Origin of the sequence: Orientia chuto str. Dubai, from assembly GCF_000964595.1 — a bacterium.
Lineage (GTDB): Bacteria > Pseudomonadota > Alphaproteobacteria > Rickettsiales > Rickettsiaceae > Orientia > Orientia mediorientalis.
In genome coordinates, this window is the sequence record NZ_LANP01000008.1 from 1 (window position 1) to 43432 (window position 43432).

The 43432-nt window shown below is 29.8% G+C and carries 39 protein-coding genes and 4 pseudogenes; 27 read left to right on the forward strand and 16 right to left on the reverse strand.

Annotated features, from left to right (window positions below; all coding sequences use genetic code 11):
- Positions 1–979: 979 nt before the first annotated feature.
- Positions 980–1218: pseudogene (locus tag OCHUTO_RS06270) on the forward strand (DNA adenine methylase); the annotation flags it as partial.
- Positions 1219–1230: 12 nt separating this feature from the next.
- Here the strand turns inward: OCHUTO_RS06270 and OCHUTO_RS05735 are convergent.
- From OCHUTO_RS05735 to OCHUTO_RS01720, 3 genes and pseudogenes are all read right to left on the reverse strand, one after another.
- Positions 1231–1404 carry a hypothetical protein gene (locus tag OCHUTO_RS05735; RefSeq protein WP_156961267.1) on the reverse strand — a complete coding sequence of 58 codons (174 nt, stop codon included), beginning with the start codon at positions 1402–1404 and terminating at the stop codon, positions 1231–1233.
- A gap of 8 nt (positions 1405–1412) precedes the next feature.
- Positions 1413–2156, reverse strand: a pseudogene (locus OCHUTO_RS01715) (ankyrin repeat domain-containing protein).
- Positions 2157–4818: 2662 nt separating this feature from the next.
- Positions 4819–5571, reverse strand: a complete 753-nt coding sequence (locus OCHUTO_RS01720; RefSeq protein ID WP_045797134.1) for an MBL fold metallo-hydrolase — start codon at positions 5569–5571, stop codon at positions 4819–4821.
- Between the two features lie 102 nt (positions 5572–5673).
- Here OCHUTO_RS01720 and OCHUTO_RS01725 point away from each other — a divergent pair, with 102 nt between their 5' ends.
- Complete coding sequence (locus tag OCHUTO_RS01725) at positions 5674–6339, forward strand: phosphatase PAP2 family protein (RefSeq protein WP_045797135.1); 666 nt, start codon at positions 5674–5676, stop codon at positions 6337–6339.
- A 416-nt stretch (positions 6340–6755) separates the two neighbouring features.
- On the opposite strand, the gene OCHUTO_RS01730 is transcribed toward OCHUTO_RS01725, so the two are convergent.
- Positions 6756–6995 carry an exodeoxyribonuclease VII small subunit gene (locus tag OCHUTO_RS01730; protein ID WP_045797136.1) on the reverse strand — a complete coding sequence of 80 codons (240 nt, stop codon included), beginning with the start codon at positions 6993–6995 and terminating at the stop codon, positions 6756–6758.
- Positions 6996–7048: 53 nt separating this feature from the next.
- Here OCHUTO_RS01730 and OCHUTO_RS01735 point away from each other — a divergent pair, with 53 nt between their 5' ends.
- Positions 7049–7330, forward strand: a complete 282-nt coding sequence (locus tag OCHUTO_RS01735; protein ID WP_045797137.1) for an NADH dehydrogenase ubiquinone Fe-S protein 4 — start codon at positions 7049–7051, stop codon at positions 7328–7330.
- A gap of 16 nt (positions 7331–7346) precedes the next feature.
- Here the strand turns inward: OCHUTO_RS01735 and OCHUTO_RS01740 are convergent, their stop codons facing one another.
- Entirely contained in the window at positions 7347–8285 is a 939-nt protein-coding gene (locus tag OCHUTO_RS01740; RefSeq protein ID WP_045797163.1) for an ACP S-malonyltransferase, read from the reverse strand.
- A 130-nt stretch (positions 8286–8415) separates the two neighbouring features.
- Between OCHUTO_RS01740 and OCHUTO_RS01745 the strand changes: the two genes are divergently transcribed.
- Positions 8416–10326, forward strand: a complete 1911-nt coding sequence (locus OCHUTO_RS01745; protein WP_232296923.1) for a lytic transglycosylase domain-containing protein — start codon at positions 8416–8418, stop codon at positions 10324–10326.
- A 265-nt stretch (positions 10327–10591) separates the two neighbouring features.
- Positions 10592–10720 carry a hypothetical protein gene (locus OCHUTO_RS06760; protein WP_269745472.1) on the forward strand — a complete coding sequence of 43 codons (129 nt, stop codon included), beginning with the start codon at positions 10592–10594 and terminating at the stop codon, positions 10718–10720.
- Positions 10721–11481: 761 nt separating this feature from the next.
- Here the strand turns inward: OCHUTO_RS06760 and OCHUTO_RS01750 are convergent.
- From OCHUTO_RS01750 to OCHUTO_RS01760, 3 genes are all read right to left on the reverse strand, one after another.
- Positions 11482–12438, reverse strand: a complete 957-nt coding sequence (locus OCHUTO_RS01750) for an L-threonylcarbamoyladenylate synthase (protein WP_198139649.1) — start codon at positions 12436–12438, stop codon at positions 11482–11484.
- 288 nt (positions 12439–12726) lie between these two features.
- Positions 12727–14499, reverse strand: coding sequence for a glycine--tRNA ligase subunit beta (gene glyS / locus OCHUTO_RS01755; RefSeq protein ID WP_232296924.1), 1773 nt, complete (start codon positions 14497–14499; stop codon positions 12727–12729).
- Positions 14492–15361, reverse strand: coding sequence for a glycine--tRNA ligase subunit alpha (locus OCHUTO_RS01760; protein ID WP_045797139.1), 870 nt, complete (start codon positions 15359–15361; stop codon positions 14492–14494). The genes glyS and OCHUTO_RS01760 overlap by 8 nt, the downstream gene beginning before the upstream one ends.
- Before the next feature lie 541 nt (positions 15362–15902).
- On the opposite strand from OCHUTO_RS01760, the gene tsa56 reads away from it, so the two are divergent.
- From tsa56 to OCHUTO_RS01800, 8 genes are all read left to right on the forward strand, one after another.
- Complete coding sequence (gene tsa56 / locus OCHUTO_RS01765) at positions 15903–17426, forward strand: type-specific antigen TSA56 (RefSeq protein ID WP_045797140.1); 1524 nt, start codon at positions 15903–15905, stop codon at positions 17424–17426.
- 102 nt (positions 17427–17528) lie between these two features.
- Complete coding sequence (locus OCHUTO_RS01770) at positions 17529–18221, forward strand: outer membrane protein (protein WP_045797141.1); 693 nt, start codon at positions 17529–17531, stop codon at positions 18219–18221.
- Between the two features lie 87 nt (positions 18222–18308).
- Positions 18309–19763 (forward strand): UDP-N-acetylmuramate--L-alanine ligase, encoded by a 1455-nt coding sequence (murC, locus tag OCHUTO_RS01775; protein ID WP_156961269.1) that lies wholly within the window; start codon positions 18309–18311, stop codon positions 19761–19763.
- Positions 19741–20643, forward strand: a complete 903-nt coding sequence (murB, locus tag OCHUTO_RS01780) for a UDP-N-acetylmuramate dehydrogenase (protein WP_045797143.1) — start codon at positions 19741–19743, stop codon at positions 20641–20643. Before murC ends, murB begins: the two co-directional genes overlap by 23 nt.
- A complete protein-coding gene (locus tag OCHUTO_RS01785) occupies positions 20624–21595 on the forward strand; it encodes a D-alanine--D-alanine ligase (RefSeq protein WP_045797144.1) in 972 nt (323 codons plus the stop codon). The genes murB and OCHUTO_RS01785 overlap by 20 nt, the downstream gene beginning before the upstream one ends.
- Positions 21596–21605: 10 nt before the next feature.
- On the forward strand, positions 21606–22418 hold the full coding sequence (locus OCHUTO_RS01790) for a cell division protein FtsQ/DivIB (RefSeq protein WP_045797145.1): 813 nt from the start codon (positions 21606–21608) through the stop codon (positions 22416–22418).
- A 15-nt stretch (positions 22419–22433) separates the two neighbouring features.
- Complete coding sequence (gene recF, locus OCHUTO_RS01795; protein WP_045797146.1) at positions 22434–23558, forward strand: DNA replication/repair protein RecF; 1125 nt, start codon at positions 22434–22436, stop codon at positions 23556–23558.
- A 210-nt stretch (positions 23559–23768) separates the two neighbouring features.
- Positions 23769–24398, forward strand: coding sequence for an ATP-dependent Clp protease proteolytic subunit (locus tag OCHUTO_RS01800; RefSeq protein ID WP_045797147.1), 630 nt, complete (start codon positions 23769–23771; stop codon positions 24396–24398).
- A gap of 670 nt (positions 24399–25068) precedes the next feature.
- Here the strand turns inward: OCHUTO_RS01800 and OCHUTO_RS01805 are convergent.
- Positions 25069–25584: a coiled-coil domain-containing protein gene (locus tag OCHUTO_RS01805; RefSeq protein WP_045797148.1), complete on the reverse strand. Its 516-nt coding sequence runs from the start codon at positions 25582–25584 to the stop codon at positions 25069–25071.
- A gap of 1263 nt (positions 25585–26847) precedes the next feature.
- Here OCHUTO_RS01805 and OCHUTO_RS07035 point away from each other — a divergent pair.
- The 4 genes and pseudogenes from OCHUTO_RS07035 to OCHUTO_RS01825 all read left to right on the forward strand — a co-directional run.
- A pseudogene (locus OCHUTO_RS07035) lies at positions 26848–27033 on the forward strand (ankyrin repeat domain-containing protein); the annotation flags it as partial.
- A complete protein-coding gene (locus tag OCHUTO_RS07040) occupies positions 27022–27162 on the forward strand; it encodes an ankyrin repeat domain-containing protein (protein ID WP_370664237.1) in 141 nt (46 codons plus the stop codon). The pseudogene OCHUTO_RS07035 and the gene OCHUTO_RS07040, both read left to right, overlap by 12 nt.
- A complete protein-coding gene (locus tag OCHUTO_RS01820) occupies positions 27140–27865 on the forward strand; it encodes an ankyrin repeat domain-containing protein (protein WP_045797151.1) in 726 nt (241 codons plus the stop codon). Before OCHUTO_RS07040 ends, OCHUTO_RS01820 begins: the two co-directional genes overlap by 23 nt.
- A 356-nt stretch (positions 27866–28221) precedes the next feature.
- Positions 28222–29223 carry an ankyrin repeat domain-containing protein gene (locus OCHUTO_RS01825; protein WP_045797152.1) on the forward strand — a complete coding sequence of 334 codons (1002 nt, stop codon included), beginning with the start codon at positions 28222–28224 and terminating at the stop codon, positions 29221–29223.
- Between the two features lie 350 nt (positions 29224–29573).
- Here the strand turns inward: OCHUTO_RS01825 and OCHUTO_RS06765 are convergent, their stop codons facing one another.
- The 7 genes from OCHUTO_RS06765 to radC all read right to left on the reverse strand — a co-directional run bounded on the left by OCHUTO_RS06765 (position 29574) and on the right by radC (position 35040).
- Positions 29574–29705, reverse strand: a complete 132-nt coding sequence (locus OCHUTO_RS06765) for a hypothetical protein (RefSeq protein ID WP_269745473.1) — start codon at positions 29703–29705, stop codon at positions 29574–29576.
- Positions 29706–30287: 582 nt separating this feature from the next.
- Entirely contained in the window at positions 30288–30797 is a 510-nt protein-coding gene (locus tag OCHUTO_RS06275) for an amino acid kinase family protein (protein WP_232296925.1), read from the reverse strand.
- Positions 30707–31114: an amino acid kinase family protein gene (locus tag OCHUTO_RS06280; RefSeq protein WP_232296926.1), complete on the reverse strand. Its 408-nt coding sequence runs from the start codon at positions 31112–31114 to the stop codon at positions 30707–30709. The genes OCHUTO_RS06275 and OCHUTO_RS06280 overlap by 91 nt, the downstream gene beginning before the upstream one ends.
- 67 nt (positions 31115–31181) lie before the next feature.
- Entirely contained in the window at positions 31182–31805 is a 624-nt protein-coding gene (gene yihA, locus OCHUTO_RS01835; protein WP_045797153.1) for a ribosome biogenesis GTP-binding protein YihA/YsxC, read from the reverse strand.
- Positions 31802–33493, reverse strand: a complete 1692-nt coding sequence (gene yidC, locus OCHUTO_RS01840) for a membrane protein insertase YidC (protein WP_045797154.1) — start codon at positions 33491–33493, stop codon at positions 31802–31804. Before yidC ends, yihA begins: the two co-directional genes overlap by 4 nt.
- 527 nt (positions 33494–34020) lie before the next feature.
- Positions 34021–34332 (reverse strand): DciA family protein, encoded by a 312-nt coding sequence (locus OCHUTO_RS01845; RefSeq protein ID WP_045797155.1) that lies wholly within the window; start codon positions 34330–34332, stop codon positions 34021–34023.
- A gap of 27 nt (positions 34333–34359) precedes the next feature.
- Positions 34360–35040: a RadC family protein gene (gene radC, locus OCHUTO_RS01850; RefSeq protein ID WP_045797156.1), complete on the reverse strand. Its 681-nt coding sequence runs from the start codon at positions 35038–35040 to the stop codon at positions 34360–34362.
- A 232-nt stretch (positions 35041–35272) separates the two neighbouring features.
- Between radC and rpsL the strand changes: the two genes are divergently transcribed.
- From rpsL to OCHUTO_RS04810, 10 genes and pseudogenes are all read left to right on the forward strand, one after another.
- The gene (gene rpsL / locus OCHUTO_RS01855; RefSeq protein WP_045797157.1) at positions 35273–35644 is read left to right on the forward strand and encodes a 30S ribosomal protein S12; all 372 of its coding nucleotides are present in this window, start codon (positions 35273–35275) and stop codon (positions 35642–35644) included.
- Between the two features lie 21 nt (positions 35645–35665).
- Positions 35666–36181 carry a 30S ribosomal protein S7 gene (rpsG, locus tag OCHUTO_RS01860; RefSeq protein WP_045797158.1) on the forward strand — a complete coding sequence of 172 codons (516 nt, stop codon included), beginning with the start codon at positions 35666–35668 and terminating at the stop codon, positions 36179–36181.
- 3 nt (positions 36182–36184) lie between these two features.
- Positions 36185–38281 (forward strand): elongation factor G, encoded by a 2097-nt coding sequence (gene fusA, locus OCHUTO_RS01865; RefSeq protein WP_045797159.1) that lies wholly within the window; start codon positions 36185–36187, stop codon positions 38279–38281.
- Between the two features lie 153 nt (positions 38282–38434).
- A complete protein-coding gene (locus OCHUTO_RS01870; RefSeq protein WP_045797160.1) occupies positions 38435–39910 on the forward strand; it encodes a S1 RNA-binding domain-containing protein in 1476 nt (491 codons plus the stop codon).
- Between the two features lie 617 nt (positions 39911–40527).
- A pseudogene (locus tag OCHUTO_RS01875) lies at positions 40528–41288 on the forward strand (DNA adenine methylase); the annotation flags it as partial.
- Positions 41289–41496: 208 nt separating this feature from the next.
- Positions 41497–41904, forward strand: coding sequence for a tetratricopeptide repeat protein (locus tag OCHUTO_RS06285; RefSeq protein ID WP_045797161.1), 408 nt, complete (start codon positions 41497–41499; stop codon positions 41902–41904).
- A 137-nt stretch (positions 41905–42041) separates the two neighbouring features.
- On the forward strand, positions 42042–42311 hold the full coding sequence (locus tag OCHUTO_RS06295; RefSeq protein WP_232296927.1) for a hypothetical protein: 270 nt from the start codon (positions 42042–42044) through the stop codon (positions 42309–42311).
- A 3-nt stretch (positions 42312–42314) separates the two neighbouring features.
- Complete coding sequence (locus OCHUTO_RS04805; RefSeq protein WP_232296928.1) at positions 42315–42647, forward strand: TraD N-terminal domain-containing protein; 333 nt, start codon at positions 42315–42317, stop codon at positions 42645–42647.
- Between the two features lie 35 nt (positions 42648–42682).
- A complete protein-coding gene (locus tag OCHUTO_RS06770; RefSeq protein WP_269745474.1) occupies positions 42683–42817 on the forward strand; it encodes a hypothetical protein in 135 nt (44 codons plus the stop codon).
- 228 nt (positions 42818–43045) lie between these two features.
- Positions 43046–43432, forward strand: a 387-nt coding sequence (locus OCHUTO_RS04810) for a type IV secretion system DNA-binding domain-containing protein (protein ID WP_045797623.1), incomplete at its 3' end; no start/stop codon positions are given.

The window sequence follows — 43432 nt, forward strand, 5'->3', positions numbered from 1 at the left end:
TATACTAGAGAGAGTAGAAAATTTTATTCCTAATGTTTTTAATGTTTCTAATTTTTCTACATCGAGCAATAATTGTTGCAGTACTCCTTGCAAAGCACCTAATTTATCATTATTAATCCTTCGAAGCATGCTACTAATACTACAACCTTAATCCGATTGGTTCAATTAGTTCATTAAATTTTGTTAAGTGTTTGAATTTTTAAAGTCATCCAACAGATTCTTAAAATGAGAATCTTCTTGAGAATCTTTTGGGTAATAAAATTCTGAAAAACTTCACTCAAAAAACTTATAGTTTCTGGATAAGTTTAACTCAGGTATTGATCACAATGCTCTTTAAAGGCCTATCGGCTTGTTGTGTTGTTTTAGTATGTGGACTCATATTACAAACTTTTGTTAGTGAAGATAATAGCCCATTAAACCACTCGCTATACTCATTTTCTAAATAAACAATAAAATTAATATAGTATATCTCGATTTAGAGTCAAGTTAATTCCTTAAAAAAGAAACTATTTTTAGTTATACTTGAAGATTTATTAAGTATTTGTTCGCTAGTGTTTTAGATAACTTATTTGTACTTTTCTGCAAATAGACTATCTAATAGTCAATCTAACTACCTTCTAATACTAACTCCTGGGATTATATTTGCTATAATAGGAAGAGAAAAGTGAAAATAGCAATTAAGAACACTTATACAAAAATATTAAAGAAATTAAACATATAGTTCATTGAGATTAAGGTTATCTCTCAGTTGAAGTATAATATTAAATTAGCACTTAACTTATAGCAGCATGTATTATAAAGTTATATTATCAATTCAGTTTTTTAAAATCATTTAAAAAAGCTTTGCAATAATGATTATTGCTGCTGTTAAAGCCTATTTTTTGCCATAATATACAGCAGAGATTATTTATAATAAAATTATGTCAGTAGCGCAATTATCAATAAACATTTTCTTCATTAGGTTGGCAGTAAAAGGAGAATTATTAATAAATTATTAGAACACCTTCCTTCGGGACTATACTATAATTAGTATGAACCTGGTGGAGGGGCTTTTCAAGTTAAGCATCTTTTTAAACAATGTTTTTTATCTGATATTAATCTTGATTTAATCACCAGCTATCACGCTGTAAAAAAGAATCCAGAAGAGGTTAATAGATTACTAAATCTATATCATGAAAACATTCAGAAAATTATTACTATAGAATAAGAGATAATTATTGTTAATATAACTTAATAATGTTTTAGACAATCATCATTCTGTAACTTCAGCAATTTATCTTCTTTTAAATGTGATGCAACTGATGTCAATTTACATCCTAATGCTTGTTGATCTTCACAGAGCTTAATTATACTTTTAGTTAGCTTTAAACGTTTAATTGTATCTGCAGTACTTATCTGCCTCACATGCAAAGCTAATTTGAAAGCAGTTCGTTCATCATTATATCTTGTATATTAACATCTGTACCTGCTTTTATAAGAACATTTACAGTGCCTGAATAACCTTTATTAGCAGCATAGTAAAGCAGTTTTTCCATCATTATCTTGTATATTAACATCTATTCTTTTATAAGAACATTTACAGTGCCTGAATAACCTTTATTGGCAGCATAATGTAAAGCAGTTTTTCCACCATTATCTTGTATATTAACATCTGCACCTGCTTTTATAAGAACATTTACAGTGCCTGAATAACCTTTATCAGCAGCATAATGTAAAGCAGTTTGTCCATCATTATTTTTTATATTAACATCTGCACTTCCAAGTATAAGCAGCCTGATAATTTCTGAATAATCTGCCATAGCAGCATAATGTGCAGCAGTACAATTATTCTTATCACCTATATTAAGATCTGCACCTGCAGATATAAGAGACTTAATAGCACTTAAATTACCAATCATAGCAGCCATCTGTAAAGCAGTTAATCCAATGTTAATAGCTTTTATATCAAGATTTATACCTGCTTTTATAAGAATATTTACTGCCTCTGGATTATGTTGTTGAACAGCAAATGGATGCGTAGGTTCTCCTGTATCTTGCTGTCCATGATATTCCTTAGCAAAAGCTTTTTCAACATTATCGAGATCAATTTTTGTATTAAATCTCAAATTGAATATAAACAGCTTATTTAGTAAGCTCTCACTGTAGTAACATAACATTGTTTTTCATCTCTAGCTTTAATAAATTATACCTACCCCATTAACATACTCCAATCTCAGATAAAATCTTGGAAAGAAGTAAATCTTTTAATCATTCCAATATTTTAATTAAAAAAGTTGTACTGGAATATCAAATGAACAACGTAATCATGTTAATGAACTTATCATTACTAACTATTAAACTTGCTAGTAATTAAATCCGCCATCCAAAACGCATATTAAGTAGCATATTGTTAGCAATTGTGCTACATTCAATGTCGAAATACTTTTAATAAGTCTACTGTTGCCTAATCTCTACACAACATAGTATAATACCTGTAACTATAGATACTAAGCATAGTTTAGCATGAACGCTATTTAATAATACTATTCCTAGACCTACTTCAGCTAGCACTATACTTCATTTATCTATAATTAAGCCTTCAAAATAACCTCGATATAATGACCAATATAACTTTTGTATATTATAACCATCTGTAGCTGTAATTATAGCATGAGAAAACTTATTCTACTAAGAAGTTAAAATTAGCTGAACATCTTTAAACGCAGATATTACATGCGATAATTAGGTTGCACACATGCACATTTCTTACTTATGCAAAGTTTTGTATTAGTTGGCATTATGGTTAAGAATTTCTAGTACATTCATTCTGTGCAACTTTGATATATACTGTCATTTGGTTCTCTAAACTAACTCTAGCATAAGTACCAGTTGATTTTTTTTACCTATGATTCAATGTTGCACCAATTATATACTGACCTGCACCTGCAATCCAACGTCCTAATGTTCTTCTTAAATCGTGTATTCTTAAATTTTCTATGCGCCTTTTGACAAATTTTATACCATGCTCTATATGGATACTCTAATTGTCCGCTTTTGCTACTATATTTGTAGCCCATTCACTTTTAGATTCTAATTTCCTCTTTTATAAGATTTCTATTACCTCTTCCGTATTTTTTTAACAAAATATATATTGTTCCATTTCATCTCTAACACATTTGTTTTTCTAGCTCCAGTATATAACGCTACGAAGCAGCGTATAATGCATGAATTTTTGTTAAAAATGAACAAACAAATACAAGTTATAATTTTTCTAGTAGGCAAGATAACATATACTATACAGTGCTAATACCAGATTATGTAAATCAAAAATTCAAAAATATACAAACATTAATGAGTGAGGTAGAACGAACTGAAACAAGAAGAAATACCAGCTATTAAAAGATATAGCAATATCTTCGCCAGATGATAAAGAGTTGAATTTAGATGATAGAATAGAGATTACACACCGAATAGTTAAGAAGATGAAATGGGTGAAACTGGAGTGCAGATAGATATTCATAAACCTCATAGAGGCGATAAACATGTACATGTTTACTACTAGAGATTCAAAGAAGAAGATGGAACAAGTTTAGGAGCAAAGGCTGTTGATTTAGAACCGCAATTTAGAACAACAAAAGGTAAGGCATTTATCATTCCAGAATCTAAAATTATTCATGAAAAGGTAAGTAACAAACGAATATTTTGCTGACTTAGGATTGGATAACAGAGTAGATCAGATAAGTACAGTACCAGCATATTGGTCCTATTGAATAAGAAGCTTTATTAATTAAATGGCCAAATAGTTACGAAAAGAGGCCCATCTTAAGATTATTAGCGATACTAATGAAGTATTAAATCATATAACGAATATCAATCTTGTTTTCACTAAACAGGATGTTGAAAGAGCTGTTAAAGATATGATAGCTAAAAGACAAATAATAGTCAGGCAAGTATTAAAATCAAATAGAGTATTAAAGTTATATCATGAAAATGGTCAAAATAGTGAATACTATATGACTAAAGAGGTTAAAAGAAGAAGCAGCAAGAATAAATTGCTAATAAAATCAATAATCAGATTCATTACAATGATATTTATCACCTAAAAATGATATAGGCAGCCTAACAAATATTAGTGAAGAGTAAGAGTTAAGGCGTATTTTGTTTAGTAATTTAAGATTGCTATAAGAGGCAGGGACAGAAAGTCATAGGGTTAGCCCCTACGCATATGCAAAAAACCTATTATCTTCATACTGCTACCATCTGCTATAAAATCAATCTTTCTATAGACAAAGTTTAATGCAATAGTTGTCGCAAAATTAGTTACGCTGCTCTGTTTAGTTATATAATTATGTATTTTTATATCATTACTGGCTTTGATTTCTTAATCTTCTATATTTTTTCCTTAAAAGCGTTTTGTAAATCTTGATTAGTAGGAATACCATAATCATGATTTAAATCTTGAGGAATTTGAGCAACTTTAAAGGCAATCTGTGCTACTTTATCTGAGTGGTTTCTAGTCCATAGAGCCCCTTTTTTTTGCTGTTTACTTCTGATGTTTGAGCAATAATTTTTTTAATACAAGTTTATTAATGTTACGATTGATAGTAGCAGGGTTTTGAGATACATAATAGTTTATTATACTATGGCTAAGTTGCTTCATTTCTTTCTTAGTCTTAGTTATTTCTTGCTTAATCGATTGTTGTTCAGGTAGGTTATTTTATACAAAATGTTTATCATATCCTCCACATTTGTTCTCATAGTTTCTTATCTATTTGTTTTTATTGCTAGACTATTTAATCATGCAAAATTATTCAATCCCCTACATACACTAGTATTTTTTCATTCTATAAAAAACTTTAATCCATCATAAGCTATATTAACATTTTCTGGCAGAATATGCTGAATTTGATAATAATCAATTGTATGATTCATATTTGTTAAATAAATTTTTTTAGGCATGAATTTTTTATTCCATTTAATAATCTCATCTAATCCTGCATGAGCATCAGTTGCTATTTTTTGCAAACAATCTAGCACCCAAACATCAATCTTATGGAGAAATTGATGACTTTTTTCAGGAAATTCTCTAACATCATTTGAATAAACAAAATTTTTAATTCTTATTCCTAAGCTATTAATTTCTCCATGATTTTGCTGAAAAGTAATTATTTCTTTACCATTAATATTAATCATACTATAGTCATCGATTTTTATAGCATTCAACAAATTTTTTTTAAATAAATAACTATAGTTTTTAGTAATATAATCTATAGTTTCCACATTAGCATAAACATCTAAAGCACAACTATTTTGATATGCAAAAACTCTTAAATTATCTATACCTGCTACATGATCAGAATGACGGTGAGTAAGAATTACAGCATCCAGCTTTGTAATATTAGCTCTTAACAATTGAAACCTAATATCACAACCACAATCAATTAAAATTGAAACTTCGTTATTATATTGAAGGTATAAAGATGATCTTAACCTTTTATTAAACTCAGTATCAGAAATGCAAACTGAGCATTTGCAGCCAACAATAGGTACTCCTAAAGATGGCCCACATCCTAAAACAACAATTTTCCACATAAATTTTTACAAAATATCTTTAAAATTATATTGATTAATACTTACTTAACATATAATATAAACACTAAAATATATATAAAATATAACAGGAAAATAAAAATCATGAAAGCATGGTTATATGATTTTAATGGGTGGAATGTTAAGTTATTCTTAATAATTAATCAAATTACGAATAGTAATGAATATATAGCTAAAATATTCTATTATATTTCTAGAATATTCTATGCTAAAAATTTTACAATATATTATTTATTACTAGCTTTTTATTTTTTTTCTAAACTTAGAAATTATTACAGTGAAGACCGTGCTCGGCAATTTAATATAACTTTCGATTATTTGTTACATGTGGGAGCAGCATATGTAATGTTTTTACTGATATATAACAAATTAAAGCATCTGTTTAGTTTTACTAGACCTTGCTGCTCACTATCAGAAATACAAACAGTTATAGATTTTAAAACAGAATATATTAATTGCTTTACTAGTTTCCCCAGTGCTCATACTGGAATCGCATTTTTTATCACATTTTTTTTATGGGATAAGTTAAATACAATAGGCAAATTTATAGGAGTAATAGTAGTTGTAATGGTAGGAGTATCAAGAATAGCATTGGCAATGCATTATCCAGCTGACGTTATATATTCTTGTATTATTACAGCAATAATTATATATATTGTTAAAATTATACTAAACATAAAAATAATAAGAACATTTACACAGGCTATTCAAAATAAAATATATATGCTAGCTTCTAAAATTATGAATTGATAGGCTAAAACGATTTGCTTTTCTCTTAAAGGTTTAATATGCTTTTCTGTATAAAGAAAAGCAATAACAAATATAAGAACAACAAAGTGCTTATAATTTGCCTAATAAATCAGAAAAGGAAGTATTAGCATCAAGGTATAAAGCATATATGAAGTTAATTACTTAATGAGCTATAACAGCATATGCAATATTAAGTACTGTTTTTTTTATAGTCAATATAAAGATTAAGATAATAATAGAAGAAAATTGCAATATAGAAGGCATATAAAATCAAAGAATTATTCCACTCTTTCAAGACACATTATTTTCAATATATCAATTACATCATTTAAATCATTTGTGTAACTTTATTAATTCTTTTATTTATATAAAAATCAGCATTTTAAATAACTTAATGCTCTGAAAACAGCAAAGTTTTATAATTTTACTTCAGTGCTGCTTACATTGTTTGCATTGTCATTAACTACTTTTTCAATTCTAAACTTAGCTTCGCTTAGTTTTTTTTCACAATGTTTCTTTAGAGCAGCCCCTCTTTCAAAAGCTTTAATAATATCCTCTAGCTTTTCCTGCCCAGAATCTACTATTTTAACTATTTGTTCTAGCTCATTTAATGCTTCCTCAAAGCTCATATCATCAATAGATTTTTCTTTATTCATTAATAATTATAATTTAGAATATAAATTTTAATTTAACACTATTAATACTAAGTATGCAAGTTAGAATTTATCAACTATCTAAATCACCAACTCAATCAGGTTTAACTAGTAAGCTTTGGGTAGTAGATTTCTACTGCGGGGAACAAAATAACAGATTTATTGATAGAATACTAGGATGGACTGGTACTACTAATCCCCAAGCTGCAACAATAATTCACTTTAATAATAAATCAAGCGCAGTAAAATTTTGCCTTAATAACTATTTGGATTATGAATTAATTACACCTAAGCCTCGAAAATTGATTCCAAAAAGCTATGCAGAAAATTTCAAGTAACATTTACACAATGATATTATATATTTTTCAAGAAAGAATCAATTTCATGTATTGAGTTAATACTACTGCATTTAAAATTATATTGCCCTTGTTTAGCTAAATTAATTAAAACTTTTCCAGGTCCTATTTCAACAAATCTACTAACATTTTTTTTTTGCAATAAATTTAAAATTTCCCGCCATCTTACAGTCCTTTCTATCTGTTTTATTAAGCAATTTTTAATGTCAACTGGCATAGTAACAATATCGGCACTATAATTAGCAATAACTGCAGTTTTAGGGGGCTTAATATCTGCTTTGTCGATCGCTTGCTGAAATATTTTTGTAGCTTTTGCCATTAATGAACAGTGAAATGGGCCGCTTACATTTAATCTGATAGCTTTTTTTCCATAAGCACGTAACATTTCTATTGCTAAATTAATTGCAGCAGTATGACCACTAATAACTACCCGCCCCAATATATTATCATTAGCAATCTCACATACTCCAATAGTGGAACAATGCTTAAGAATAGGCTTCAATTCTTCCATAGTAATGCCAAAGCAAGCTGCCATATTACCACTGCATTCAGATGCTGCAGCATGCATAGCATCGGCTCTAACTTTTAATAATTTTGTAACACCATATAATGGTAAACTATCTGCAGCACATAGCGCACTATACTCCCCTAAAGAATGACCAGCTACATAATCTGCTATTTGAAAACATTTTCTAGCAGACTGGTGTTCTAATACCCTGATTATTGCCATTGACATTGCCATAATTGCTAATTGAGCATATTTAGTTAAAGTTAGAGTATTAATAGGCCCATTAAACATAATATTTGTTAGTCTTTCAGACATAACATCGTTTATTTCATGAAAAACATCCCTAGCTACAGAAAAATTCTCATATAAATCTTTTCCCATACCAACAAATTGTAATCCTTGACCAGGAAAAGCAAATACTGTATACATAAGATATACCTTCATTCTATAGATTTTAGAGATAATATATAATATGAAAATTATTAAATTAATCTTTCTCATCATTATTATCAATATTTATTTATTGTATTCAGTATTGTCTCAAGAATCATATGAAAATATGACATATCAGCATTTGAAAAATAAGCAGTGGGATGATGCTGTGTTATCTGCTAAAAATTCTGATAATAAAATTTTATACAACATAGCTTTATCGCAAAAATTTCTGCATCATAATAATGATATAACATTAGAAGAGATTACAGATTTTCTACAAGCTAATCCCAATTATCCACAAGAAAAATCTATAGCTAGACAAGCTGAAAAAGTTATTAATAATTTTACTGACCAAAATCTAATAATTACATGGTTTAATAAAAATCATCCTCAAACAGCTAGAGGCCATTACTATCATGCTTTAGCAGCGCAGAAAAATATAGTAGATCTAAATATAAGAAAGAAGATAATACATACAGCTTGGAAATTTTGTGATACAGATTACATAGTGCCCTTTTTAGATAATTTTGCTCATCTATTAACAAAAGATGATTATTATGCTAAGGTAGCGCAGTTTATATTAGCAAATAAACTTACTAGTGCTAAAGCTTTATTAAGCAAAATCAGCAATAAAACCTTAAATCATCAGGTTTTAAACTTCATGATTGCAGCAGCAAATAATAATGCTAACACAGCAGATTTATTTGCCAAATTACCAATGGATTATAGATATAAAAATGAGGTGTTATATAGCTTTTTAACTTACAAGCTAAAAAATAATGATTATACTATTGAACTAGAGCAACTTTTTGCTCAAGTTATGGAATCAAAAATTACAGATAATTTTTTATTTTCTCCAGATTTATGGTGGCAATTAAGATCAACCGCTGCAAAGGGATTGCTAACTACTAGTAATTACTCTGCTGCTTATAATATTGTAAAAGACGCTACAACTAATAATTTACGCGATTCTATTGAAGCTTGCTGGCTTGCTGGATGGATTGCTCTTAGATTTTTAAATAACTCAACTGATGCTATTACCAATTTTATTAAGATGACACAAATAGTTACACAACCTATAGACATCTCAAAGGCATATTACTGGTTAGGTAGATCTTACCAAGCAGCTGCAAACAATCAAGCTGCTCAAAATTATTATAAAGAAGCTGCACAGTATCCACATACATTCTATGGGCAATTAGCTATGCTTGAAACTGAGAATAAAATTTTACCACTTTTTTCTGATTCTCAAATTGATATAAAAAATGTTGAATTTAGCGATATTGAATGCATAATAGCTGCGGAAATGTTGCTAAGCCATGATTTACTAGCATTATCAAAAATATATGCGATACAAGCTATAAAACACGCTAAAAACAATATCGAAATTTATGCCATTATACGCAGACTAATTAACATGAAAGAATTGATTGGCATAAAAGAAGTGTCTTATATTGCCATGCTAACTAAATTTGCTGCATGTGAATCGTTATTTTCTACTCACTATTCTTATCCTACTCCATATCACATGATAGATTCTTATATAGATAAGGACATACTATATAGCACTATTAGACAGGAATCAGTGTTTGATCAATGGGCTATCGGAGCATCTAATGATCAAGGATTGATGCAAATAATGCCTGCGACAGCACAAGAGGTTGCTACTAAATTTTTAAAAGTTCCGCATATAACCACTAAGCTAATTGATGATCCTAGCCATAACATTAAACTTGGTAGTTACTACTGGAAAAGAATGTTAGAGATTAATAATGGTTCATATATACTAGCTACTGCTTCGTATAATGCTGGTCCATCTCGAGTTAGAGGTAGAACAGGAATGAAGGGTTGGATAGAAATATATGGTGATCCATGCAAATATAAAGATGATAAGTATAAGGTGATTGATTGGATAGAAATGATTCCATTCAATAAGCGAAACTATATACAAAGAGTGTTAGAAAATATTCACGTATATAGAGCTGTTCTTAGTAAGCAAAGTAATGAAATATATTATATTGATTTTTTGTTTTGATTAAATTCCCTATTTACATTAAAGATATTTAATTTAAAAGACTTTTGAAACTTAAATATAATAAGCAATTCTTTATTAATATCATTGTCTATAGGTAAAATTGGTCTTGTAAAGCAGATAGAATCAGTATGAAGATGAAAATAGGTTTTGCATAAAACTGATTGTGCACCCTATAATTCTACCTTTTGAATAAAAATTTTAGAATAATTTGTAAAAATGTTATTTTCTAGAATCACTGCTATAGCTATATTTTTGGAGGCACAAAATGCAACATACAGTATACGATATTATAATTAATGATTGTAATATTGCTAAAAATAACAGTAGCAATATTGGCATAATTTTTTTTATCGTTTTATTGGAAATTTTATTCCAGCAGGGTGGAAAAATCTGATTGGAGATAATGGAAAAGCTTTAAGCAAAACCTGTAAACAACTCCTATCATTCATAGTATTTATACTGCAGCGCTATTATAACAACAATATAGAGGAATTACAGGAGAGTTATAAGCTTTTTTTGAGGATAAGTTAAATGTTTGTCAACGCAGGGTTGGTAATGCTTGGTAGAATTAACATTGTCTATTGAAAAGGCCTCAAAGGCATATTCAATACAAAGAAGAAGAATTTTTATTCAAAAGGTCGAATATAGGGAGCATAATCATTCTTATGCAAAACCTATTTTCATCTTCATACTGATTCTATCTGCTTTACAAGATCAATTTTACCTATAGACAATAATTATGCAAAAAACATATTCTATACCGAGCGCACATATTCAAGCTCAAAATAATTTTTTAACATACTGAATACAGCTTCAACAATTGAATGTGTATGTAGTAAAAAAATAGAGACAAGAGTTTATTTCCCATATTTTATGTTATCACTTTAATCTTTGATTATCAAGATCAGGAAACAATTTTTGTTTTAAATAGCATTTAAATAACAAATTAGTAATATGCTTGGTGAATTCAGGAATATAGGTTTATCATCTGCATTTTCTTTAGTTAGTTTAAGGCCTTGGATTTTCCATTGTTCATTAATTAATAAATGTAATGTTAATTTCCAAAATCAACCTTTACTAGGTTGCCTAAGAGCTGCAATATTACAATAAATAATGCTATTTTGTTAACTATAATTGTTAACTATAAGAGGATACTTAATATGTACTTGCGCGATTAAGTTTATCATTGATTGCAACTCCTATGCCTATGTTAGGTATAGGAGCAATAGCGATAGTATTAACTTGATTGAGAGGATTTTGTGCATAATTGTCTAGTTGGTGTAACATATGATATAAGTTTGTTGCTGCTTCTATTAAATTAGTGCTTGGGCTGAGGTTTAAACAATACTTTCCTTGTAAAACATTACATCCATAATTTAATCCAACTTCTTTTGGAAAAAGCTTTATTGCGTTTAACCTGATTTTAGTAATAGGAGAATAGTGTTTTAACATCATTCCTGGGGCTTTTAACAAGTTATTATGTTGTTTTTTTTCTGGAGTAATAGAATTTTGCCCAGTGATAGTTCTTATTATTTCTTGGGTAATAAATCCATGACGTAATATTGTTGGCTTTGCAGTGGTAGTATCGATTATAGTAGATTCTAGTCCATAAGCAGATCTTTGCCCCTTAAGAATGAATATTTCTGGAGAATTTTGAAAATGAATATTAGCATGCTGATAGGTAGTCGGACTAAGATAACCTGATATATTAGCGCTTGGAGCAGCAATTGGTTTTTGTGTTAATTGTAGTAATCTAAGGGCTGTTTTATGAGCTGGAATTCTAATTGCTACAGTATCAAGATTTGCTGTAGCTTTGCTGCTGATTTTTGCAGATTTGTTAAGTGGTACAATTAGACTAATTGGGCCTGGCCATAAAGTTGCTAGTTTTATAGCAAGATCATTAAATATGCCTATAGTTTGAGCAGCTTGTATGTTACTGACATGAATAATTAATGGATTATTGATTGGCCTAGCTTTTACTTTATAAATATTTTGGCAAGCGCTGTCATTGGTAGCATCAGCTCCTATGCCATATACAGTTTCAGTAGGAAATATAACTAATTTTCCTTCATTGATAAATTGAACAGCAGTATTTATATCACTTAATTTCACTATTAGTATATCTTGTTTATATTAGTTAGGTATAATACTCCATTATTTTGTAAAAAGGAGCTATATTATTACAAATCTGAACTACATATTGTAATATAATCTTGCGGTTATGGGTAAGTTGTTCATCAGAACTATTAACTTCTACATTATTTAGAAATTCTACAACTAGCAAACTTAAAGCTGATAATTGATCAAGATCTGAATTAAGATTTTCAGTTGAGAATTGAGCTGCTGATTCTTTAATGTTAATATTTTGAATTTGTTGATATAGTATTTTTTCTTGTTGAGTTATAATTTACTAATATCAATTTTTGTTTGATGAGTGTTTTTATCTTTAATGATATTAAATGCTCTTTTATATGATTGAAGAAATTTTTGTCCTTTTGATGATGCTAAAAATGTATCCAGAATATTTATTTTTGATTCTAGTTCAGTAAGATTATCATAGTTATTGTGCTCGAATATTGTTTCAACTAACAATTTGTTAAACTTTGCTTTAAGTAGATATTTTGCTTTATCTATTATAAATAGTAGTACTTCTGTAATTAGATCATTAGTATAAATGTTATGAAGCTGATAGATAAAAGTCAATAAGTCTAATAATTTTATTTGTATTTTGTTAGTTAAAATTATTCTGACAATACTAAAAGCATATCTACGCAATGCGAAAGGATCTTTTGAGCTAGTAGCTCTTTCTCCAGCTAAATAAAGGCTAGTTAAACTATCTATCTTATCAGCTAAAGCTAGAATTGCTGCCTTACCATTAGGTACTTCATCATCAATGTTAATGGGAGAATAATGGTTACCTATTATATTGGCAATTGTAGCACCTAAATTATCATTTAAAGCATAGTATTTTCCTATTATTCCCTGCAGATTAGGAAATTCTTGTACAACTTCTGAAATTAAGTCTGATTTGCATAATTCAGCTGCAATAGCTAATTCTTGATCATTTGGAGCTAATTGGTTGCATATTTGTTTTATTCGCTGTACTTTATCAAATACACTGCCAATTTTTGTATGAAAAACTATTGTTTTTAATTTTTCTACTTTGCTAAATAATGTGAATTTGCAGTCTTGATTGAAAAAATATCTAGCATCAGTTAATCGTGATGATAATACTTTTTTATTTCCTTCGATAATATTGCTACAATCTGTAGGGTTAATATTAGTCACAAATAAAAAATGTGGAGATAGTTTATTGTTGTTGTCTCTTGTAGTAAAGTATTTTTGATGAGTTTGTACAGAAGTAGTGATAATTTCTTCTGGTAAAATAAGGAATTGATTAGGTATTGTACTATGCAATATAACAGGATACTCAACTAAACCAGCTACTTCATCAAGTAATTTATCATTATAATTTAAAGTAACGCTAAGTTTTTTACATGCTTCTTTTAGAGAAGATAATATAATGGATTTCCGCTCTAATCTATCCAATATTACAAAATTATTTCTTAAATTCTTAGTATAATCTTCCCAGTTATTAATAGCAAAGCTGCTTGGGCTGATAAATTTATGGCCAAAACTTTTGTTATTTGATGTTAAATGATGCCAACTAATTTTTAGTTCCTTATTATTAAAAACGCATAAGATATTTCTTAGTGGTCTAATCCAATTAATTTTATAATTGCCCCATTTCATTGATTTTGGCCAAGTATATTCCTTAATAGAGTTTAATATAAGTTCAGGTAACAGATCCTTAATATGCTGAGATGGAATAATATCAGTGTAAACATAAAACTGCTTATTATTAAATGTTTTTATAGTTAAATTTTGACTTGAAATAGACTTTGCTTTGCAAAATCCTTCAATAGCTGATTTTGTTGATCCGACTTGAGGGCCCTTATGCGTAATAGTTTTAGCAGCTAGTTTAATGCTATTAAACTCTGTGTGTAGAACAACTCTACATGGACCTATATATACTCGTAAATGATTAAAACTAAGATTTGCTAATTTAAAATTTTTTGTAAAAATTTCTTGAAATGTTAATTCAGCTTTTTTTTGCATTTTTGCTGGAATTTCTTCAGAGTAGAGCTCTAATATTAAACTGTAACTACGCATTTAATAAATTAAGATTTTTTCGATATTCATTACATACTATTTGAACAAGATTGCGCACTCTAGTGATATAGTTAGTTCGTTGAGCAGTTCCAATTACTCCTCTGCTATCAAGTAAATTAAATAAGTGGCTGGCTTTTAAACAGAAATCATATGCTGGTAGGGGTAGATTTTGTTTTACTAAATATTGACATTGTTGTTCAGCCTCTTCGAACTGCTTAAACAATATTTTTATATTAGCATATTTACGATTGTAAGCAGAAAATTGTTGTTCATTTTCTAGGTTAACCATTTCGTATGTTAAATCTGATTGATTATGCCAATTGATTAGTTTTATATCATCAACTTTTTGTATGTACATTGCTAATCGTTCAAGTCCATAAGTGATTTCAATAGGTATAGGATTACATTCTATACTAGCTATTTGTTGTAAGTATGTAATTTGTGAAATTTCCATTCCATTGCACCATACTTCCCATCCTAGACCTGAAGCTCCAAGGGTAGGGGACTGCCAATCATCTTCTACAAATCTAATGTCATTAGTTTTAGTATTGATATTAAGGTATTCTAAGCTTTGTAAATAAAGAGCTTGAGTATCATCTGGTGACGGTTTTATAATGACTTGAAATTGGTAATATTGTTGTAAACGATTAGGATGGCAGCCATATCTACTATCAGCTGGTCGCCTAGATGGTTGAACATAGGCTACATGCCATGAATTTGGTCCTAGTAACTTTATTACTGTAGCAGGATGAAAAGTACCAGCACCAACTTCAATATCATAGGGCTGTAATATAGCGCAACCTTTGTTACTCCAGAATTGCTGTAGATGCATTATTATTTGCTGAAAAGAAAGATTTTTCATTTTTCATACTTTAAAATATTAATGCGCTCTTTAAGGTATTTATAATTTTAGCAAGTTTATGGTTTGCTACTTATATAAATAAGCATAATCAAATGTATAATACTTATTGATTTATATAAAATATTATTTTACTATAAAAGCTGTTGCTATTTTAGTTAAAATTAATATTTAGTGCAAGAAAAATCATTAAGTAATATAATGTAATGGTTGCATGGAAAATGATATTATGCTATCTAAGATTGATTGTAATAAGGTGCTAAATTGCTTTTTTAAGTGCCTTTGATATAATAATTATATAATAATAATTGATTTCAGTTAATTGTTATTAAGTATTTAATATATAGAATAATGATTTTAAATTTATTAAGGTTGTTTAAAACGGTATTTTTAACACAGTGTTAATAGATTGTTTAAATTATTTTACAAATACTATTAAATAGTAGTGTACTAAATAATAGTTTTTTGATATAAAGATAACTATTGTGGCTGAATTAATTTAGAATTATTGCTACTAAAAAAATTAAATTTTAAGGAGATTAGAATGAAAAAAATTATGTTAATTGCTAGTGCAATGTCTGCCTTGTCATTGCCATTTTCAGCTAATGCAATGGAGTTTGGTGAGCTTGAGTGTGGTCCTTATGCTAGACTAGGTATTACTGGTGGAATGCTTGGAAGTGTAGAATCAAGTACTAGCTCTGCAGATAAAAAGATATCATTAAGTACTAGTTATCCATTTGGTGCTACAGTAGGAGCTGGAATGACAATTGCTCCAGGCTTTAGGGTAGAATTGAATGGTATGTACCTTATGAATGTAACAGGCAAAGTAGAGGCTTCTGGTAGCAAAGGTAATGCAGATTCCGGGGACGCTAATGTCGGTGCAACGATTATACATAAGAGAAAAAAACTTACGCCACCTCAACCTGTTGTAATGCCTATAAGTACAGATGATCGTAATCGTGCTATTGATATTATACGTCAAGTAGGAGCTCAGGTTCCTGCGCAAGAAAGGATTAATTGGTTGAGGGATTATGCTGGCATACAGTATATGGTGCAGGATCCTAATAATCCTCAGGGGCCGCAGATCTTAAATCCAATGTTACGGCAAATCGTTCGGGGTAATCCACATGCAGTTCCAAGAGCAGCAGCGCAGGATTTTGATATAAACGATCATGAGCAATGGAGAAATCTAGTAACTGGTATTGCTTTATCATTGGATGCTAATAAATCTGGTATTTCTTCTATTCAAGTGCTAAATACTCAGCTTTCTAAAATATATTCTGATATAAGGATATTTGCTAAAACAGCTGGTATTGAGCAGGTTTCTTATAATAATTTGCCTAATAGTGCCACTTCTCAGCAGATACAAGAGGCAATGCAGCAAGTTGAAACGTTACTGGAGGAAATTAGAGAATCCTTTGATGGATTTATGGTTAATGCTTTTGATCAACGAATTCAACTTGGTTTTGTAATGCCTGCTGCACCTGCAGCTGCAGCTGGGCAGCCGCAACCTCAGGCCCCAACTCCAGAAGCTGTCGCTTGTGCAGCAGTAAGAGCTTTAAATGGAAGTCAGTCTCTTAAAGATTTGTATAGAGATCTTAATAAGTTGCGTCGTCATGCAGGAATTAAAAAAGCAATGGATCAATTAGCTGATCAAGAAGATGATCAAAGTGGCGGTGGCGATAAGCCGTTAGTAGCTCCTTGTTCTAAAGCAGGTGGTTCTGAAGAAAAAGGAGGAAAAGATTCAAAAGAAGAACCAGAATTTGATCTTAGTATGATTGTAGGGCAAATTAAAGGTTATGCTGATATAATTACAACTGAGTCAATGTCAGTATATGCTGGTCTTGGAGCAGGTATAGCTCATACATTTGGTAAGGTAAATGGTAAGGATATTACAACAGGAAAAACAGGTATGGTTGTATCTGGCGCAGTTGGTGTAGCGGTTAATATTGCTGAGGGTGTATCAGCTGATATAGAAGCTGGTTATATGCATTGCTTTAATAAAGTAGAAGATAAGTATCAATTAGGTGCATATATGGCAAGTGCAACTATACGTTATAGTTTCTAGTTTTTTTTACTAGACTTTTTTTTCTTAAAAAAACAATATAAAAGCAGCTAAATAGTTTTTTAGCTGCTTTTATAAGTTAATAATAAAATATAAATTTAAGTTATGAAAAGAAAATTAATAGGTACCATTGCTGCTATTTCTTTATCATATTGTTCATCTTTATATGCAGCAGAAGATGATTGGTTGAGTTATTTAGAATATGATTACTATGCTAAGGTAAGTGGTATTGGATTAATACCAAATAGTTGGCAATCCAGCTTTCAAGATAATGATCTAGAATTTTTAAAATTTCCTTTTGGAATAAGTGGAAGTTTGGGATCTTATTTAAATAGATATCTTAGGGCAGAAGTTAGTGCTATGTGGCTGTTTGATATTACTACTAAACCAAAGCAAGGTTCAGATACATCAGATGCAAATATTATAAACAATCATAATAATAAGGAGGAAGAAAGTAGTTTATTAGCTCTTAATTCCGGAGTAGCATTATTAAGAGGGTATATTGATCTAGTTAAAATAGGGCCAGTTTCAATATTTATTGGAGGAGGAGGTGGAGCTTCTTATACTGGTGGTACAGTAGAAAATCATAAGATAGATTATAAACTTGATTTTTATAAAGAAGCTATAGTTGGAGTATCTGTTGAAATAACTGATGAAGTATATGTTGATGCTGAGTATAAGTATATGTGGATAAGTTGTATTACAGGAGAAAATGTAAATGGTAAACCATATACTAATTTTAAACCGTATGATTTCAATGGGCATTCTTTATCAGCTGGTGTTAGATTTAGCTTTTAGTTTTTTTTTATTATAGGGAAAAAAAGGTATTAGATAGGCATATCTCGCAATATGAAATTGTATACATAGGCTATTGTATTTACTGTTGTGAAGTTTTTTGCAAATAAAGAGCTTGCATCTAGTATTGTGCATATTGTTGGTATTGGTGGGATAGGTATGAGTGGTATTGCTGAGATAATGCATAATTTGGGGTATAAAGTTAGGGGATCGGATCTAACTATTAATCTTAATACTAAAAGGCTACAATCATTAGGTATTGAGGTAATGCATGGTCATAGTGCTAATAATATTAATGGAGCAGAAGTTATAGTTATATCTCCTGCTGTAAAGCAAAATAACCCTGAGTATCAAGCAGCAGTTTTAGCTAAAATACCAATAGTATCCAGGGCAGAAGTATTAGCTGAGTTGATGAGATCAAAAATTGCTGTAGCAGTTTCTGGATCTCATGGCAAAACTACCACAACAGCCTTAATTGCTTGCCTATTTGAGGCTTATAGATTATATCCTACTGTTATTACTGGTGGAATTATGAATAATAAAGCCACTAATGCTTATTTAGGTAATAGTGACTACTTTATTGCTGAAGCTGATGAATCAGATGCAACTCTTACAAAAATTCCTGCTACAATTGCTGTTATTACTAATATTGATACTGATCATTTAGATTTTTATAAGAATTTTGATAATTTAGTTAATACTTTTTATCAGTTTATTACTAATTTACCATATAATGGTTTTGCAGTAGCTTGTATTGATGATTTTACAGTACAAAATTTAATAAATAAAATGACATCTAGAAAGATTATTACTTACGGTATTAATTCTGAGAATGCTCATATTCAAGCATTTAATATTAGAACTGAGTATGATTATTCAATATATAATGTTAAAGTTAAAGTACCTAATTTTTATAATGAAATTTTGCAAATAACTTTGCCATCTTTAGGCGAACATAATGTACTTAATTCGCTAGCAGCAATAGCTGTTATTGTAGGATTAAATTTTGACTTAAAAGTTGTCAAGAATGGATTTAAAAATTTTAAAGGGATTGCAAGGCGATTTATGAAAACTGGAGAGTATAATAACATCACTATTATTGATGACTATGCTCATCATCCTGCAGAAGTTATAGCAACTGTGAATACAGCAAGGTGTCTTGCAGATAAAAAACAGGGAAGGGTTATAGCTATATTTCAACCACATCGCTACTCTAGACTAAAGTATTTATTTTCAGATTTTATTCATTGCTTTCAATGTGTAGATCAGTTATATATTTCACAAGTGTATAGTGCTGGAGAACAAGAAACATATAACTTATCTCATGTGTCTTTAGTTAAGGCTATTAAAGTTCATTACCAGAACGCATATGTTACAGCTATAAATGATTTGAATGAGTTGTTAGAAATTATTTATAGTCAAGCTAAGCCATATGACATTGTGTTATTAATGGGAGCTGGAGATATTACTCAATTTGCAGCAATACTGCCACAGCAATTATTATCAATGCAATGTATCTATAATGCTATCACTACCAAAAGTTAATGGCGAATACAGAGAAAATTTTAAATTATTTCCGCTTACCTGGTTTAAAGTAGGAGGAATTAGCAAAGTTTTTTATAAACCTAAAGATGAGCAAGATCTATCTTCTTTTTTAGTAAATTTACCACCTGATATTCAAGTTAATATATTAGGTGCAGGATCCAATATGCTTGTTAGAGATGGTGGTATTGATGGTGTAACAATTAAACTAGGACGAAATTTTAATGATATTAATCTTATTAAAAATAATCATTATGCTATCATTAGCGTAGGAGCTGGTACTTTAAATTGTAATGTTGCTAAATTTTGTCTACAATATGGCTTAGGTGGCTTGGAATTTTTATCTGGTATACCAGGTACAATAGGTGGAGGAATTGCTATGAATGCCGGAGCGTATGGACAGGAATTTAAAGATATTGTTTATTCTGTTGAAGCTTTTGATAGGTTAGGTAGTAAACATATATTTTTATGTAAAGATTTAAACTTTCAATATAGGCGATGCAATATGAATGGTTTTTTGATCTTTACAAGAGCTAATCTAATTTGTTATAATGACAGTCAAATAAGTATTAGTAAAAAGTTACAAAGAATAAAGACAGCTCGTAAATTAACGCAGCCAATCAATCAAAAGACTGCTGGCAGTGCTTTCTGTAATACTAGTAGTTATAAGGCTTGGCAATTAATAGATCAAGTTGGATTGCGTGGGTATACTATAGGTGATGCTCAAGTATCAAATTTACATTGTAATTTTTTAATTAATAATGGAAATGCTACTGCTAGTGATATTGAAAATTTAGGAGAGTTGATTCGTAAGAAAGTTTTTGATTGCACTGGTATAGAATTAGAATGGGAGATTAGGATTGTTGGAAACAAAAGCCCATAATTTACAAAGCCGCAACTCTATCGTTGAAATTATAACTAATTCAGGTAAAAAGCATATAGTAATTTTATATGGGGGGGGATCAGCTGAAAGAGAAGTATCATTAATGTCTAATGATAATGTTCAGGCTGCTCTTATCGCTAATGGATATCAGATAACTCGTATAGACGTTGGGCAGGATATTGCAATTAAGCTAGCTGAAATTAAGCGGCCATATGTAGTGTTTAATTGTCTAATTGGTACATATGGAGAAGATGGATGTATTCCTGGCTTATTAAATATTATGAATATACCATATACTCATTCTGGTGTGAAAACTTCTGCGACTGCGTTTGATAAGCAAATTGCTAAAACTATATTGCAATTCCATGGTATTAAAACCCCTGCTTGGGTAATTGTAAGTAGTACTGACAATATAGTTGATGATCCTATTCCAAGACCATATGTTATCAAGCCATTGCAGCAGGGATCAAGTATAGGTGTAAAGATCATGCGTACAGAAGATACATTTTTATTTAAAGATTATAATTTTCAATTTGGTAATAAGGTTTTAGTTGAAAAATATATTAAGGGTAGAGAGCTACAGGTAGCTTTGCTAGATGGTAAAGTGCTTGGAATTTTAGAAATTAAGATGCTTAAGAACAAAATCTTTTATGATTATCAAAGCAAATATAATGCTGGTTTTGCTGAGCATGTTATGCCTCCGATTCTTTCAGCTAGTATTACTAGTCAAATTATAAGCATTGCAGAAAAAGTATACAAAATTTTTGACTGTAGGGGGCCATGTAGATTAGAGTGTATATTGTCTGATATTGACAATGAGGTGTATGTTATAGAGTTAAATACTCATCCTGGTATGACATCTTTATCAAGCTATCCTGAAATTGCGCAATACCGAGGTATTAGTTTTAATACACTGATAGAAAAAATATTAATGACGGCTCAATACGATTAAATTAAATAAAATGTACAATAAAAGTACTACTATAGTAAATCAGACAAAAAAAATTACAAGGATTAGTATTCCCTTAAAGAGAGCTATTATTAACTATTATACTAAATGTTTATTAGTTATAAAAGTGATAATAGTAATACTAATTTTTGTATTATTATTTACTAATAAACTTAATTTTATACAGATAGAAATAACTAATAAATTGATTGGAATAGCTAGCGATTTTGGATTTAGACTTGAAAAAGTAATCATTGATGGCCAACAAAATGTTGCAACATCTAAAATTATGGCTGCAATTAATGCTGATACTGGAGCGCCAATATTTGATATTGATATTCAAAGAGTAAAAGCTGAACTTGAAAAAAATAGTTGGATACGTAATGCTATTGTAGAAAGAAGACTACCAAATACTATATATGTTGGTATTTTAGAAAGAAAACCAATAGCAATTTGGCAACTGAATAAAAAACTGTATCTTATTGATAATGAAGGAATAGTAATGCATACAGATAAAATTTCAGAATTCTCTTCGCTATTACATTTAGTTGGTCCTGGAGCTAACTTGCATGCTAATAAATTAATTCTTACCATTGGTTCAGAACCTAGCTTAGCTTCAAAAATCGTGTCCGCAGTAAGGTATGGTAATAGAAGATGGAATTTAATATTTCAAGAAAATATTACTGTTAAAATGCCAGAAGATGATTTTAATAAAGCTTGGCAATATTTAGTTAAGTTATTCCAGTCTAATAAGTTTTTTAATCAAAAATATAAAGTTTTAGATTTACGGGACTCATCAAAATATTATATTGAATATTGTAATTAACAGAATTGTACATTAATGACATTAGGTACGAGCTCAATATGCAGAATAACAAAGTTAGTACTACATGATTATCGTAATTTAACTGAATTAACTGTATCTTCACAATGTGATAAAATATTAATTGCTGGTATAAATGGTAGTGGTAAAACAAATTTATTAGAATCTATATCATTATTTGCTCCAGGACGGGGATTACGTGGTGCTAAATATGATGATATTTTAAGACGAGGACCAGGTAGTAATGATGTTGCTTGTCAGTGGATAGCTGAAATTACGTTACAAACGGCTATTAATATTGTTAAAATCTCAACTAATTACTATCGAAATACTGCTAAGCGTTACATAAAACTTAATGATAATACAATTGCAGGCCATAAGTTATTGGAGTTTGTCAATATGATTTGTATTACTCCGCAAATGGAAAGTGTTTTTCTTGATGGAATTACTCAAAGAAGAAAGCTTCTTGATAGGATAGTTTTTTTATTTGACCATAAGCATGCTGAGCGTGTTAATAAGTATGAGCATTACTTACGAGAAAGAATGATTTTATTAAGAACTAATCCTAGCCAAACTAGATGGATTAGTGTGATAGAAAACAGTTTAGCTAAGGTATCATTAGAAATTGCTTTGTGTCGCTATCAGGTTATTCGACAGTTGCAGCTATATTTAGATGAAATAGAGGCTCCATTTCCTAAGGTTAAACTCGATATTAAATGCCAGATAATGGAACTATATTTCCAAGAATTACCAAAAATATTGGAGTTAATTAGTAGTAGATTTTATGATTCCCGTACTATTGATTGTAACTCTGGCAAAAGCTGTTTTGGAGTTCACCGTAGTGATTTTAAAGTAACTCATATAGAAAAAAATCAACTAGCTCAATTTTGTTCTACAGGAGAGCAAAAAGCTTTATTGATTTCCCTGTTGATTGCACAGATGTTACAATACAGTAGAAATTATGGTAAATTTCCTATATTGCTGTTAGATGAGTTATTTATTCACCTAGATATAGAAAAAAGGCAGTACTTAGCAAATTTTTTAGCTCAATTTCCAGTGCAATGTTGGATTTCATCAACTGAACCAGATGATGCAAATCTATTTAATAACGGCTGTATTACTGATCTTATTATACTAACTTAAAATAAAGCTTTATAAATATTTGAATTAAGTTTTGATATTAATAATCAAAGCTTAAAAAGTGCTATTTTGCATAGTACTAATACTTGACAATCAGGCATATTATGTAAAAATTTCTTGTATCTAACAATTCTTAATATTTGTATATTACAAATGAGATGAGTAGCACTAAATTATACTGGAAATATTAATTTTAAATTAAGGATATATTTTATGGATAGTAATAAAACTTCTTTATATGTACCTATGGTTGTTGAGCAAACTAATCGTGGAGAGCGAGCTTATGATATTTATTCTAGGTTACTTAAGGAAAGAATTGTATTTGTATGTGGAGAAATAGAAGATCATATGGCAAATTTAGTAGTAGCACAATTGTTATTCCTTGAGGCTGAATCACCTGATAAAAAAATTTTTATGTATATTAATTCTCCTGGAGGAGTAGTTACTGCAGGTATGGCTATATATGATACAATGCAGTATATTAAGTCACCTGTATTAACATTATGTCTTGGGCAAGCATGCTCTATGGGATCATTGCTACTTGCAGCCGGGCAAAAAGGTATGCGTCATTGTTTGCCTAATAGCAGAATTATGATGCATCAGCCATCTGGTGGATTTCAAGGGCAGGCTACAGATATTCAAATTCATGCCCAAGAAATCCTTAAAATGAAAAAGACTATTAATAACTTGTATGTTCATCATACTAATCAGCCATTACAGGTAATAGAAGAAAGTATGGAACGTGATAACTTTATGGATCCAATAGCAGCAAAAGCATTTGGATTAGTAGATCATATAACTACAGAGCGTATCCAGGTGACAACAATGAATATTACAAAGTGAGTTTTATATGAAAATAAGCTATCCTTTTTTAAAGGAAAAAATATCTTCTGTGAAGAAAAAAGCTAAAAGATTAAATTTTTTTAATCTGAGTTTGATGTAATAAGAATACTTGAAAGTAAGAAGAATTATAGCGATAGTTTGATACAAGAAATAGGAAAAAATAAGTTTGAAAAAGATAAGAGTAACAAGTAGAATTATCCATCTAATAGAGATTGTTTGCTTAATTAATAGAAGATCTCAATAAAGAACAGGCTAAAATATATAGGAATAGTAAATATTACAACTCTCTTTACGTTTATATATAGTGTAAAAATATATATTTTTTGTGCTTTTTGCAAAAATACTTTTTAATTACTATGCCTTAGTGTTTTTATAAGACTGTTCATCTCGTATAATAATAGGAATATTGTAATGCCTGAGTAGCTAAAACTTACAAATGAACAAAAGAAAAATTTAAAATACAATACATTATTTTAAACATCTTGTAACTGATTCGATAGCAATGTTGGATCATCTAAAGATTGGTTGGACTTAGTTGATTATAACACCGTAAAAATTGAAAAATATTTCCTTGTAAAGCAGATCTGCGCCTTAGTATGTGCAATATTCTGCTTGCAATTAGATTAAAACCTTAGTTTTCAGATTCTTATCCTAGAAAATCTAAGATTAGTTAAATATCACTAAACTTTTCAAGCTTAGAGATGAAATTCTGAAAATCTATGTTAGGATTATCATCATTACTATCTATATCTAAACTACTTAAGGATAACATAGATACTTGTGATTGTTCTGATTCTATACTATCTTGCCTAGATGCTATTGGCTCATATAGCAATTCTTCTACTTGCTCTGTTATTACTTTAGATGCTGATATTATATCACACATTGCATTAAAGTCTATTTGTTGCAGTATTATACTTGCTAATTCATTTGATGGCTGTAATTCTTTTACTGAACTTGTTACTTCAGCTGTTACTTGCAATAATTGCGATACTAACTTTTCTAAATTGTTATATTCTGATCTTAGGGATTGCAATAAATTTTCTTTGTTTCCATCTGTTTCTATTTGTTGTACTGTTTGATTTAGTTGATCTTTTACCTCTTTATAGTCGCTTTGTAAAGATTTTAAGTTCTGTAATAATTCTTCTATATTATTATTTATATCGCTTTCCATTGTATTAACCATAAAAATTCAGTTAATGTTTTTCACTCGTTAAATAAGTAATTTAATATTACTTCATTGAAGTATAAAATTTATTAATCGAATGTCAATTATTAAATTAAATATATTTGCTTTTTGATTTTTTCTTATTGAATTATCTATCATATTGATCATTTGAGTTATTGTTTTTATTGTTTCAGCTTTTAACAAGAGTTTTCCTCTCAAATTGTTGCCCAAATGTAGAGCAAAGATACATACAGTAGATGAATTTGATAATTTATCCATACACTATTTTAATAGTGACTTACATATATTAAGTATATATTAAGAAAATTGGTAAGAACTATTACAGATAGCTTAGGTCGAACTATTACACATATTGTATCTGAGAAAAATAACTGTTAAGTAGTAAAATATTTATCGCAATTTTATTCCAAAAAAAGATAACTATAGATCACTATGGAGTTACTGTAAAAAAGCTTATCCTCAGATTATAATGTTCTAATATTGCTGAAACCATATTTACTAATAATGGAAGAAGAATTAGATGTGGAAAAAAAATATTATACAAGGTATAACTAATTTAAAGATTGTATAATATATCAAAGTATTCAATTGGTCTAATAGGAACTTGTATTACTTTAAATTATTATTCTTAATTACTTAGAACAAACTATAATTACCATATAATTGATATGTTATTAATAAGATATACACTGTGTGGTTAAATAGCTAATAAATAATTACGATTTTTTTATAGCAACTTTTTTGTGCTAATTAATTCATAATATATTTGACTTGAAAATAGCTTAATTAGCCTTAGGTTGTATGCGTTTCTCGATCATTAGTTCAACTTCTAAATTAAAAATTAGCGTTAAATTTCCTAAATTTTTGTTCTTCCTATTTTAACGTTTTACTTTAATTTGTTTGTAATATTGATAAATTTTATAAATTTAATTTCAATTAAAGTTGAATATTAATTATAAAAACTGCTAAAAATTAACACAAGTGGATAATAGGTTCTATAAAATTAGAAGGATTAATTTTTATTAATCTTTATACTTCTTTATATTTGATATGCTTTTCATATTTTTTCAGTAGACAGAGTTAATATAGAATAGTTTATCACGTAAATCAATTCTAGGTTGCATTATTACTTATTAAATGTATAGTAATACCGCAAGATATACTACATTTTCGAAAAAATATCTGAAAATTCTTGCTTTATATAATATTTAATTTCGGAGAAGATATGAATAATGCTGCTTTACGCTCTGCTGCGCTGAACATGGTCATGCAGAAGAAGTACGACGTATTCTTTTAGAGGGAGAAAATATCAATGTTAATTCAGTGGATCTGTATGGAAATGCCGCTTTAGATCTTGCTGTTAATAGAGGTTACATAGAAACTGTAAATGTTCTGTTAGCTCATGGAGCTGATCCAAATTTAGGGGTCAGGTATATGAATATTCCTTTAATAACAGCAACTATTAAGGGTTACAAAGATATTGTATGTTCTTTGTTAGTTCATGGAGCTGATGTAAATCAGCCAAATGTTTATAATAATACTGCTCTGCATTATGCCTCGAAAACAATCTATTGAGATTGTAAAGCTTCTAATAGCTCATGGAGCTAGCACAAATTGTCAAAATGTATTAGGTAACACTCCTTTGCATCATGCTGCTAAATATGGTCAAGTAGAAATTGTAAAGTGTCTGTTAGCTAGTGGAGCTGATACAAATTTATGCAATAACGTGCTCTGTACTCCTCTTAGTAGCATAGTGCATTCTAAGCATCAAAATTTAAAAATAATAAAGTTATTAATTGCTAATCTTGTTAAGCAAGAATGCTGTAATCAAAATATTGATTCAACAGATAAACAGATTATAGATTGTTGCTTTGCTGAAATAAAACACAAATGTTTGCAAGAAGTACAGAGCATGCAAGCCATTGTTGTTAAAGATAATTTAACTCTTTGGGATATATTTGTGGTAGGACATGATAAAGAGGAACAGAAAAAATACGCTTGTATGCTTGATGTTACAGAATGTCCTCAATATCGATTGTATATTGACAAAGACATTGTGAGATCTGCAGCATTAAATACTGCACTAAAATCAATGAGTAATATTTTTGATCCATGTAGTTCTCCAGAAGCTCAACCACATTTGCCTTACTTACCACCTGAAATGAAATTAATGATACTGGAAAATTTGAATAATGAAGAGTTAATAAAAGTAAGTACGACAGAGCAAGAAGAAGAAACTGTAGTTGCAGGAGCATCTCCTCTATATGAAGAAGGATAGTTGTTGTTCCATATTGAGGAGTAGCCAGTTGCTAAAAAATAGACAGAAAGCTTGATAAAAAGTTAGATCTGGTTTCTATATCTTTTTTCAGTATCATTTTCTGGTACTTCTGAAAATAGATTAATATGGATATTGGATTTTTCTATCGAATTTTATGTAGCTTCTGTCTAGAAGTAATCATATACGCTTGATTGTGAATATATTTATAATAGTTTATCACGTAAATCAATTTTAGATTGCATTATTACTTATTAAGTGTATAATAATGCTGAATGCTGCAAGATATATTTTCTAAAAGAAATATATTAAAATTCCTTGCTTTATATATTATTTAATTTCGGAGAAGAGGAGAAGATATGAATAATGCTACTTTACGCTCTGCTGCTAAACATGGTAATGCAGCAGAGGTACAACGTATTCTTTTAGAGGGAGAAAGTATCGATATTAATTCAGTAGATGAAGATGGAAGTACTGCTTTACATCTTGCTGTTTATGAAGGCCACACGGAAACTGTAAATATTCTATTAGCTCATGGAGCTGATCCAAATTTAGAGGACATGTATAGGCGTAGTTCTTTAATAACAGCTACTATTAAGGGTTACAACGATGTTGTACATTCTTTGTTAGTTCATGGAGCTGATGTAGAGCAGGGAGGTATTAATGGTAATACTGCTCTGCATTATGCTTCAGTACGATCTGTTGAGCTTGTAAAGACGCTAGTAGCTCATGGAGCTAATGTAAATTGTCAAAATACATTATGGGACACTCCTTTGCATCTTGCTGCTGGATATAATAAATTAAAAAATGTACAGTATCTGCTAGCTAGTGGAGCTGATACAAGTTTATGCAATAACGTGCTCTGTACTCCTCTTAGGTGTATGAATCATTCTGATGGTGAAAACTTAGAAATAGTAAAGTTATTAGTTGCTAATATTGTTAAGCGAGAAGCCTGTAATCAAAATGTTGATTTAGCAGATAAATTGCTTGTAGATAGTGTATTTGCTGACTTGAAACAAGGATGTTTGCAAGAAATACAGGAAATGCAAGCCATTATTGTTAAAGATGAATTATCTCTTTGGGATATATTTGTGGCAGGAAATAATAAAGAGGAACAGAAAAAATACGCTTCTATGCTTGATGTTACCAAATGTGCTCAATATCGATTGTATATTGATGAAGACATTGTGAAATCTGCAGTATTACATACTGCACTAGAATCAATGAGTAAAATTTTTGACCCATGTAGTTCTCCAGACGCTCAACCACATTTGCCTTACTTACCACCTGAAATGAAATTAATGATACTAGAAAATTTGAGTAATGAAGAGTTAATAAAAATGAGTCAATCAGAAGGATAAACTGTAGTTGCAGGAGCGTCTTCTTTATATATAGTTGTTGTTCCATATAGCAGCCATAGTTGCTAAAAAATAGACAGAAAGCTTGATAAAAAGTTAGATCTGGCTTATATATCTTTTTTTAGTATCATTTTCTGGTATTTCTGAAAATGGATTAATATGGATATTGGATTTTTCTATCGAATTTTATGTAGCTTTTGTCTAGAAATAATCATATACGCTTGATTGTGAATATATTTATAATTGAAGTTGAATATTAATTATAAAAATTAATGCGAGTTAATAGTAGCTTCTATAAAGCATAAAAGTTAATACAAACTAACTTCCTTGCTTCTTTATATTTGGTATGCTTTTCATACTTTTTTAGTAGGCAATGTTATTGCCATATGGTTTATCACTGCTGTATTACAGCCAAATACTCTAGCAATTTTTTTCTTTTTTAAGCTATTTTCGATAGTATCATGTAATACTGTAATAATAATCATATTAGTGTTAAAAACTGTAGTCTGATATGCTATACTATTATTAGCTTGATATTTCTACATCTTTTGCTATATTACTGGTTTTTCATTTGGTGATAAAGAGGCTATTTAAAACAAAAATTGTTTTCTGATTTTATAATATGGGATTGAAGTTGGTAACTAGTATAAAGAGAGAAAAATAAACTTTTACCTTTAGTTGAAAAGTTTTTGTTATATAAAAATTCAATTATTTGAAACTATATTTGGTCTTCAGTGTATTAAAATTGCCTTTTGATTGCAAACATACAAGACATCATTCAATATGGAATGCTTTCATCTACATATTTCCTCTTAATTACCTATTGCCTGAAACCTACTAAATCTTCTATTGATTCTAAAATCTTTAATTCAAAACTGAGGCCCTAACCTCCTCATTAGTACTGAATTTGGGATATCTATCTAATCTTTGATGCACCTAATGCTTTCATATGTCTTATTAGTAATATTTTTTACTTATATTCTTTATTTATTAGCACTCTTAAAAAATAACATATACTATATTATTGTATTATTGTTTCTTTTTATATGAGGTAGCTCCTTATATTACTATAATTTAACTTCGATAATGTTATCAGTCTTATTAAAAAGACCATTGATCAATGCATCTGATGTAGTTGAATTAACAATTCTTATTTTTTCTACATTATTATTTAAAGCGTCGCAAGTTGCATGTATAATAGATTGATCAATACAGCAATTTTGGTTATTCTCATAAAACTTTTTAAATTGAGCTAAGCTATAGTTTTGAAACTGTATATTCTGCTTAAACTCAGTCAGAAATACTAAGCATTTAGCTGTCATACTAGCTGCAATTACTGAACTAGTTATATTAACATCAAGTAAACATGTTGAATTATTAGGACCAACTGATACTGGTGAAATGACAGTTACTAAATTTGCATCTTCCAAGCTGATTAAAATTTCTGGATTAACAATTGCAGGGCTATTGGTAAATTGTAGATCAATTACTGATTTAGATTTTCTATCTTGATTTGAATAAATAATTCTTGATTTTCGTGCTTCGATAAGATTAGCACTTTTACCTGAAATACCCATTGCCATACATCCACATTACATAAACTGCTTACTATTTTTGAATTAATATGTCCAACCAATACCATTTCGATAATTTGAGTAGTACGGTAACTAGTAATATTATTCTTATATTTTAGCTCTTCAGAAAATCCTAATAATTGCAAAGTTGAGTCTAGTATTTGACTGTAATCATGAATAATAATAACATTTATTCCTAGCATTGTTAATAAATAAACATTTTCAGAAAAATTAGCTAACTGTGTATCATCATTTATTATACCTGCAGAAAGCTTGATAACTATAGTTTCCCCCTTTAAATCAACACTTTGCGCTAGCAAAAATTTTATGGCTTTAGAACTTAAATTATAGCTATGACTTTGTGAATTCTTAGTACTAATATCAAGTTCATTTAGAGTATTTGAGTATATTATGCTGAATTTCTTGCGCACCATTTTTATTCCTAATACTTGTAAATATTACTTTATCATTAAAATTAAGCAGTTTTTTGCTTGCAGTTATTAAAATACTTTTTTCTGATGATGAAACCTTATCTTCCTTAGTAAAAACAATTTTTACACTATAATTAAAGTGATGCACTAAATTTATTACTGCAAGATCATTATTTTTTATTCCCCGCCTAGCATCAATTAATACATATATTAGTTTTAAATTTTTTCTATTCTCTAAATAATTTAAGATCAATTTCTCCCAGTTTTTACATATAACTGCTGCTACCTTAGAGTAACCATAACCTGGTAAATCAACTAAAATTAACTTGTTTGCTATTAAAAAAAAGTTTATTTCTCTAGTTCGGCCAGGAGTTTTAGAAACTCTAGCAAGGCTGTGCCTATTACATAATAAATTAATCAAAGAAGATTTGCCAACATTTGATTTGCCGATAAAGGCAAATTCTGACATATTAGTTATAGGAAACTGACTTCTACTAGTTGCTCCTTGAAGAAATTTAGCCTCCTGCTTAAAAAGCTTTAGCTTGTTTTTTATTAAGTTATTACCTATAAGTTCTTTCATTTATTATTAAGCTTATTGATAACAAGTTGTTGTAACATTGATAATATATTATTCCATGTCCAGTAAATTAGCAACCCAGCTGGAAAGCTACTAAACACTACTAAAAACACTAATGGCATAAATTTTAGTACTTGAGCTTGAACTGGATCAGTAGGGGCTGGATTCATTTTTTGCTGCAGTACCATTGTGATCGCAGTAAAAATAGGCCAAGCTCCAATGTTTAAAAAACTAGGAACATGAAAAGGTAGCAAACCAAATAAATTAAATATGCAAGTTGGATCAATATCTGATAGGTCTTTAATCCAGATAAAAAAAGGCGCATGTCTCATTTCTATAGTTACATATAAAACTTTATATAAAGAGAAAAAGACTGGCAGTTGCATTAATACAGGTAAACAGCCTGCAACTGGATTTATTTTTTCCTTTTTGTATAAAGCCATTACTTCCTGTTGAAATTTGATTTTATCTTTTCCATATAGTTCCTGAAGGTACTGAATTTTAGGTTGTAAGTCTTTCATCTTCTTCATCGAAGAATATGATCGATTAGCTAAACTAAACATTATTATTTTTACTAACACTGTAACAATTAAAATACTTACACCAAAGTTGCCACAATATTTGTAAAAAAAGCTTAGAGTATAAAAAAGAGGCTTAGTAAGAATATAGAACCAACCAAAATCAATTGCTCTGTCAAATAGTTTTATATTATATTTTTCAGCATAATGGTCTAATAATTTGACTTCCTTAGCTCCAAGAAATAGATGATGTATAACAGATAAACTACCGCCATTTGAATTAATTACTTCTTTAGGAGATAAGAAACTAACTTGGTATTTGTCAAGTTCAGCTTTACCATGAATAAAGCTTGTAGAATAACGGTACTTAGTGTCTGGAATAAATGATGTTAGCCAATATTTATCGCTTATACCTAGCCAATTAACAACATTTAGGTTATAATTAATGTGCTTTTTGTTTTTTAACTTAGAGTAAGAAACTTCGTTTAAGTAGCTATCAATTGATGCTATAGGACCTTGGTGTAAAATATTGACAGATTTGTCATTTTCTACTAAGTTACGGTGCACTAGACCATGTAGTTGAACAGTAATCTGTTGTTTGCTGTTATTAATAACAGATTGATTAATAGTAAACATATAATTATCATCTACTGATATACTAACTATAAATTGTACATTGTGTTTATTAATCCAAGTAAGTGTTACTATATCATTAGCATGTAGTACATATTTATCTGCTTGCCATACTGTATCACTATTTGGAAGATCTGAATCTGTATCTTTAGCACCATACCAACCAACTTCAGCAAAGTAAGCTGCGGCTGTTTCTGAAGGAGATAGTAGTTCAACATTTGGACTATTTTCTAAAACATCTTGTTTATAGTCTGTTAGTACTAGGTCATCAAATCTTAATCCTCTTAATGATATTGAACCATGCAACTTATTAGTAATAATTTTTACTCTAGTACTATAGTTAATTATGTCTGCTTTATCTTTAAATCCAGTGTTATGCAGTAAAGGTTGATAAGTATTAGAGTGCTTGTTATAATCTACTGTTTGTGTGCTAGAGATTTTTATTAAGCGAGGCCTCTCATAAAAAAAATGCCATCCTAAAATAATTGCCAATGACAAAGTTATTGCTAAAATAAGATTTAGCCTATTATCATTATTCATTGCTTAATTTTTTTTATAAATTTAGTTTAATTTTCTTTCTATAAGATTTATATAAAATAAGCAATAAAAATTATCTCATTACTTATTGAGTTATATTATTAACTAATGTTATTAAATTACCTTGCAAGAAAAAAATCAGATTAAGATTTGCATAATATATTATCTCAAACAGAGAGATTATTCTTGCAGTGGTAAATAATAGTAGTTCGAAGTTCATTCATGATTAGAATTTGGTTGTTGCTGCAATAAGAAAAAAAGTTAATCACTCTAGAGCATATCGTTGTAAGAATTTTACATTTATTATAATCTTCATTTATAGAGAGGAATTAAATCATTTTTGTGACTAGCTAAGATAATTGTAGCAATAGAAATAGAAAAAATGAGAACAGAACATAGAATGCATGATATAAAACGATCTTGGTATATTATTAATGAGTCTTTTGTAAACCATTTTGTGAAGTTATTTTTTCATAATTTATCTCTGTAAGCCTTCTACCTAATCCTTCCTAATCCAAAATAGAGTTTTTTTAGCCTCTATGGGGTTTTACATTTATTATAATCTTCATTATTTTGTAGCCTAAATAAATAGCAATTTTCTCAATAATTAGCTTTCGTTGAAAATTTAATTCAAGATTGGTGACTGAATCATAAGCATTAACGTATAGCATGCTATTGTTAGAATCTTTTTGATAAATCATTTTTTGTGGACATGATTGCTTGCCAAGCTTGTAGCCAACAATTTTATTCCAATGTAATACTATATCAGCATACTCTTTCCCATATTTACTTGAAAGTATGCTTTGTATAATTCTGAGAGTATGTTGACTTAATAATTGCATGTATTATATATTAGCTAATTCTACTAATTATAGAAGCAAGTTTGATTTAAAACTAAAAAAATCATTGCTGCAGATAATGACGTGATCATGTACAACAATGCTAAATGTTTTGCAAGCTTCAACTATTTTTTGGGTGATTTCAATATCTATTGCTGATGGTTTAGGGATACCGCTAGGATGGTTATGCACGAGTATTATAGCACTTGCTTCATGAAATAAAGCCCTTTTGACTATTTCTCTTGGATATACTGGAGTCTGATCAACTGTGCCAGTTCCATGCAGTTCATCTGCTATGACAATGTTTTTTTTATTAAGAAATAATATACGAAATTGTTCAATTTTAGCTTTACCAATAGTCATCTTTAAGTATTCTAATAGAGATGACCAAGAACTTAGTATATGTTGATTCATTACCTTTTGTGCTAAAATTCTATGGATAAATTCTTTAACCAAAAATATTGGTATACATACTGAATTACTAACCATAGGTATAGACATAAGCTTGTCTTTTTCAGCATAAATCACGTTTGTTAAGGTAGTAAATTGCTTTAGTAAATCTTTAGCTATCGGTTTTACATCTTGTCTTTTAATTGAGTGAAATAGCAATAACTCTAGTAGCTCATAGTCAGGTAAACTATTACCAGGAATAGATTGTAAAAAGCGTTCTTTTAATCTTTTTCTGTGGCCAAGACAATATTGCGAATTCATTGTAATTAATACTCAATGATTAAAATAAATTATGATTCCATATTGTATGATAATTTATCTAGTGATCAATAGAAAATAAAATTCTTTAAAGTTGCTTGATTTTTTTTATATAATTAGATATGTTTGTTCCTTAAATAGTATTAAGTAATTATTTAGACTTAAATATTTTGTAGAGCTTTTAATAGTAATACTAGAATTTAACCATAACATTATTTTGGAGAGCTTAAGTTTAATGCCAACAAACAATCAGCTAGTACGCTATGGACGCAGGTCTAAAGTTAGGACTTCTAAGTCCCCAGCTCTGAATGGTAATCCATTTGCTAAGGGGGTATGCGTTTTAGTTAAAACTATTACACCTAGAAAGCCTAATTCTGCTTTACGAAAGATGGCTCGTGTGCGTTTTAGAAATGGTACTTGTGTTAATGCTTATATTCCCGGAGAAGGGCATAACTTACAAGAGCATTCTACGGTGCTGGTAAGAGGTGGAAGGGTACCAGATTTGCCAGGTGTGCGTTATCATATAGTCCGTGGTGTATATGATACTCAGGGGGTTAAGAATCGAAAGCAAGGTCGTTCAAGGTATGGTACAAAGCGTCCAAAGTAGTGTGTTAATTTAGAGAATAATATGTCGCGTCGTTCTACAGAAATAAAAAGAAGATTGTTACCAAGTTATCAAAACATGTCTGCTGGTACAGATAATCAAAGAATGTTAGTTGGTAAGTTTATTAATAAGCTTATACGTAATGGTAACAAAGAGCTTATTGAAAAAATGCTTAATAAGATAATTCAGTATATTCAACAAAAATATAAAACAGATGGATATGAGATGTTAGAAGTTGCATGTAATAATGTTAAGCCATCCCTTCAAGTTGAATCTTTACGGTTGGGAGGGGCAACTTACCAGGTTCCTTCTCCTGTTAGTGAGTCAAGGAGTTATACTTTAGCTATTAAATGGATTATTAATGCAGCTGCTAATAGGACTTTTGAAAAGCATACATGGCAAAAAATTGCAGAGGAATTATATGAAGCTTCAAATGGTCGAGGAGGAGCAATTAAGAAAAAGGATGATAATCATAAAATGGCAGAAGCAAATCAAGCCTTTGCTCATTTAATTACTAGAAGAAGGTCTAGGGGTAATTAATCTATGTCAGAAAATCATAAATTATCTCACGTAAGGAATATTGGAATTGGAGCGCATATTGATGCTGGAAAAACAACAACTACTGAAAGGATTTTATATTATACTGGCGTTTCTTATAGTATAGGGGAAGTTCATGATGGTACTACTATTATGGATTATATGAAACAAGAAAGGGATAGAGGGATTACTATACAGTCTGCAGCAACGACTTGTCACTGGATGAAGAATGAAAAAAAATATAAAATTAACATCATTGATACTCCTGGTCATGTAGATTTCACTATTGAAGTAGGGAGAGCATTGCGAGTATTGGATGGTATGATTGCTGTATTTGATGGTGTTGCAGGAGTTGAGCCTCAGTCTGAAACAGTATGGCGACAGGCTGATAAATATTCAGTTCCTAGAATATGCTTTGTAAATAAGATGGATAGAATGGGAGCAGATTTTTTTCGATGTGTTCAGATGATGAAGGATCGTTTGGGTACTACACCATTAGTAATACAGTTACCTATCGGAATTGAAGATACCTTTAAAGGTGTAATTGATTTAGTAAAAATGAAAGCTATCGTTTGGAGTAATGAAGATTTGGGGGCGAAATATAAATATCAGGATATTCCTAGTGATATGCAAGCAGTGGCTGAGGATTATAGACATCGACTATTAGAAACAATAGTTGAGGTTGATGAAGAAGTACTTAATTTTTACCTGGCAAGTGATGAGGTATCAGAATTAGATATTATAAAATGTATTAGAAAAGGTGCAATATCTGGATTATTTGTACCAGTGCTTTGTGGTAGCGCATTTAAGAATAAAGGTGTTCAACCTTTGCTAGATGCAGTAATTGATTACTTGCCTTCCCCTAGTGATATAGATAGTATTAAAGCTGTTGATGTTCAAACAGAACAAGAAATCAGTAGAAAAGTAAGTGTAGATGAACCGTTTTCTGCTTTAGCTTTTAAAATAATTAATGATCCTTTTGTAGGCTCGTTAACATTTGTTCGAATATATTCAGGGAGATTACAAACTGGAAGTACTGTTATAAATACTACTAAAAATAAAAAGGAACGTATTAGTCGTATGCTCTTAGTGCATGCTAATAATAGGAAAGATATTAAAGAGGCTGTAGCAGGTGATATAATAGCGCTTACAGGGTTAAAGCATACAACTACTGGTGATACTATTTGTGCTTTAGAACATCAAATTATTTTAGAAAAAATAGAATTCCCTAAGCCAGTTATTGAGCTTGCAGTTGAACCAAAAACGCCATCAGATCAAGAAAAAATATCAGCAGCTTTAATAAGGTTGGCAGCTGAAGACCCTTCGTTAGTTTTTACTGTAGATCATGAAACAAATCAAATGGTAATTAAGGGTATGGGGGAGCTGCATCTTGAAATTGTTATTGATCGTATGAAAGAGGAATTTAAAGTCGAGGTTAATGTTGGAGCTCCAAGAGTAGCATATAGAGAAACTATTACTCAATCTTATACAGTAGATTATACTCATAAAAAGCAAACTGGTGGTGCTGGGCAGTTTGCTCGTGTCAAAATCATTTTTGAGCCTTTAGAACCAGGTTCTGGATTTCAATTTGAAAGTAAGATTGTTGGAGGAGCTATTCCTAAAGAATTTATTCCAGGTGTAGAAAAAGGATTAGAAGAAATAAAAGAAGCGGGTGTTTTAGCTGGTTATCCTACAATTGATTTCAAAGCGACCTTGATTGATGGTAGTTTTCATGAAGTTGATTCTAGTGTGTTAGCATTTGAAATTGCAGCTAAAAATGCATTTAAGGAGGGAATAACGAAAGCAGGACCTAAATTGCTTGGTCCTATTATGAAAGTAGAGGTGATTTCTCCTAATGAATATATGGGAGATATTATTGGTGATCTTAATAGTAGATCAGGTGTAATTCAAAGCATTGAGCCTAGGGGTAATACTCAAATTATTAATGCTTGTGCTCCCCTTGGACAAATGTTTGGATATGTTAGTACTTTAAGGTCTTTATCTCAAGGGAGGGCCCAATATAGCATGCTGTTCTCTCATTATGAACAAGTTTCCAGAAGTATGGCAGAAAAAATTCAGGCTAATGAGAGAAGATCAGGTTAAGAAATATAAAAATAGAGTTTTGCTTATATAGTTAAAAGTACTCCTAAAAAAGAATATGAATTATTATGTGCCATAATAATAGTTTATAATATATTAAATCATGAAGTTGTTAGTTAGGCACGGAGAGCAACGTATTATTTTTTAAGTTAAAATATGACACAAAAAAATTTAAAACAAAGATTTATTTCTACTAGTAAATCTGTTGTAGCTCAGGAAAATTTCGAAGAGCTATTTAATAAGCTAAAGAAAAATGAACCAATAAAAGTTGGAACTGTTGTTAAAGGAAAAGTTGTAGATATAGATGATGAAGTAGTTATAGTGGATATTAAGTTAAAAAATGAAGGTAAAATTCCTCTATCAGAGTTTAAACTTGCAAGTGACGTTCCTTTGCCTCAAATAGGTGACTTAGTTGATGTATATGTTGAGAAACTTGAAGGTCGTAATGGTCGTACAGTGTTAAGCCGTGAGAAGGCTTTAAGAGAAGAAGCTTGGTCTATACTTGAAGAATCTCAAAAAAATGGTTCACTAGTTGATGGTGTTATTTTTGGTAAAGTAAAGGGTGGTTTTACTGTAGATCTTTCAGGTGTTGTAGCGTTTTTGCCTGGAAGTCAAGTTGACGTGCGACGGCCTATTAAAAATATTGCTCCATTAATGAATATAGTGCAGCCATTTCAAATCTTAAAAATGGATAAAAAACTTGGTAATATTGTGGTATCAAGAAGGGCTGTTTTAGAGGAGGCTAGATCTGGTATACGGCAGGAAGTATTATCTAAAATACATGTTGGGATGATACTAAATGGTGTTGTAAAAAGTATTGTTTATTATGGAGCCTTTGTTGAGCTTTCTGGTTCTGATGAATTAACATTTGATATAAAAGTAGATGGATTACTACATTCTATAAATATTTTGTGGCGTAAAATTAATCATCCAGGTGAAGAGTTACAAGTTGGGCAGCAAGTAAGAGTTGTAGTTATTGGTATTGATATAAGCTCTGGTCAGATTTCACTTGGTATGAAGCAATTAAGTCCTAATCCATGGGATGATATTGATAAGAATATACAAATAGATGATATTAAGGTTGGTAAGGTAAAAAGTATTGCAGAATATGGTGTATTTATTGAGGTAACAAAGGATCTAGAGGGATTATGTCATTCAGGGCATCTTAGCTGGGATAAAATCAATCAAAATCCTAAAAAATCATTAACTATTGGGCAAGAAGTTATATTTAAAATCTTAGACATTGATAAAGAAAGACATAGAATTTCGTTAAGCTTAAAGTTATGTAAGCCTAATCCATGGCAAGTTTTAGTTAAGGAATTTCCAGTAGGGACTATTGTTAAAGCTCCATTACGTAATATAACAAATTTTGGAATGTTTGTAGCACTGTCTGTTACTACTGATGCAGTTAAATATGATATTGATGGTAAGGAATATGAAGTTAGCGAAACAACATATCAAATTGATGGTATGATACATGAATCTGATATTCCAAGGTATGGGGATTTGAATAATTCTCCACTAAAAAATTATAATAAGGGTGAGGAAATAGAATGCATGGTTTTAGCTGTTGATATGGAAAAGGAAAGAATTAATTTAGGTATTAAACAGCTTATATCAAGTTCTAAATAGTAACAATTTTTATCCAAAGGCAAATTTATCTTGATATGCCTATAAACATTATAGGCAAAAATTATAAATCAATAGAATTGTCTAGGAATTCTAAAATATAGCTTTAAATTGAAGTGAGATATAAGAGGGGAGGTTCTCTTTTCCTAATTAAAAACGGATTTACTAATTTTAGTCCTTATGAAATTTTGTTATTAACATATAACATTGTCTACTGAAAAAGGTTGAAAGTCATATTCAATATAAAGTGTAAAAGTTAATTTTTATTAACTTTTACACTTTATAGAACCTACTATTAACTTGTGTTAACTTTTATTAATTTTTTTAATATTCAACTTTAACTATAATTAAATTTATAAAATTTGTCAATATTACAAAAAAAATTAAAACCAAATGCCGAAAATGAAAATAATAAAAATTTAGGAAATTTAGCACTAATTTTCAACTTAAAATCTGAAAAATTTTTACATAATATTAAACACTAATGCGAAATTATCGCATTCATGGTTGTAAAAAAAAACGTATTTAAAAAGCCCTGTAGCAGTGATTATTACTAGCATTAAGGCTTGTTTTATGCTATAATTTATAGCAGAGATTTTTTACTAACAAAATTACCTTCTGTGTCAGTAGCAACTGCTAATAAACCTTTCCTGCATTGGGTTGGTGGTAAAAGGAGAATTATTAATAAATTATTAGAGCATCTTCCTTCAGGGCCATACTATAATTACTATGAACCTGGTAGAGGGGCTTTTCAAGTAAAGCACATTTTTAAACAATGTTTTTTATCTGATATTAATCTTGATTTAATCACCAGCTATCACGCTGTAAAAAAGAATCCAGAAGAGGTTAATAGATTACTAAATCTATATCATGAAAACCATTCAGAAAATTATTACTATAGAATAAATTATTATAGTAATGATCCCAATTATATAACTGCAAAATTTATCTATCTTAATAAATATTCCTTCAGAGGAATTTATAGACTCAATAGAGATGGTACATCAGCTCAAACATTTTCTGATAAGCAATATCTTAAGCTCCATATTGGCTCTAGAATATATAAATGTAGCAAACTTTTAACCGGTGTATCAATTTATGGGATGGATTTTTCCTTTATAGAACCGAAACAAGGAGATTTTGTTTATCTTGATCCGCCTTATCATAAATCTGGAGAACGATTCTACACCAGAATTCCATTTAATGAAAAAGAGCAAATTAGACTACGAAATTTTGTTCATGAATTAACTGACAAAGGTGTTAAAATTATGCTTTCAAATACTGCCTTTATTAAAGATCTATATAAAACTTTCACATCACGCCTGTTAGAGTTGCATACTCTATCAATGAACAACGTAATCATGTTGATAAAGTATATGTTGAACCCTCTATTAGACTTACGTTGCAGTATAACTGCGGGAATAAAATTTCCAATAAAACGATAAAAAATTGTATCAATATTGCTACTGTTATTTTTAGCGATATTGCAACTATTGGTTATAATATCGTATACTGTATGTTGCATTTTGTGCCTCCAAAAATACAGCTATAGCAGTGATTTTAGAATATTTTTACAAATTATTCTAAAATTGGCATATAATAGCAAAGGAATTGCCTTAAATAATTTAAAAAAGCCACTAGAAGCAATAGAAAATTTCGACTTAGCTATTAAATATAATAATCATTTTGCAGAAGCATATAATAACAAAGCTGTGTCTTATAGAAGACTTGGGAAATATAAAGAAGCTATAATACTTTGTGACCTAGCAATTAAATACAAACATAATTTTGCAGAAGCTTACAACGATAAAGGAGCTTCTTTAAACGACTTAAGACAGTATGGAAATGCAATTGAAAACTTTGATATCGCTATTAAATATGACTCTTATTTTCCAGAAGCTTATTATAATAAAGGCATAGCTTTAATGAATTTAATACAGCTACAAGAAGCTATAGAAAATTATGATATAGCTTTAAATATGATCCTAGTTATATAAAAGCGTACTATAACAAAGCATATGTACTAAGCCTACTGAAAAGGTATTCAGAAGCTATAGAGAATTGTGACCTAGCAATACAATATAATAAAAGTTGTGCAGATATTTATTATATTAAAGGAATGATTCTCGAACAAATGGAAAAGCATCAGAATGCAATAGAGAATTATAATATAGCTATTGAGTATAAACCTGATTTTGCTGAAAATTATCTTGAAAAAGGAATTTCATTACTAAATTTAGGACAACATGCAGCAGCTAAGGAGAATTTTCGTTTAGCTGTTAAATATAATCCTGACATCATAATAGGATATGAAATAGTAATTAAAAGGTTAAAAGAATTAGAAAGTTTTTCTGTTGCAAAAGAATATGAGCAAAAACTACAGATGTTGAAAAAATACTCTTGATTGATGAATATTTGGAATCAAGGTCATTTTACTAGAGGATCACAGCTAGTTGCTCATAAGTTAAGAATGTTTGGCCAAGGTAGTGCTAATGTTCTAACAATTGGCTTTGGATTATCGATATTCTGGATTCTATGGCGACTATATCAAAAACTATTTTTAAGTAGCTTGTATTATTTTGCGATCGAGAGATATGTACAGCTTAAGCTAGCAATTGGTGAACATTTTTATGATATCGATGAAATAGGTATTAAATTCTATAGTTTAATGCTTAAAAAATGGACTTATCTCAATGCTCAAGACTTTGTGTATAAGTTTTATAGGACAACATGGATTTAGAATATACAAATTATGGCAATTTTTAACATTCAGCATTGTTAGAAGGATTAGTTGTTTTTACTATTGGTGCAATAATCTCAATTGTTTTCTTTATTGCTCAAGGCAAAAAAACGGTTATTAAGGCCAAAATTAGAGGTGCTGATCTTGTAGACTATATAGCTAAAATGTAAAAAGAGCTAAAAAGGCCTCAAAATCAATTTTGCAGGCTTCCATTAGTAAAGGATAGCGAAAGACAACACATTCTTATTACCGGTACTCTGGTTCTGGAAAAATGCTTAATGAATTGCTACCTCAAATTCGATTGCAGCGAGCAATAATTGTTGACCTTACGGTGCTTTTATTATAGATTTTTATTCGATGTGATAAGCTACTTAATCCACTTGAGACAAACGTGAACATTGGTACCTTGGAATGATTGTTTCATAGCTGATTTTCATGATATAGCCAATAGCTTTAGTAGCTATAATCCTAGAATCGATAACTTTTTTACTAAAAACGCTGAATTAGTCTTAGCTGAGGCAGTGAAGCTATATCAAAAGGATATTAAACAACTCATAGATACAATTATTTACTCTGATAATAGACAATTTGCAAAAGCATTTAGAAACACAGCTGTAGCAGGTATTATAAGCGAAAGTGCCCCTGAAACTTCTTCTGGGATTCAGTCTACTCTTGGAAAGAATATTACTTCACTGCAATACTTAAAACCTGGTGGTAAGTTTAGTATAAAAGAATGGTTTTCCAATGAAACAGGATGGCTATTTATTACTGCATCTCCAGCTCAA

Bases quoted from the DNA above. Each gene is read 5' to 3' on its own strand.
- OCHUTO_RS01720 (WP_045797134.1), bottom strand. From the start codon at position 5,571: ATGTGGAAAATTGTTGTTTTAGGATGTGGGCCATCTTTAGGAGTACCT.
- OCHUTO_RS01725 (WP_045797135.1), top strand. From the start codon at position 5,674: ATGAAAGCATGGTTATATGATTTTAATGGGTGGAATGTTAAGTTATTC.
- OCHUTO_RS01730 (WP_045797136.1), bottom strand. From the start codon at position 6,995: ATGAATAAAGAAAAATCTATTGATGATATGAGCTTTGAGGAAGCATTA.
- OCHUTO_RS01735 (WP_045797137.1), top strand. From the start codon at position 7,049: ATGCAAGTTAGAATTTATCAACTATCTAAATCACCAACTCAATCAGGT.
- OCHUTO_RS01740 (WP_045797163.1), bottom strand. From the start codon at position 8,285: ATGTATACAGTATTTGCTTTTCCTGGTCAAGGATTACAATTTGTTGGT.
- OCHUTO_RS01745 (WP_232296923.1), top strand. From the start codon at position 8,416: ATGACATATCAGCATTTGAAAAATAAGCAGTGGGATGATGCTGTGTTA.
- OCHUTO_RS06760 (WP_269745472.1), top strand. From the start codon at position 10,592: ATGCAACATACAGTATACGATATTATAATTAATGATTGTAATATTGCT.
- glyS (WP_232296924.1), bottom strand. From the start codon at position 14,499: ATGCGTAGTTACAGTTTAATATTAGAGCTCTACTCTGAAGAAATTCCA.
- OCHUTO_RS01760 (WP_045797139.1), bottom strand. From the start codon at position 15,361: ATGAAAAATCTTTCTTTTCAGCAAATAATAATGCATCTACAGCAATTC.
- tsa56 (WP_045797140.1), top strand. From the start codon at position 15,903: ATGAAAAAAATTATGTTAATTGCTAGTGCAATGTCTGCCTTGTCATTG.
- OCHUTO_RS01770 (WP_045797141.1), top strand. From the start codon at position 17,529: ATGAAAAGAAAATTAATAGGTACCATTGCTGCTATTTCTTTATCATAT.
- murB (WP_045797143.1), top strand. From the start codon at position 19,741: ATGCTATCACTACCAAAAGTTAATGGCGAATACAGAGAAAATTTTAAA.
- OCHUTO_RS01790 (WP_045797145.1), top strand. From the start codon at position 21,606: ATGTACAATAAAAGTACTACTATAGTAAATCAGACAAAAAAAATTACA.
- recF (WP_045797146.1), top strand. From the start codon at position 22,434: ATGACATTAGGTACGAGCTCAATATGCAGAATAACAAAGTTAGTACTA.
- OCHUTO_RS01800 (WP_045797147.1), top strand. From the start codon at position 23,769: ATGGATAGTAATAAAACTTCTTTATATGTACCTATGGTTGTTGAGCAA.
- OCHUTO_RS01805 (WP_045797148.1), bottom strand. From the start codon at position 25,584: ATGGTTAATACAATGGAAAGCGATATAAATAATAATATAGAAGAATTA.
- OCHUTO_RS07040 (WP_370664237.1), top strand. From the start codon at position 27,022: ATGAATATTCCTTTAATAACAGCAACTATTAAGGGTTACAAAGATATT.
- OCHUTO_RS01820 (WP_045797151.1), top strand. From the start codon at position 27,140: ATGCCTCGAAAACAATCTATTGAGATTGTAAAGCTTCTAATAGCTCAT.
- OCHUTO_RS01825 (WP_045797152.1), top strand. From the start codon at position 28,222: ATGAATAATGCTACTTTACGCTCTGCTGCTAAACATGGTAATGCAGCA.
- OCHUTO_RS06765 (WP_269745473.1), bottom strand. From the start codon at position 29,705: ATGATTATTATTACAGTATTACATGATACTATCGAAAATAGCTTAAAA.
- OCHUTO_RS06275 (WP_232296925.1), bottom strand. From the start codon at position 30,797: ATGGGTATTTCAGGTAAAAGTGCTAATCTTATCGAAGCACGAAAATCA.
- yihA (WP_045797153.1), bottom strand. From the start codon at position 31,805: ATGAAAGAACTTATAGGTAATAACTTAATAAAAAACAAGCTAAAGCTT.
- yidC (WP_045797154.1), bottom strand. From the start codon at position 33,493: ATGAATAATGATAATAGGCTAAATCTTATTTTAGCAATAACTTTGTCA.
- OCHUTO_RS01845 (WP_045797155.1), bottom strand. From the start codon at position 34,332: ATGCAATTATTAAGTCAACATACTCTCAGAATTATACAAAGCATACTT.
- radC (WP_045797156.1), bottom strand. From the start codon at position 35,040: ATGAATTCGCAATATTGTCTTGGCCACAGAAAAAGATTAAAAGAACGC.
- rpsL (WP_045797157.1), top strand. From the start codon at position 35,273: ATGCCAACAAACAATCAGCTAGTACGCTATGGACGCAGGTCTAAAGTT.
- rpsG (WP_045797158.1), top strand. From the start codon at position 35,666: ATGTCGCGTCGTTCTACAGAAATAAAAAGAAGATTGTTACCAAGTTAT.
- fusA (WP_045797159.1), top strand. From the start codon at position 36,185: ATGTCAGAAAATCATAAATTATCTCACGTAAGGAATATTGGAATTGGA.
- OCHUTO_RS01870 (WP_045797160.1), top strand. From the start codon at position 38,435: ATGACACAAAAAAATTTAAAACAAAGATTTATTTCTACTAGTAAATCT.
- OCHUTO_RS06295 (WP_232296927.1), top strand. From the start codon at position 42,042: ATGGAAAAGCATCAGAATGCAATAGAGAATTATAATATAGCTATTGAG.
- OCHUTO_RS04805 (WP_232296928.1), top strand. From the start codon at position 42,315: ATGAATATTTGGAATCAAGGTCATTTTACTAGAGGATCACAGCTAGTT.